Consider the following 43,603-nt stretch of genomic DNA (forward strand, 5'->3'; position numbering starts at 1 on the left):
GCGGCGGCGGGTGTGGCTGCGTGCGATGTGCTGGTACAGCTCGCTCTCGGTAATGATGGACAGCGGCGGCTGTTGCTGGGCAAAGCCGGAATACAGCGGGGCCACCACCAGCGCCAGCGGCATGTTGCCGCTGGCAAAGTCCTGCCAGTGGTCGATCAGTTGCGGCTTGATGCCATGCTCGTGCAGGAACTGCACCATGGTTTCGCGCCGGCCCAGGCTTTCTGCCGTCAGCAGCACGCGCTGGCCGCTGTGTTGCAGATAATGCGCCAGCTTGTGCAGCGGGTTGTCGGCACGGCGCTCGACGGCCAGGTCGGGCAGCATCAGGCTGGCAGAGTCTGCGTCGCCGCTGGCGGGGATTTCAATGCGCGAATAGGGCTTGATGCGGCCGAGGAATTCGTCCTGGCGCAAAAACACATCGGCCGGCGGCAGTACCGGACGTTCCGGGTCGCCCTGTGCCATGTGGTAGCGGTTCTGCACGTCTTTCCAGAAGGTGTCGGCAGCCCCGGCCACGTCGCGGTGCAACACCACCAATGCCGATTCGCCCACGTAGTCGAACAGGGTGGCGGTTTGGTCGAAGAACAGCGGCAGGTAGTACTCGATGCCGGCCGGGAACAGATTGGCCGATACCTCTTTATAAATGCGGCTCTTGGACGGGTCGCCCTCCATGCGCTCGCGGTAGTGCTGGCGGAAGGCGGTGACGCCGCTTTCATCGGCCGGGTATTCCCGTGCCGGCAGCATGCGGATTTCCGGCACCGGGTACAGCGTGCGCTGGCTGTCCGGGTCGAAGGTGCGCAGGCTGTCGATTTCCTTGTCGAACAGGTCGATGCGGTAGGGCAGGGGGCTGCCCATGGGGAACAGGTCCACCAGGCCGCCACGAATGGAAAACTCGCCCGGCGCCATCACCTGGGTGACGTGGTTGTAGCCTGCCGTCACCATGTCGGCGCGCAGTTGCTCCACATCCAGTGCCTGCTTGCTCTGCAGCAGAAAGGTGCGACCCAGCAGGTAGCTGACCGGCGCCAGCCGCGTCATGGCGGTGCTGACCGGAGCAATCACCACCTGGCATTCGCCGCGGTGGATCTGCCACAGCGTGGCCAGCCGCTCGCTCACCAGCTCGCCGTGTGGCGAAAAATGGTCGTAGGGCAGGGTTTCCCAGTCGGGCAGCAGCGCGGCCTTGATGTCGGGCGCAAACCACGGCAGTTCGGCCTTCAGTCGCTGGGCGGCCTGGGCATCGGCAGTGAGAATGAGCAGGGTGTGGCCAGCCTGGGCCAGACCAGCCAGTACGGCCGCGTCCAGACCATCCGGCAGGGCGGGACAGCGGGTCTTTTGACCGGCCGGGGCAATGCGGGGCAGAGTGTCCAACATTCTTCTTCACATTCGTGGATCTGCGGGTATTATACCAGCGGGCATTTCATACCAAAGGTGTGTTTGCCATCCATTTACAAGAGGCCACAAGGCCCGCGACCCGCCAGGCATCTGAACCACACTTCGAATAATGACTGCCCCCGAACCAAGAGCGGGCAGGGTCAATGCATGGCTGCAAAGGACTGGGAGAGTGAATACAAAGGGGATGTTTGCAAGCTGGGCGGCCTTTGCGCTGTTCGCTGCCAGCTTGTTGTTATGGCCCAGGCACGAGCTGGGTGAAATACCTCTATATGGTTTCCTGCCGCATGGCCTGTTTGCCGGCTGGCTGCTATGGCGTGGCGCTGGCGTGGCCTGGCGCTGGCCGGTGGCGGCATGGCTGATCAGCATGCAGTGGCTGGCCTGGCCATGGGCGCTGGCCCTGTCGGCGTCGCTGCTGCTGATGCTGCCGGGCGCACGCCTGCTGCAAGGCACTGCCGGTGAAGAGGATGGCTCGGCCATTGCCCAGTTGCTGTGGCGGCTGCTGGAAGTGTCCGCCTATCTGCTGGCACCGCCGATTGCCTTGCTCGGCGTCTTTTCACTGTGGCATGGCGCCTTGCCGCAGGTATTGCAATGGACGGCGCTGGCTGCCGGCTGTGCCATGCTGGCCATGACCTGCTGGCTGCCGTTGTTGCGCATGTCCGGCTGGCCCGAGCAGCGCCGCCTGCTGGAATTGCTGGTGATTCTGCTGGTGATGCTGGTGGTGTGGGCCTCCATGGTCAGCAATGCGCAAAGCCTGCCTTTTCCCCGTCCGGTCCTGTTCTTCCCGCTGCTGATCTGGGCTGCCTTCCGTGGCCGTCTGCTGGGGGCCTGCCTGTCCGGTTCGCTGCTCTGCCTGCTGCTGTCGCTGCCGTGTTATCTGCCCGGCCTGTATCTGCATGCCGGCGTGACCGAGCTGATGAACGACACCGTGCTCTGCCTCACCTTCATTGTGGCGGCCTTGCTGGTGGCCACGCTCAGTGATGTGCAGCGGCGCAAGGAGGACGAGCTCAACGAATTCCGTTCGCGGGTGGAGTCGCTGGTTAACAACAGCCCCAACATGATGTCGCTCAAGGGGCTGGATGGCCGCTTCCTGCTGGCCAATCGTGCTTACAGCCGCATGCTGGGCGTCAGCGAGCACGCCATGGTGGGGCACTCGCTGGACGACTATTTCACTGCAGACGACGCCAGCCGCATCAGGCAGCAGGATGCGGTGGTGCTCAGCTGTCTGGAGCCGCGTCAGTTCGAGGAAAGCTTTAGCGTGGGCGGCAACAGCTTCACCATGCTGGTCAGCAAGTTTCCGTTGTTTGACAGCCAGGGTCGGCCGGCCGGGGTGGGCAGCGTGGACACCGACATCACCCGCAGCCGCGAAGAGCTGCAGGCCAAGAAAGAGGCGGAAGACAAGTACTGGGCACTGGTGGAACAGACCCTGGTGGGCATTTACATCCTGCAGGACGAGAAGCTGGTGTATGTGAACCCCAAGCTGGCCGACATTGTCGGCTACCCGCCGCAGGAAATGCAGAACATGGCGCTGGAGAAGCTGTTGCCACCCAGCGAGGCCAGCCGCATCCGGCTGCAGATCAAGCGCCGCCTGCGCGAGAATATCCAGATCATGCATTACACCACCCGCGCCATCAGCCGCGACGGCCATCTGGTTGATCTGGAAGTGCACAGCCGGCTGGTGGAGTACGAGGGCAAACCGGCGCTGATCGGCGTGGTGGTGGACATTTCCGACCGCATCGCGGCGGATACCAATCTCAAGCTGGCGGCCAAGGTATTCGAGAATTCGGCCGAAGGCATCCTGATTCTGGATGCCGATGCCCGCATCATCGCCGTCAACCATGCCTTTACCCGCATTACCGGCTACCAGGAAGGCGAGGCGCTGGGCAAGCTGTCGCGCATTTTTGCCGATAGCGACGATGCGGCCAGCCAGCACATGCAGCAGGCGCTGGCCCTGCACGGCCAGTGGCAGGGTGAAATGCGCGACCGGCGCAAGAATGGCGACTGGTATCCGGCCGAGCTGTCGATTTCGCTGGTGCGCGATGATGCTGGCTTTCACAGCAATTATGTGGCGGTGTTTTCCGACATCACCGTGCGCAAGCAGGCCGAGGAGCGGCTGCAGTTTCTGGCCAATCACGACCCGCTCACCCGGCTGCCCAACCGCAGCAGCCTGATCAGCCGGCTGGAGCAGGCCATTGTCGAGATGAGCGGCGAACCCGGCCCGCTGGCGGTGATGTTTATCGACCTGGACCGTTTCAAGCTGATCAATGACTCCTTCGGTCACCAGTCCGGTGATGAATTGCTGCGCGAAATCGCCATCCGCCTGTCCAATTCGGTGGGCGAGCGCGGCCTGCTGGCCCGGCAAGGTGGCGACGAATTCACCCTGCTGCTGACCGAGTTTGCCGATCAGGCCGAGTTGGCGGCGCTGGCCGAGGACATCCTGGCGGTGCTGGGCCGTGGCCTGCGGCTGGAAGAACACGAAGTGTTTGTCACCGGCAGCATCGGCATCAGCGTCTTCCCCAATGACGGCACCGATGCGCGCAGCCTGCTGAAAAATGCCGATGTCGCCATGTACCGGGCCAAGGATGCCGGCAAGAACACCTATCAGTTTTTCGATGCCGAGATGAACACCCAGACCTTCGAGCGCCTGCTGCTGGAAAACGGCATGCGCCAGGCGCTGGAGCGCGGCGAATTCGAGCTGCATTACCAGCCACAGCTCAATGCCGCCAGCCGCGACATGTCCGGGGTGGAGGTGCTGATTCGCTGGCGTCACCCGCAGCTGGGCCTGATTCCGCCGCTGCGTTTCATTCCGCTGGCCGAGGAAACCGGACTGATCAAGCCGATTGGCGACTGGGTATTGCAGGAAGCCTGCCGCCAGCTGAAAGCCTGGGATCAGGCCGGCCTGTATGTACCACGGGTGGCGGTCAATCTGTCGGCGCGCCAGTTCGAGCAGAGCACGCTGGTGGACAATGTGGCGCGTGCCCTGCACAGCACCGGCCTGGAAGCTGGCCGGCTGGAACTGGAAATCACCGAAAGCATGATCATGCAAAACCCGGTGGAAACCGTGCAGCAGCTGGGCGAACTCAAGGCACTGGGCGTCTGGCTGTCCATCGATGACTTCGGCACTGGCTATTCCTCGCTGTCGCACCTCAAGCGCTTCCCGCTGGATACGCTGAAAATCGACCGCTCCTTTGTCGATGGCCTGCCCGGCGATGAAGACAGTGTGGCCATTGCCGAGGCCATTCTGGCCATGGCCAAGAAGCTCAAGTTCAGCGTGGTGGCCGAAGGGGTGGAAAATGCCGCCCAGGCCGACTTCCTGGAAATGAAAGGCTGCACGCTGTTGCAGGGCTATCACTTTGGCAAGCCGGTGCCGGCGGCGGAATTTCCGCAATTGGCCGAGCAGCTGGCCAAGTCGGCGCGTCTGGCCATACTGGCCGACTGGCAGGGTGGTCTGTAGCGGGGCCGCGCGCAGTTTGGCAGCAGCCGGCGCGGCTTTGCGGCTACAATAGCGCCCATTCCCCGTTTACAAGGCTTCAAGCGCATGAGCAACAAGCGACTCATTCACGGCTTTCATGCCATCAACGCCCGCTTGTGGCAGAACCCGAAGAGCCTGCTCGAAATCTGGCTGGCCGGCGGCCGCCACGATGAACGGGCCAAGGCCGTGCTGGACAAGGCCGCTGAAGAAAGCATCAAGCTGCACATTGTCGACAAGGCGCGGCTGGACAGCATGAGCGGCAACGCCCGCCATCAAGGCGTGGTGGCGATGATCGATGCCAGCCGTAATCACGTAGACCTGGACGACGTGCTGGAAAACCTGGCCGAACCGCCGCTGCTGCTGATTCTGGACGGTGTCACCGACCCGCATAATCTGGGCGCCTGCCTGCGCGTGGCCGACGCCATGGGCGCGCATGCGGTGATTGCCCCCAAGGACCGCTCGGCCGGGCTGAATGCCACCGTATCCAAAGTGGCCTGCGGTGCCGCCGAAGTCATTCCCTACATCACCGTCACCAATCTGGCGCGCACCCTGCGTGATCTGAAAGACGCCGGAGTGTGGATTGCCGGCACCACCATGGAAGCCGATACCGATCTGTTCCATGTCGATGCTGCCGGCCCGCTGGCCTGGGTGATGGGCTCGGAAGGCGAGGGCATGCGCCGCCTGACGCGCGAACACTGCGACGTGCTGGTGTCCATTCCCATGTTCGGCACGGTGGAAAGCCTCAATGTGTCGGTGTCCTCCGGCATGGTGCTGGCGGAAAGCCGCCGCCAGCGCGTGCTGGCCGCCGAAAAGGCCGGCTGAACCCACTACACGCTCTCTGAAAACCCCATGCCACGGCATGGGGCAGGCTGCTGACAAAATGATTCGCTACGGTTGCAGCGGACCCGGCAAAGCCGGGCCTTTCAATTAACTGATTGATTCGACAGCCTTCCCGTCCATTCCCGATCCGCCCGCCCTTACCCGCTAAGAGAGCCTCGCCTTCCTTGCAGGAAGCGAGAGGGCGTTTGTCAATAAAACCCCATGCCACGGCATGGGGTTTTTTGATGCAGGACAGTTTTTTGCCATTGCGCAGCTCAGTGGCGGAACCTTGCTGGCTATACTCTGTTCTAGTGGTTTTATACCCTTGGGGGGTATGAGTGATTTGCGATGATCCTGCCGGGGCAGGCATCACAGCACAAGCACCCCCACCGACGGAGTCGACGCATGGACCGAAGACACTTTCTGCAATGGAGTGGCGCGCTGGCGCTGCTGCCGGTGCTGGCAGGCAATAGCCGGGCTGATGGCATGGCCGGCATGCCGGGCATGGATCACGCGGCCATGGACCACGGCGCAAGCGCCAGCATGCCTGCCGCCGATAGCCTGGGCCTGCCACGCGGCTTGCCATTGCCCGCGCTGTCCCGGCTGCAAAATCACGGCAGGGCCGGCCAGTTTGTCGGCCGCTTGCAAGCCGCTCCGGTCAGCCTGCCGCTGCTGCCGGGCAAGCCGGCCACCACGTTCTGGGCCTATAACGGCCAGATTCCCGGCCCGGCCATCGTGGCCTGGGAGGGGGACGAAGTGAACATTGCTTTTGCCAATACGCTGCAGCAGCCCAGCACCATCCACTGGCATGGCATGCCGGTGCCGGCCGAGCAGGACGGCAATCCGCATGCTCCGGTCCTGCCCGGCCAGCAGCGTACTTATCGTTTCGAGCTAGCTGCGGGCAGCGCCGCCAGCTACTGGTATCACCCGCATCCGCATGGCCATACCGCACAGCAGGCCTATATGGGGCTGGCCGGGGTGTTCGTGGTGAAAAGTCATGATGACCCGCTGGCCCATCTGCCAGAGCAGTGGCTGGTGTTGTCCGACCTCAAGCTGGATGCCCATGGCCAGATTGCCGATAACAGTGCAGCCGACCGGCATGATGGCCGCGAAGGCCAGTTCGTGCTGGTCAATGGCGGCTGGCAGCCGGTGATCGCCCTGGCGGAAGGCGAGCGGCAACGCTGGCGCATCTGGAATGCCAGCAGCGCGCGCATCCTCAAGCTGGCCTTGCCAGCGCACGAGGTTGATCTGGTGGGGACGGATGGCGGGCTGATCGCGACGCCACGGCGCATCGACAGCCTGCTGCTGTCACCGGGTGAGCGGGCAGAAATCGTCATCACCGGCCGCTTCACCCCCGGTCAGCCATCCGCCTTGCTGGCCTTGCCATACCACCGTGGCAAGGCCATGAGTCCGGAGCAGGACGACAGCCTCACGCTGGCCACCATCCGACAGGCGGGCAACAAGGCCACCGCCACGCTGCCGGACAAACTGCGCGATATCACCGCGCTGGGCGCACCTGCGCTCAAGCGGGTGGTCAACTTCAGCGAAAACATGGCCGATCCAGCCGCCATGTTCCTGATCAATGGCAAGAAATTCGACATGAACCGGGTGGATTTCAGCGGCAAGGTCGGCCAGATCGAGGAATGGGACATCGTCAGCCAGGCGCATATGGACCATCCCTTCCACCTCCACGGCACCCAGTTCCAGGTGCAGGCCCGCACCGAGGACGGGGTGTGGCAAACCGAGCCCTTCCTCGCCTGGCGCGATGTGGTGAACATCCCGGCCGGCGAAACCGTGCGCCTGCGCTTTGTGCAGGGCATGCCCGGCCTGCGCATGTTTCACTGCCACATTCTGGAACATGAAGATGCCGGCATGATGGCCATGCTGGACGTGGGCAGTTGAACCGGGCGGGCGGCGGCGGGGGGCGGGCGATGCTACACTGACACTCCTGTTGTCCAACCGCTGCCGGAGTTCGCATGAGCCTTGCCCCCAAAAACGATGCCTGCTGTCACACGCCGCCCGACATGGCCGGCAAGAGCGTGGTGCAGCCGAACAAGGCGGCCCTGCTCAAGCGGCTGGCACGCATCGAAGGCCAGGTACGCGGCATCAGCGGCATGGTGGAAGCCGACCGCTACTGCGTGGATGTGCTGACCCAGGTGGCGGCGGTCAAGTCGGCGCTGGATGCGGTCTCCATGCAGTTGCTGGAAAACCACATGAAAGGCTGTGTCAGCAAGGCCTTGCAGGAGGGCGACGCCACCGGCATGGTGACCGAGCTGATCGAGGTGGTGAAGAAAGTCCGTTAGCCATTGACCGTGCTTGGGTGCGGTCAAGCAGGCCGCACCCGTGCCGGCAGCACAAACCGCAGGGCGTTGGCTGCGGCTGAGCATGTCCGGCGCGCGCAGGCGCAAGACTTGCTTTAATCTTTGCAGCATTCTGTTGCCCCCTTTTCAGGAAACCACCGAGATGAAAACCGCATTGCCCGTGCTGGCCGGCCTGCTGCTGTCGTCATGGTCGCTGGCCGACCCCCTGCCTTTTGAACAGTTCATGCATCTGCACCGCGACATGAGCGAAGCCGAGCTGCTGCAAGTGGCCGGCAAGCCGGATTATGTGCGCGCCGACCCCGCCGGCAATGGCGACCGCCAGCTGTTCTGGCTGGGCGATACCGATCTGCCCTATACCACGCTGGTGATTCTGCACAACGGTCTGGTCAGCGATATCCGGCGCGACAAACGGCTGTAAGCCGCCAGCCGCTTTGCGGCTTTTACCACGCCGGCTTCATCCTGCGCGGCGGCGGCGGCCGATTTTGTTTGCCGCAGCCGGATTAAGTGCGTAGAATGCTGCGGTTTCACTACCTTGCTTTTTGCAACCGCATGGCAAAAAGCTAAATAGCCATAAGGAGTTAACATGCGTCATTACGAAATCGTGTTCATCGTCCATCCGGACCAGAGCGAACAGGTTCCGGCCATGATCGAGCGCTACAAGGGCATGGTTCTGGCCGCTGAAGGCAAGATTCACCGTCTGGAAGACTGGGGCCGTCGTCAACTGGCTTACCCGATCCAGAAGCTGCACAAAGCCCACTACGTTCTGATGAACGTTGAGTGCCAGTCCGAAACCCTGGCCGAGATCGAGCACGCCTTCAAGTTCAACGACGCTGTTCTGCGTCACCTCACCATCAAGCTGGATCGCGCCGTTACCGAAGCGTCCCCGATGATGAAGGACGAAAAGGCCAAGAACCTGCTGGATTCCCAGCAGCCGGCAGCCGAGGCCGAAGCTGCTGCCTAATTGGCAGGAGACAAGGACTTGCAGAACCGTCTGGTATTGACCGCGACGGTCGAACGCGAAGAAGCCCTGCGTTACACCCCTGCCGGTATTCCGGTAGTGGAAATGTGGATCAGGCACCAGTCTAGACAGACTGCCGGCGGGTTCGAACGCGATGTGGCCTGTGAAATCCAGGCCGTGCTGATTGGAGAAGACGCCCGGAAACATGCCGGGAAACTGGCCGGAAACGCGGTGACATTCACCGGATTCCTGTCCCAGCGCAGTCTGAAAAATCCGCGGTTGGTACTCAATATCGAATATGTTGAATTTGTAAAAGGTTAGTCAAAATGGCTCGTCAACTCTTCAAGCGCAAGAAGTTCTGCCGCTTCACGGCAGAAGGCATCAAGGATATCGACTACAAATCCGTTGATCTGCTGAAAGACTTCATCGCCGAAAACGGCAAAATCATCCCGGCTCGCATTACCGGTACCAAGGCTCGCTACCAGCGTCAGCTGACCACTGCTATCAAGCGTGCTCGCTTCCTGGCATTCCTGCCTTACACCGACCAACACTAAGCCGGGAAAGGACTTAAGATGCAAATCATTCTGCTCGAAAAAGTTGCCAACCTGGGTCAACTGGGTGACGTGGTAAAGGTCAAGAACGGTTACGCCCGTAACTTCCTGATCCCGCAAGGCAAAGCCAAGCGCGCCACCGAAAACAACCTGAAAGAGTTCGAAGCACGTCGCGCCGAACTGGAAGCCAAGCAAGCCGAGATCCTGGCTGATGCCAAGGCCCGTGCTGAAAAGCTGGTTGACGCCGTGATCACCATCGCGCAAAAAGCCGGTGTGGATGGCCGTCTGTTCGGTTCCGTGACCAATGTGGACGTGGCTGAAGCCGTGACCGCATTCGGCGTGGAAATCAAGCGTTTCGAAGTTCGCCTGCCGAACGGCCCGTTCAAGGCCATCGGTGAGTACGACATCGAAATCGCCCTGCACCACGACGTGGTTGCTCCGATCAAGATCGTTGTGGTCGGTCAAGCCTGATTCCCTTACCCGGAATTGTGCTGCAAGAAAAAGCCCGCCTTGGCGGGCTTTTTTCATGTCTGGCGTCCGTCTGGCGGCGCCATGGCTTGCGCTGTCCACCTGTCCGACAGCTGCCCGCGGATTTTACCGGCCAGGCTCAACTCCTTTCATGCTGCTGTTTCAGTCCTTTCCCATCAATCTGTCCGCTCAATTCAAATAAGCTCCCTGCTGATCTTTCCAACAGCGCTGCCCTGCACGGAAGGCTGGCCCCGCGCTTGATGGCCGCCGGCAAGGCAGTCCCCTGTCCTGATACCAGGAGTATGAGCGCATGTCCTCTGCCGCATCCCGCTGTAGTGCTTTCAGTAGCTGGCTTGCCGAAGCGCTGGCAGCGGAAGGGCCGGCCAGCCCCGAACCATTGCGGCAGGATATCCGCGCCGATGTCTGTATTGTGGGCGGTGGTTTTACCGGCTTGTGGACGGCCATCGAAATCAAGCAGGCCCGCCCGGACACCGAGGTGGTCATCGTCGAGGCCAGGCTGTGCGGCAGCGGGGCCAGTGGCCGCAATGGCGGTTTCGTACTCAGCCTGTGGGCCAAGTTCCTGTCGCTGGCCAAGATGTGCGGCGAGGCCGAAGCGCTGCGCCTGTGCCAGCAGTCGGCGCAGGCCATTATCGATCTGCAGGCCTTCTGCCAGCAGCATGGCATTGATGCCCAGCTGCGGCTGGATGGCTGGTTGTGGGCTGCCACCACCACCGCCCAGCTAGGCAGTTGGGACAGTACGGCCAGCCAGCTGGAACGGCTGGGCCCGTCCCCCTTCCAGCGCTTGGCCGCAGGGCAGGCGGCACAGCTGAGCGGATCCCGCCTGCATCTGGACGGGGTGTACGAGCCGCTGGCAGCGTCCATCCAGCCCGCCATGCTGGCGCGCGGCCTGTTGCGTGTTGCCCGTCAGCTTGGGGTCAGGGTATACGAGTCTTCCCCGATGCAGCGGCTGGATGCCGGCATGCCGGCGCGGGTGCAATGCCGCGAGGGCAGTGTGCGAGCCGACAAGGTGGTTCTGGCGATGAATGCCTGGGCGGTGCAGTTTGCCGACATCCGCAAGGCCTTTGTCGTGGTCTCCAGCGATGTCGTCATCACCCGCCCGCTGCCAGCGTTATTGCAGTCCATCGGCTGGACAAACGGCATGACCATTTCCGACAGCCGCATGCTGGTGCATTACTACCGCACCACGCCGGATGGCCGCATCGTGTTCGGCAAGGGCGGCGGCAGCGAGCAATTGCTATACGGCGCCAAGCTGGCCGACAAGCTGGATGGTGCATCCGGCATTGCCGCCACGGTGGCCGCCCATTTGCGCCGCACCTATCCGGGCGTGCAGGCAGACGACATCGTCGGCAACTGGACCGGCCCCATCGACCGCACCCGTAACGGGCTGCCACATTTTGGCGCCTTGCCGCAGCAGCCGAATGTGTTTTATGCCATCGGTTATTCCGGCAACGGTGTCGGTCCCTCCATGCTGGGAGGCAAGATTCTGGCGGCACTGGCCCTGTCACTGGACAACGAATGGGCGCGTTGCGGCCTGGTACACGGCCTGCAGCGCGATTTCCCACCCGAACCCTTCCGTTATCTGGGAGGCCGGCTGATACGCCATGCGGTAGGTCAGGTTGACCTGGCCGCCGATGAAAACCGCCAGCCGTCCTGGCTGATGCAACAGCTGTGCAAGCTGGCTCCTTCCGGGCTGTCGCCCACCAAGGCGGCCACCCCTTCCCGCTAGATCCCACCTGGAGAAACACATGTCCTGCTCATCTGATCTGGAACAGATCCGCCAGGCGCTCACCGCCTATTACGAGGCCCTGTATTACGGCCGCCCGGAGAAACTGGCAGAGGCATTCCGGCCGGATGCCGTGCTGCTGGGGGATGTCGAGGGGGCCGAGTCGCGGCTGGATCAGGCGCAATACCGCAGCCTGCTGCAAAGCCGCCCTGCGCCGCATGCGCAAGGGGCTGCCTATGCGCTGCAGATTGGCGACATCCGCCTCTGCGGCAATGCCGCCATGGCCGAATTGCAAACGCCACTGGCTGGGCGGGCATTTACCGATTATGTCTCGCTGTTCAAGCATCAGGGGCAGTGGCGCATCGCTTTCAAGCTGTATTCGCATCCGCAGTAAACCCTGCCGCCATGTCTGCTCCTGGCTGGCGGCGTGCTGCCGTCAGTTGATCCATTACCGGGGTACTCCCATGCATTCCAGCGAACTTGCGCCAGCGGCGCCGTCTCATGAAGACTCCGGCCTGCTGGTCCAGCCGATCAGCAGGCTGGAAACCATAGGCATCATTTTCGGGACCAATATCGGCGCCGGTGTGCTGGGCATGGCCTTTGCCGCGCGCAAGACCGGCTATCTCCCGCTGCTGCTGTGTCTGGCACTCACCTGTGTGCTGTGCACCATCACCATGCTCTATCTGACCGAGGTGGCGCTGCGCACCCGCGGCAACCACCAGCTCAGCGGCCTGGCGCGCCGTTATCTGGGTGGGGTAGGCGGCTGGCTGCTGTTCCTGGCGGTGGCCGCCAACAGCTTTGGCGCGCTGACCGCCTATATGGCGGGGAGTGGCAGCATCCTGCTGGATTTGCTGGGTGGCTATGGCATGAGCCGGGAGCTGGGCAGCATCCTGTTCATCGTGCCGTCGGTGGCGGTGCTGTATCTGGGCCTGAAGGTGCTGGGGGCGGGCAACAAGCTGATCAGCATCAGCATGATCGTCATCATTCTGGCGCTGATCCTGGCCTCCATCGTCAGTCAGGATGCGCGGCTGAGCAATCTGTGGGTGAGCCGTTGGCAGTATGTGGTGCCGGTGTTCAATCTGGCGGTATTCGTGTTCGGTGCCCAGTTTCTGGTGCCGGAACTGGTGCGCGGCAATCTGTCTGCGCCACGCAAGCTGCCCGGGCTGATCATCAGCGGCATGGCGCTGACCTTTGTCTTTGTGGCGCTGATTCCCGCCTCGGTGATTGCGCTGGTGGGCAATGACAACCTGACTCAGGTTGCCACGCTGAGCTGGGGCAGGGCGCTGGGGCAGTGGGCCTATTACAGTGCCAATATCTTTGCCCTGCTGGCCATGCTGACTTCCTACTGGGGGCTGGGGGGCTGCCTGTTCACCAATATCTTCGACCACTTCCACCTGGGCAGCGAAACCCGGAAAGCAAAGCGGCTGCTGGTACTGCTGGTTGTGGCATTGCCCCCCTTTCTGCTGGCTTACTCGGGTATTGCCAGCTTCGTCAATGCGCTGTACTTCGCTGGCACGTTCGGCGGGGTGCTGATGGGCATCATCCCGGTCTTGCTGCTGAATGCAGCTCGCCGCCACGGCGATGAGCGCAGCGAGTTTGTCTGCGGCTGGTATGCCCACCGTGGCGTGCAGTGGCTGATCATGGCCACCTTTTTCCTCAGCGGCGTGTATGCGGTGGTCTCGCTGTTTGGGGTGCTGCCGGAGAGCTGGTAACAAGGTAAAACGCCTGCTCCAGCCTGCGCAGGGAAGCGTGGAGCGAGCTGGCGCAGTCCGGGTCGCTCAGGCAAGCCGGCTGGTGGCTCAGCCGTTTTCCAGCACAATGCGGGCGCGCAGACCGGGAGCGCCCTCTTCGGCAATCGCCAGCAGGCGGTCGATATTGGGGTGTTTGCCCGGATGCAGGCGGGCATCGGCGGTGTGCTCGGCATACAGGGCCAGGCCCTGCTGGGCCGCGTTGCGGTCGAGATGGCCGTGCTGCTTGAGCAGGGCATGATAAACCCGCACCGAGCCGGCGGTGCCAGGCTGGTTTTCCAGGCGGGCGACGGTTTCTCCCGCGGCATCCAGCAGCACGATGGCGCTAATGCCGGTGGTGGCGGGGAGGGTGTCCAGAATGTCCTTGAAGCTGGGCGTGGTCATGGTTGTCTGTTCCTGCGAGGTGCTGGCAAAAGTGGATGATAGCCGCAGATGCTAGCACAGGCAGGCCGCCACGGCCTGCTGTCGGCATGGGCCGTTGCCGGGCTGCTGCTGGTGCAGCAAGGCACCAGTTTGGTGCGTATTTGCTGCGACAGGCCATGGCTGGCGGATGGGGCATACGCTGGATATGGGTTAATTCCTGCCATATCAGTGGTTTGGCTATCCTGGCACGCCGTTTGCTAAGAATAGGGCAGTAGCTGGCGACGGGAGATGGCGGTTGCAAGCGGCCATCACCGTCCTGCGCCAGTCTGCAAAGGAGAAAACAGAGCGGCATAGCCGCCACCGGAAGCAGGTTGGCCGAAGCACACGTTTCGGCCAACCTTTCCATTTATGCGCTGCTCATTCTGCCGCCGTGGGTGGTGCGATGCTGTCTGCCGGCAGCGATGCACCGGCAGGCAGCTGTCCGTCTGCGACATAACGCAAATCATTGACTTCCAGCAATTGATATTGGCCATGCTGCAAGCGCAGGTGGGTGATACTGGCATTGCCCAGTTTGACCGTTGCCACAGCCTGACCGGGCAGCAGCAGGTCAAGCAGGGCATTGATGCTGAGTCCGTGCGATACCAGCAGTACCTTGCCGCCACCCGATTGCCGGGTCTGGCTGATCAGCTCATCCATGCCGCTGCGCAGACGGCGCTGGATGGCTGCATAGTCTTCCGCGGGCCACGTGTCGCTGCCCGTCTTCTGCCGTGTCTTGTCCAGTGCCGCCACCGTATCGGCAAATGCCTTGGGCGTGACCTGTTGCAGCCATTGCGCCAGGCTCATCTGCTGCTGTGCCGCGACGGCCTGCCACAGTGTCTGATTGGCCGCGGTTTCATAGCTGCCGAAATTGAACTCCCTGAAGCGCCAGTCGGTGCGCACCGGCAAGCGGGCCTGCCCGTTGTGGGCCAAGACCAGGCGCGCTGTTTGCAAGGCACGGCCACTGTCGCAGCTGTAGGCCGCAGTGAAATGAATGCCGTGCTTGGCCAGGCCGCGCCCCAGGCTGATGGCCTGGCGCTGGCCTTGCGGCGTCAGGACGGCATCACTCCAGCCTTGTACCTGGTCGCTGGCGTTCAGCATGGTTTTGCCATGGCGTGCGATATAGATTTCGATGTCTGGCGTGCTGTCAGCAGCCATGGCAGCAGGGGCCAGGAAGAGGGTGAACAGGCAGAGGCGGGCAGGAGAGAGGCGCATGGTGGCTCCTTTGCTGAAGCGGGTTTCGGGCTGGGGCTCACAGTAGCGGCAGCAAGTAGTCAAGCTGGAAGCCGCTGCCGATTTTCGGTTTGTTGATCTGCTGGCCGCTGGCCACATCCACCTGTCCGTTGCGTGTGCGTTTCCAGCTATGGCCGTAGTCGGCCAGCAGACGCAGGGTCATCTTCTTTAGCTGTGGCGGCTGGTACTCGATGAAGCCAAGTACGTCCCAGTGACGCAGCGGAACATGCTGGGCACGCATGCCCGCGCCGTGATAGCCGGCCATGCCGATGCGCGTGCTGGCTTGCAGGCGATAGCTGAGGCTGGCGAACAGCATGGTTTCCCGATCATGCATGTAGTCGAAGATGCCGTTGTAGGCCGGGCTGGCGAAGCGGCCTACCGCGTTGCGCGCCAGGTTGAAGTAGAAGAAGCCCAGGTCGGAAGCGTTTTGCGGTTTTGCCCAGGTATGGCTGCCGCCCCCGGCCAGGGTGAATGGCCCCAGTTCGCGGCTCGCTTTCAAGCCAAAGTGATAGGCATCGCGGCTGAAGTCCCGTCTTTCCCACCAGCTCAGGCCGCGATTGTGATACAGAAAGCCTTCCATACGCAGTCCGGATGGCTGGGCCTGCCAGGAGGCTTCCAGCCCCTGGCGGAACAGATAGCGGTCGGCTTCACCGGCAAAATACAATAGCGAGTTGTTTTTTGAGCTTTCCCATTTCACTTGGCCGCTGACAATATGGTTTAGCTGGTGACGGCCATCGCGGCTGTAGAAGCGCCGCAGCCCAGGCTCGTGCCGGTCGATCGTGCGATCCACCACGGCCAGCAGCCCGCTCCACTGCCCGGACTGGCCGTCCAGGCGCAGGCCATGGTAGCTCTTCTGCGCAGCACGGCTGTCGCGGGCATGAATGACGCCGACGTTATACATGCGCTGCCAGCCAAGTTGGGCGCTGAGGCCGGGTTGTTGATAGCGCAGATAGGCTTGGCCGAGCTTGCTGAAGCTGCCGAGGTCCGGCGGCAGCATATTGTCGGTGTAGCCGTTTGCCGTGCGGGTGCGCAGGTTGATGACTGACTCATAGGAAAGGCCAACGCCCAGCCGGTCCTGCCAGTAGCCGCTGCGGTAATCCAGCCCGATGCCTTGTACCCAGGTGCTGTAATGATGTGGCAGGATATCCGGGTCCCATTCACTGGCATTGCCGCTGCGGTAGAGATTGCGCAGCGACAAATCCAGTCGACTTCCGCCCAGCAGTCCAGCGTTTTCTGTGGTCAAGGCTGGGGTGGGCTCTGCCAATGCCGGTGGTCCGCTGCACAGCATGAACAGCAAGGTCAGGGCAAGGTGGCGGCAGTGGCGGCGTGACCGTGCTGGTTTCATGGCCGGCCCCCTCCTGCCTGCAGACTGGCACCCTGGCTGGCAATCACATCGCGATACCAGAAGAAGCTTTTCTTGCGCAGGCGCTCAAGGCTGCCCTGGCCATCATCATCACGATCAACATAAATGAAGCCATAGCGCTTGGACATTTGCGCTTTTGATGCGCTGACCAGATCAATTGGCCCCCAGCTGGTATAGCCCATCACTTCCACACCATCCTGCAAGGCTTCCGCCACCTGCAGCAGGTGATCATTCAGATAACGGATCCGGTAATCATCCTGAACGGACCCGTCCTCGGCCACCGCATCACGTGCACCCAGGCCGTTTTCCACGATGAACAGCGGCTTGCGGTAGCGGTCGTATAACAGGTTCAGCAGATAGCGCAGGCCTTGCGGATCAATCTGCCAGCCCCACTCGGAGCTGGGCAAATGCGGATTGGGCAGGAGATCCAGAATATTGCCGCGCAAGCGCTGCTGCAGGGCCGGATCGGCGGTGGCGCAGCCGGACATGTAATAACTGAAGCTGATGAAGTCCACCGCATGTTGCAGATCTTCCCGGTCTTGCGGGCTGATCTCCAGCTGAATCTGCTGCTCACGGAAAAACCGTTCCATATAGCCCGGATAGCGGCCATGTACTTGCACATCACCAAAGAACAGCCATTGGCGGTTTTGTCGCAGGGCTTCCAGCATGTCGTCCGGATGGCAGCTGAGCGGGTAAACGATGCCGCCCAGCAGCATATTGCCGATTTGCGCGTGGGGCAGCATGGCATGGCAATCGCGTACAGCGCGGGCGCTGGCGACCAGCTGGTGATGAATGGCCTGGTAGATGGCTTGTGGTGAGCTGTTAGCCGCCATGCCCACGCCGGTAAATGGCGCATGCAAGGACATATTGATTTCGTTGAAGGTCAGCCAGTATTTCACCCGCCGGCCAAAGCGCTGGAATACGGTTCTGGCATAACGGCCAAAAAAGCTGATCAGCCGGCGATCCTGCCAGCCGCCATAGCGCTGGACCAGCGCCAGTGGCATTTCGTAGTGGGACAGGGTGATGACCGGCTCGATGCCATGGCTGGCCATTGCGTCGAACAGGCGCTCATAAAAAGCCAGGCCTTCTTCATTGGCTTCTGTTTCATCACCCTCAGGAAAGATGCGGCTCCAGGCAATGGAGGTGCGCAGGCAGCGGAAGCCCATTTCTGCCATCAGCGCGAGGTCTTCCGGGTAGCGGTGATAAAAATCGATGGCAACATCCTTGATGTTGAAGTCGCCATCCTGGCGCTGGATGACAGGCCCAAAAATACCCTGGGGCTGCACATCCGAGGTGGACAATCCCTTGCCACCAAGCTGGTAGGCACCTTCGGCCTGATTGGCAGCTATGGCGCCACCCCACAGGAAATGCTCGGGAAAACGTTGCATGTCGGACTCCTTACGCTTGGCTTGGGTGATGATCGGTGTGCAGCAGAAACAATGGCTCGCCAGTTTGAACCTGGCCGGTTTGGAGTAACTGGATGCTGGCCTCGTCTGCGCCTTGGCACAGGGTAAGCAGCACGGTGGGGTCATAGCCGGCCGCCTCGATGGCCTCCCTGTCCATGTGCATGAGCAGCTGGCCTGCAGTGACGCGCTGCCCCTGTACGATCTGCGGATGAAAATGCTGTCCCTGCAGCTGGACGGTATTGATGCCGACATGAATCAGTATTTCCACGCCATGCGCTGTGCGCAGGGTGAGTGCATGCCCTGAAGGCTGCACGCCGCTGATGATGCCGTCACAAGGCGCGTGCAGGCTGTCTGTGGTGGGATAGATGGCAACCCCGGCCCCCAGGGCGCCGGATGCGAAGGCCGTATCGGGAATGCTGGCCAGCTCACGGATATTGCCGCTGATGGGGGAGCGGATGCTGTCTTGTTCCGTAGGGGGTGCGTCGGTCGTACTGGTATTGGCCGGGGCAGGCAGACCAAAGAAAAAGGTGGTGAGCAAGGCAAACAGGCAAGCCATGGCGCTACCGATTAATGCGCCCCACACACTGTTATCCACGCCGCTGGGGGGAATGATCTGGGCGAAGGTGAAAATGCTGACCAGGCCCAGCGAGTAAACCTTGCTTTGTACATAGCCCACCACCATGCCGCCCAGCGCCCCGCCGATGCAGCCAAACAGGAAGGGGCGTCTGGCCGGCAGGTTGACGCCATAAATGGCCGGTTCGGTAATGCCGAATATCCCGGCAGTGGCGGCAGAGGCAGCCAGCGAGCGTTGCTTGCTGTCTCGACTGCGCAGCATGACCCCCACTACCGCCCCCACCTGTCCCATCACCGCCGGCAATAGCAGCGGCAACATGCTGTCGTAACCCAGTACGCTGAGATTGTTAAACATGAGCGGAATGAAGCCCCAATGCAGGCCGAAGATGACAAACACCTGCCACAAACTGCCCATGACGGCCCCTGCCAGCACCGGGAACAAGGCATAGAGCCATTGGTAGCCAGCCGCCAGCCCCTGACTGGCTTTTGTTGCCAGCGGACCGATCAGCAGAAAGGTTAAGGGGACCGTGATGACAAGGCAGAGCAGTGGCGTTGCCAGATTGCGAATGGCCGCAGGAAAGCGTGGCTGAATGCGTTTTTCCAGCAGGCAACTGAACCAGGCCGCGAAAATGACCGGCATTACCGACGAACCATAATCGAGCAAGGTCAGTGGCAAACCAAAGAAATCCAGTGGCGCGGCGCTGCCACCGCTGGCAAACAGGCTGCGAATGGTCGGGTGTACCAGGGCGGCGCCGATTGCCATGGTGGTGAAGGGCGAGCCGCCAAATTTCTGTCCGGCGGTATAGCCCAGGACAATAGGCAGGAAAAAGAACAGGGCGTCACTGGCGGCATACAAAACGTGATAACCACCGCTGTCGGCTGCCAGCCAATGACAGGCCAGCGCCAGTGCCAGCAAACCTTTCAGTATGCCGGAGGCGGCCAGAACGCCGAGAAATGGGGTGAAAATGCCGGAAATAATATCGATAAAGCGGCTGAATAAGGTTTCGCCAGCGCTGGGGGCAGCGCCGACTGCCTGGTCTGGCAGCTGACGCTGTTTTTCGATTGCAGCAAAAACCTGGCTGACATCATTACCAATCACAACCTGATATTGCCCGCCGCTTTCTACCACCATCAGCACACCTGGTGTTTGTTTCAAGGCAGCCGTGTGGGCCAGGGCGCTGTTTTTCAGTTTGAAGCGCAAGCGCGTGGCGCAATGGACCAGGCTTTCGATATTGTCCTTGCCCCCAATATTTGCCAGGATGGTGTTGGCCAGTTCCTCCATTTTTTATTCCTTGTGTGATCAAATTAAAAAAACCTGAAAACAGCTCTCCCGGTGGAGAGTGATTTCAGGTTTTGCTCGCCATTGCGATAACAATCCCATTGAGAGTAAGGGCTTGAGCTATTCAGTCATGTCGGTTTCATGGTGTTGTTGCGCTCAACATGGGGATGGATGCTAGATGGCTTGCCTGTCGTGCAGCCGGTTTATATGCAAGCTAAGGTACATTATTTCTGCATCGCTCAGTTTTTCATGCCCGTTGGTTTCGATATGCTTGCTAATGGTCTTGGCGCAGTTCCACGCTTGTGGGCAAGACTGTTGCACCATTTCTTGTAATGCAATATCTCCTGGCAGTAAGCCATTTTTACTGAGCAGACGTTGCGCGAGAAATTTAAGATGAGTCACAAAGCGATGGAAGGCAAGGGTGTTTTCATCCAGTCTGATATGCATTTTCAAGCGCACAATCTGTAGTACTTCCTGCATCAGAAGGCTGATCTGGTTGGTGATTTTCATGTCGCCGGTCAATTGTGCATTGGCCAGGTGCAAGGCAATGAAACCAGCCTCATCTATTGGTAGTTGACAATCCATTTCCTGTGCGATCAGTTCTAATGAGGCCAAGCCTATATCGTATTCGCATGGATAGAGTTGTTGAATATCCCATAACATGAGATTGCTGATGGCCATGCCCTGACGATGGCGCTCGATGGCAAAGTGCAGATGATCCACTAGCGTCAGGTAAATACGCTCATGCAAAGACGGAATTTTTTGTCGTGCCAGGCAAATGATATGATCACTGGTGGTGATGATCTCCGCCGGAATCCGTTGCAATAGTTCGCTGAGCAGGGCTTGCAAGCCAGGCTCTTGCAGTGAGAATATTTTTTCCACACAGGCTTTGTCCAGAAAGTCTCCTGGACGTTTTTGAAAGCCTAGCCCGCGTCCCATGACAACTTGTTCCTGCTGTTGTGCATTACGGATAATAACGGCATTGTTATTCAGTATCTTGTAGATACGCATTTGTTAGCCTCCAAAAACAAAAACCTGACCCACAACGGCATGTGTGGATCAGGTTTTGCCTGCTATTGCAGTGACAAGCCTGGGAGGTACTACCGGATTGATGATTCGCTGAATTAGGTATAATCCAGAAAACCAGCGTTCTGGCGATTATCTGTGCAATAGATAAGGACTGACAAGCTGCCCTTTTGGCATGGCGATCTGTCTTATCTTGCAGGCTTTCCTTTTAATGGATTGTTTATGGCTGCACGCCCATCAGATATTTCTTGCTCATGGCCTTGAATAACTCACTACCGGCCACCTCCAGCATTTCAAACAACACCATTTCCCGGCTGACCAAGACCGCCCCTGCGGCCTGCATGCGCTGCAAGCCCAGTTGCTTGTCGCTGTCGCGGCGACTGGCCACGGCATCGGCCACCACGAATACCTGTTTGCCCTGTGCCAGCAGTTGCAGCACCGTCTGCAACACACAGACATGGGTTTCCATGCCGCAGACAATCACCTGTTTGCGGGCCAGCAGGCTGTCTGGCAGGCAATCGGCGGCCACGCAGGAAAAATGCAGCTTTTCCACCACGCTGGCCTGTGGCGCGAGTGCCAGCAGGCTGGCTTCGGTGTGGCCCAGGCCGCGCGGGTATTGTTCGGAAAACACGATGGGCAGCCCGGTATCGTGTGCCACCCCCACCAGCCACAAGCTGGCAGCCAGCATGCTGTCGGCCTGATCCACCGCCGGCAGCAGCTTGTCCTGGATATCCACCACCAGCAGGGTGGCCTGATCGATTTGCATCAGCATGTCTGTGTCTCCCTCTCTGTTATTTCCACGCATAAACCGTCTGGCTGACAGGGTAATCCCTTGATGGGCAGATAAGCCAGATGTGGCACTATGCCGCTTCAACATTCTTGGGACCGTTCACCTGCCATTGCAGTTCTGCAAGCAGGTGACGTGCGCAACCTGGCGTGGCAAGCCGACACAGAGCCGCTGCCCGCGCCGCGGAGAGAGTTCATGCTGCAAGGTGCTTACCGGCTGTTTCAACAAGCCATTGTCGAAGTGATCGACCCCAGGCGGGTATTTAGCGACCCGCTGTCCACCCTGGCCTACGGGACGGATGCGTCCTGTTACCGGCTGGTGCCGAAAATTGTCATCCAGACACACTCCGAGGCCGAAGTGCAGGCGGTGCTGGCACAGGCTGCGGCGTTGAAGCTGCCGGTGACCTTCCGCGCAGCGGGGACTTCGCTGTCCGGCCAGGCAGTGAGCGATTCCATTCTGGTGGTGGCCAATCATGGCTGGAAAGACTTGCAGGTACTGGATGAAGGGCGGGCCATCCGCTTGCAGCCGGGGGTGATCGGTGCGGCGGCCAATGCCGCGCTGCTGCCGTTTGGCCGCAAGATCGGTCCCGATCCGGCCACCATCAACTCGGCGATGATAGGCGGCATTGTCAGCAACAACTCCAGCGGCATGTGCTGCGGCACGGCGCAAAACACTTACCAGACCATCAAGAGCCTGCGACTGGTGCTGGCCGACGGCACCGTGCTGGATACCGCCGATACTGCCAGTGTGACTGCTTTCCGCCAGTCGCATGCCGGGCTGCTGGCCGGGCTGGCTGGGCTGGCTGCGCGAATCCGCGCTGATGGCGAGCTGGAAGCGCGCATCCGTCGCAAGTACAAGATGAAAAACACCACCGGCTACAGCCTGAATGCACTGGTGGATTTTGCCGATCCGCTGGACATGCTGCTGCACCTGATTGTGGGCAGCGAAGGCACGCTGGCCTTTGTCTCCGAGGCGACATACCACACGGTGGAAGAACTGCCGCACAAGGCCTCGGCGCTGGTGTTGTACCCCACCATCAAGGATGCCTGCGATGCCATCCAGCTGCTGGCCCAGCACAAGGACGTGGTGTCCTCGGCCGAGCTGCTGGACCGCGCCAGCCTGCGCTCGGTGGAAAACAAGGCGGGGGTGCCGGCCGAACTGAAAACCCTGGGCGACGAGGCTGCCGCCATCCTGATGGAAACCCGTGCCCGCGATGCTAGCGCGCTGACTGTGCAGATCGACGCCATTTGCGGCTATATCGCCACCATTCCCAATTTGTCCGGCATTCGCTTTACCGATGTGGCCGAGGAATACACCCGCTTGTGGAATATCCGCAAGGGCATGTTCCCCAGTGTGGGCGCGATGCGTGCGGCGGAAACCACCGTCATCATCGAAGACGTGGTGTTTCCCATCGAACATCTGGCCGAAGGCACGCTCAAGCTGCAAGCCTTGTTCCGCCAGTACCATTACGACGAAGCCATCATCTTCGGCCATGCGCTGGAAGGTAACCTGCACTTCGTGTTCACGCCCAATTTTTCCGGTGAGGCCGAAATCAAACGTTACGAAGCCTTTATCGAGGCGGTGTGCAAGCTGGTGGCGGTTGAGTACGAAGGCGCGGTCAAGGCCGAGCACGGCACCGGCCGCAATATGGCCCCCTTTGTCGAGATGGAATGGGGCCCGGCCGCCTACCGGATCATGCAGGAACTCAAGGCCCTGTTCGACCCGGATGGCATCCTCAACCCGGATGTGATCATCACCCACGACAAGCTGCTGCATATCCGCAACCTGAAGCCGATTCCCACGGCCAATACGCTGATCGACAAGTGCATCGAATGCGGTTTCTGCGAAGTGATGTGCCCCAGCCGCGCCATTACCCTGACCCCGCGCCAGCGCATTGTGGCCAACCGCGAAATGGCCGCGCTGCAACAAAGCGGCCAGGACCCGTCGCGGCTGGATGCGCTGCGCGAACGCTACCAGTTTGCCGGTGATGAAACCTGCACCACCTGCGGCTTGTGTGAATCCGCCTGTCCGGTGGGCATCAATACCGGCGCGCTCACCAGCCAGCTACGCCAGCAGAATCTCAGCGATACCGGCTGGGCGCTGGCCAATACCCTGGCCAGCCACTACGACACCGCCACGGCGGGCGCGCGTCTTGGCCTGCGCGCACTGCAAACCGTGCAAAGCGTGGCCGGTAATGCTGCCTCCGGTGTGCTGATGCGCAGCCTGCGCCGGGTGGTGGGGCGGCGTATTCCCTACTGGACGCCATACTTCCCGCGTGCTGCCAGCAAGCTGCGGCTGGACGGTGGCAAACAGGGCGAGCGCAAGGTGGTGTACCTGCCATCCTGCCTGACGCGTACCTTTGCCCCGGCCAAGGCGCAGCCGGACCAGCGCCCGCTGAACGAGGTGGTGGCCTCGGTGCTGGGCAAGGCCGGTTACCAGATTCTCTACCCGCAGCAGATGGATGGCCTGTGCTGTGGCACGCCGTTCAAGTCCAAGGGCGCTGCCGATGCTGCTGCCAGCAAGCTGTCCGAGCTGGAAGCTGCCTTGCTGCAGGCCAGTGACAATGGCCGCTGGCCGGTGATTGTCGACAATGGCGTGTGTACCGCCAGCATGCTGGAAGGGCTGCAGGACAAGCGGCTGCAAGTGTATGACGTTACCCGCTTCGTACACGAAGTGGCCGCCGAGCATCTGGCCTTCACCCCGCAGCCTGAAAGCGTGGCGCTGCATGTGGTGTGCTCCATGCGCAAGACCGGTCAGGCCGCCATGCTCAATGGCCTGGCCAAACGCTGCGCCAGCACGGTGATCGAGCCGCAGGGCATTACCTGTTGCGGCTTTGCCGGTGACAAGGGTTTCAGCCATCCGGAACTCAACAGCAGTGCGCTGACCGGCCTGAAAGCCCAGGTGAAGGACTGCGGCAGCGGCTTCTCCAATAGCGTCACCTGCGAGATCGGCCTGTCGGCCAATGCCGGCATTCCTTACCAGAACCTGATGTATCTGGTGGACCGCGCCTGCCGCAGCCGCTAAGCCCCTGGCTGCTTGCTGAGCAACCCAGCCCCGTTTTCAGCGATGAAACGGGGCTGTTGCTTGTCAAATCCGCTTGTTTAATCGCCATTCTGTTGCTAATGATGTCATGCTATCTGGCTGGAACCTGCCTTACAGGAGCATTGCCGCATGAGTTTTCATATCCGCCGCATCGAGCCGGAAGACGCCGCCGCCATGGCGCGCTTGCAATCCGCCCCCGGCGTGGTCCGCCATACCTCGCAGCAGCCCTATCAGTCGGCTGCCGACTGGCAGCAAAAATTGCAGCAGCTGTCCTCCTCCTGTCACTGGCTGGTGGCCTGTGATGCTGCCGACGAAGTGATTGCCAGCGGCGGGCTTACCATTCTGCCGCAGGCGCGTTGCCGCCATGTGGCCGACCTGTTCCTGCTGGTGCGCGACGAATGGCAGGGCAAGGGCGTGGGGCCTGCACTGATGCAGGCCTTGCTGGAGCTGTCCGACAACTGGCTGGGGCTGATCCGGCTGCAACTGATGGCGCAGCGGGACAACCAGCGCGCCATCGCCCTGTACGAGCGCTTTGGCTTCCAGCATGAAGGCGTGGTGCGCCAGGACATCCTGCAGGACGGGCGCTATGTGGACAGTGTGGTGATGGCACGGCTGCACTGGCCGGCAGGAGGGCAGGCATGAGCCGGTATCACATTCGCAAACCGGGTCCGGCGGATGCCGCGGCACTGCGCGCACTGATGAGCGATCCGCTTTGTTACGGCAATACCCTGCAGCTGCCTTATCCCTCCCTGCAGCTGTGGCAACAGCGGCTGGCGGGTAGCGATCCGCTGCACCATGCGCTGTTGCTGGAAACGGCGGCGGGCCAGGTGATTGCCCACGGTTCGCTATGGCGGGAAAGCGCTCCCCGACTGGCGCACGGCGCCCACCTGGGCATGGCGGTACAGCGTGAATGGCAGGGGCAGGGGGTGGGCAGGGTCTTGCTGCAGGCCATGCTGGACTTGGCGGATAACTGGCTGGGCCTGCACCGGGTGGAGCTGACGGTATTTGAGGATAATGCGGCTGCACTGGCGCTGTACCGCAAGTGCGGCTTTGTCGAAGAGGCCCGCTTGCGCGCGTATGCCTTGCGCAATGGTCGCTATGAAGATGTCCTGAAAATGGCCAGGCTGCGTGCCAGCTCACCTGCAGCGCAGGCTTGAGCGCAAGACAAAAAAATAACGCCATCGCAAGATGGCGTTTTCAATCACAACACAACAAAGGAGTTTGCTGTCTGCCCTGACGGCAGTGGCCTGATGATGCACAACAAGCCCTGAAAAAACTTCAACAAAGTGTCGACATTATCCAGTACGGCCAGCCAGCGGTCGTTCATGATCCGGACATGAAGCGGTAATATTGCGACGTCTCTGATTTATATAAAGAAAAAGCGCGGTAAGCCCGCGCTTTTGTCTGTATTGCAGCCAGGTCAGGTGTTTAGATGTCCTGCCCTTCGACAATGCCATCATGATGCGCTGCCGATTTCGGCAGGATCAGATTGAGCGCCATGGCCAGAATGGAGCACAGGCCGACGCCGGCCAGCTCCAGCCCGCCCAGTTTCAGCGTCAGGCCACCAATGCCGGCCGTCAGTACTACCGAGATGATCACCAGATTGCGCGGCTGCATCAGGTCCACCTTGGCCTCGATCAGGGTCTTCAAACCAATGGAGGCGATAGTACCGAACAGCAGCACCATGATGCCGCCCATTACCGGCATGGGGATGGATTGCAGCAGGGCATTGAACTTGCCGAAGAAAGCCATGCAGATGGCAAATACGGCGGCCCAGGTCATGGTGACCGGGTTGAAGTTGCGGGTAATCATCACTGCGCCGGTCACTTCGGCATAGGTGGTCACCGGCGGGCCGCCAATCAGGCCGGCCACGCACACGCCCAGGCCATCACCCATCAGCGTGCGATGCAGGCCCGGCGTCTTGGTGAAGTCCTTGCCAGTGACACCGCCAATAGCCATCACGCCACCGATATGCTCGATGGACGGGGCAATCGCCACCGGCAGCATGAACAGCGCGGCCGACCAGTTGACCTCGGGGCTGTGGAATACCGGTGCGGCAAACCACGGCGCATTGGCCAGCTTGGCAAAATCCACCACGCCCATGAAGGCCGCAGCGATATAGCCCACGGTGACACCGGCCAGAATCGGCACCAGCTTGAACATGCCACGGGCGTAAATGGACACGATGACCGTGGTGGCCAGCGAAATGGCCGCCAGCAGCATGGAGGTTTCATAGGGCATGATCTGCTTGCCACCCGCCTGGCCCATGGCCATGCCGGAGGCTGCGGTGGCGACCGACAGACCGATGATCATGATCACCGGGCCGATCACCACCGGCGGCAGCAGCTTGTTGACCAGCTCCATGCCGCGCCAGCGCACGATGGCAGCAAACACGAAATACATGAAACCGGCGGCAAACAGGCCGAACATGGTGGCACCCTGACCCCAGGTATGCATGGAATAGATGATGGGGCCGATAAAGGCAAACGAGCTACCCAGGAAAATGGGTACCTGACGCCCGGTACACAGCTGGAACAGCAAGGTGCCGATGCCGGCGCCGAGCAGCGCCATGGCGGGGTTGAGGCCGGTCAGCAGCGGTACCAGAACCAGTGCGCCAAAAGCGACGAACAGGATCTGGGCGCCGGAGATGGCCACCTTCACGTGTTGGAACATAATGGGGTTTCCCTGTTTTTGTTAAAAGCAAATACGGCCTGACGCTGACTCAGACCGTGCAATACATGATGGCCTGGGCAATGATGTTGTTTTGCTGCTGTGCCAGCCGGCTGTGCTGGCGGAAGTCCTGCACCATGGCCTGCACCCGCTGATAGGTGTCAAAGTTGGGCAGCGGCCGGTAGGCAATGTCCACTTCCAGCCGCGCCGCCACTTTCTTGATGGTGGTGGGCTTGATGCACACATGCTCGTCGGGCCGGCTATAGGCCAGAAAGCAGGTCACCACCGGCCACTTGGCCGGATTGGCATTGCCATCATTGCGGCACAGCTGCAGCACTTCGACAAAATCGGCAAAACTGTCCGGGCCAAACTGGTGCAGCAAGCGATAGAGCGCAGCGACAAAGGCGGCATGCACATCGCGAAAGCCCAGATAATTGCGGAAGGCCATCTTCTCGAAAGTGCTGACCGTGGTGCTGCGGCCAATGATCTGGCGGCAGGTTTCGGTGATGTCGGCATAGCGCTGGCTGGCGATGGCCTGTTGCAGCCGCTCGGCCGTCAGCCCCTGCTGGCACAGCTGGATGACGCTATCCACGCTGCGGTGCTTTTTGGCCAGTGCCTGCCACTGCGCATCTTGCAGACCGTCAGGAAAGCGCAGCAGAAAGTCGTTGTCGATCTGTTGATGGGCGTTCATCCCTTTCCCTTCTTTCCTTTGGCGGCGGGCTGCAAAAACGCCGCCCTTCCGGTACGGACGAGCGGCGTGCTAACTATCACCGGCAAAATCAGGCGTGCTTGGTGCCGAAGATCTTGTCACCGGCATCACCCAGACCCGGAATGATGTAGCCATTTTCATTCAGATGGCTGTCCAGCGAGGCGGCATACAGCTGCACGTCCGGGTGGGCATCGTTCACCACCTTCACGCCTTCCGGTGCCGCCACCATCACCACCGCCTTGATCTGCTTGCAGCCCTTGCGCTTGAGCAGTTCGATGGTGGCCACCATGGAGCCGCCGGTGGCCAGCATCGGATCGATGATGATGGCGATGCGCTCATCCAGGCTGTCGACGAATTTTTCGAAATAGGACACCGGTTCCAGCGTTTCTTCGTTGCGGGCCAGGCCCACCACGCTGATCTTGGCCGACGGCACCAGGTCGAGCACGCCGTCCAGCATGCCGATGCCGGCGCGCAGGATGGGGACCACGGTGACTTTCTTGCCCTTGATCTGCTGGATGTCGATCTTGCCGCACCAGCCGTCGATGGTGGTGGCTTCCAGTTCAAAATCGCGGGTGGCTTCATAAGCCAGCAGACGCGCCAGTTCCTGGGTGAGCTGGCGGAATTTCATGGTGCTGATATCGCCCTCGCGCAACAGGCCGAGTTTGTGCTGTACCAGCGGATGGTTGACTACGTGGATGTTCATGCTTGGTCCCAAACCTTGCGAAAAAGCTGCCGGTTGCGATCTTGTGGAGCGCAGGGGCAGCTTGTTTCAGATATGCGAAACCGGCCTGGTTGCCATGGCCGGTCTTTGAATGAGGTATGGGGCGATATTCTACCGCTTTTCCCACTGGGAAATCCACGGGATTAACCCTGAGGCCGGCAGTGGCGCCGCACAGATATAGCCCTGCACCGCATGGCAGCCCAGTTCGCTCAGTACGGACAGATCGGTCGCATCCTCCACCCCCATGCCCACCGTGCTTAGGCCGCCGGCCTGGGCCAGTGCCAGTGCCTCGCCCAGAATGGCCCGCAGGTGCTGGTTGTCGCCGGCGCCATGTACAAAGGCACGGTCGATTTTCAGACCGCTGAAATGGCTGCTCAGCAGCTTGTCGGTCAGGCCGGTGCCAATGCCGAATTCATCCACCATCACGCCAAAGCCTGCCTGGCGTAGCGCCTGCAGCTGGGTGTCGGCCATGGCCCAGTGCTGGCGCAGGGTGCTTTCGGAAAATTCCAGGGTCAGGTTTGCCGGCTGCAGGCCGGCCAGCCTGGTTTTCTGGGCCAAATGCCCGGCCAGCTGCGGGTCAGCCAGCAACTGGGCGGACAGATTGATCGATACCTGCAATGCCTGCCCCTGGTCCAGCCAGTCGCGGCAGGCATACAGCGATTTTTCCAGGATCAGCTCGGTCAGCTCACGTATCATGCCGCGCTCTTCCATCACCGGCACGAAGGTGATGGGCGAGAGCACACCCAGTGCCGGATGGCGCCAGCGCGCCAGCGCCTCGGCGCCGATGACACGGCGGTCGCGGATATCGACAATGGGCTGGAAATACGGCACCAGCTGGTCGTTGACCAGTGCTTTCCAGATTTCATCGATGGGCATGGCACCACCACTGTCGCTGGTGGCGTGGCCGGTGAGGTGCTCGGTTTGGGCAAGAAAGCCCGCAGCTTGTGAAGGTGTCATGGCGGTATCCGGTCGGGATAGGGCAGCGGGCTGCCGGCAGTAGGCTGTTTGCTGAATTGTAAGACAGTCAGGCGGTAGTGGATATGAACTTGTCGTGCGGTCCGGAGAAAATCGGCGGGTCTGGGCATGTGCGCGCCCTGCTTGTGTGCATCGATGCGGCGTGCCGGCAAAGAAAAACCCGGCCGGGGCCGGGTTTGCTCTGCTTGCCATGGTGGGCGTGGCTTACAGCCCTTGCAGCACTTCCTGCAATTCGCCGGACTGGTACATTTCGTACATGATGTCCGAGCCACCGATGAACTCGCCCTTGACGTAGAGCTGCGGAATGGTCGGCCAGTTGGAGAATTCCTTGATGCCCTGGCGGATTTCGGCGTCCTGCAGCACGTCGACGGTCTTGATGTTTTCCACGCCACAGGCTTTCAGAATCTGGACCGCGCGCGAGGAGAAGCCGCACTGCGGGAACTGGGCCGAGCCTTTCATGAACAGCACAACCGGGTTCTCGGTAACGGTCTGCTTGATGATGTCCTGGGTATCCATGAGGAATTCCTTGCGGTGAACGGGCAAACAGCGGGTTTGCCCTCAATACTTGACTGAAACGATGGGTTATTGTACGTAAGCCGGCTGCGCTGGTCAATTTGCCTGATGACGTGCGCGCAACTGGCGCAGGAATATTTCGGCCTGGCCGTCGTACAGGGCGTGGCGGTTCATGAAGCGCGATACGTTGGCCGCCACCAGCGCCGTGGCCATCAACGGAATGATCATGGTGGACGACGAAGAGGTCATTTCCATCACGATGACAAAGCCGGTCATCGGCGCGCGGGTCATGCCGGAGAAAAACGCCACCATGCCCAGCAGTACCATGGCCGCCTGCGGCAGCGAGGGCAGCAGCAAGGACATGTTCAGGCCAAAGCCCGCTCCCACCGCCAGCGAGGGGGCGAACATGCCGCCGGGTGCACCGCTGATATAGGTGATGATCAGCGAAACCAGCTTGAGAATGCCGTACTCCTGCATGCTGCTGCCACCTCCCTCGATGATCTCCTTGGCGCGGAAATAGCCGGTGCCGAAGGTGATGCCGTCGCTGGCAATGCCGATGACCGCCAGCAACAGGCCGCAGGCAATGGCAAACAGGATGGGGTAGTTGATGCGCCAGCCGTGCAGCGGGCCGGGCAGGTGATGGGCCAGTGTCAGGATGGCGCGCGAGGTCAGGCCGCCGATGATGCCGCCGACAATGCCGCACACCGGAATGGCCATCCAGCCCGAGCGCAGCTCCAGCACCACCGACACCACGCCGAAGTAGTTGTAATCACCCAGTACCGCAATGGCGGTAATACCGGCCAGGATGACCGACAACAGGATGGTGGAGCTGGCGCGCTGGTCGAAGGTGCGGCCCATTTCCTCGATGGCGAACACGATGCCGGCCAGCGGGGTATTGAAGGCCGCCGCCACACCGGCCGCTGCGCCCGCCAGGATAAAGCTGCGTGCCACGCCCTCATGGCGCAGGGCAGCCTCGCGGTTGAGCGAGTACTTGATGGCGGCCCCCACCTGCACGATGGGGCCTTCATAGCCCATGGTGGAGCCACAGCCCACGCCGATCAGCGTCAATACCATCTTGCCCACGGCGGCGCGCATGGTGAGTATGCGCGCGCGCAGGGCGTGCATGCCCGGCTGCATGGCAATGATGGTTTGCGGAATGCCACCGCCGCCGGCACCATCAAAGAAGGTGCGCAGCAGCCATACCGACAAACCCAGCCCGGCCGGGGTGATCAGCAGGGCCCAGTAGGGCGACTGGTCGTAGATCTGGTAGAACAGTTCGTGCGACAGATGGCTGCCATTGGCAAACACCGCCGCCACCAGGCCAATCAGAATGGCAGCAATCCAGATCGGAGCCCGACGTCGCCACAGTGCCATGGACAAATACAGATATCTCAGGCGGCGGCTGGCGCGCAGGCCGTGCTGGCCCAGGCGCCGGGCGACTCTGGTGTCGGACATGGGGGAGGGAACTCCGTGGCGGTTTATCGAGAGCTGAGCAAAGCCGCGTGACACATCGTTTGATATGAAACGGTATTTTCGACTTTGCTAATACTCGATGATAAGGTCAATTACCTTTCCTGACCAGAACCGCTGCGAAGAAACCGTCGGAATTATGCAGGTGCGGCTTCAATTCCAGATAGTCGCCAATCTGTAGCGGGATCTTCTGTTCGGCCAGCGCTTCATCCATCGGCAGCAGGACAAAGTCCGGGTGGGCGGCCAGGAAGGCTTCGACGATGTCGCGGTTTTCCTGCGGCAGCAGGCTGCAGGTGGCGTACACCAGACGGCCGCCCACTTTCACCAGGCGCGCGGCCGAGGCCAGGATGGCGGTTTGCTTGACGTTCAGCTCGGCCACGCTTTCCGGGCTCTGGCGGAATTTCAGGTCCGGATTGCGGCGCAAGGTGCCCAGGCCGGAACACGGCGCATCCACCAGCACGCGGTCGGCCTTGCCCGCCAGGCGTTTTACCTTGCTGTCGTTTTCATGCGCCAGCAGCTGCGGGTGCACATTGGACAGGCCGGAGCGGGCCAGGCGCGGCTTGAGATTGGCCAGGCGCTTTTCCGATACATCGAAGGCGTACAGACGGCCGCTGGAGGCCATCTGGTTGCCCAGCAGCAGGGTCTTGCCACCGGCTCCAGCACAGAAATCCACCACCATTTCACCACGACGGGCACCGGTGATCAGGCCCAGCAGCTGGCTGCCTTCGTCCTGCACTTCGATGACACCGGACTTGAACAGCTCGTACTTGGACAGCGCCGGCTTGTCTTGCAGACGGATGCCGATGGGCGAGTAGGGGGTGGGCTCGCACGGCATGCCGTCGGCGCGCAGGCGGTCCATCACTTCGTCGCGCTTCATCTTCATGGTGTTGACGCGCAGATCCAGCGGCGCCGGCTCCATCAGGCCCAGGCCCAGCGCCAGCACGTCCTTCGGGTCTTTTTCCGCCAGGCGCTCGATCACCCATTCCGGCAGTTCGGCGGCGATGGACAGGTTGTCGTCCAGCTGCTTGCCCTTGACGCTGCTCAGCCATTCGCGCTCACCGGCGCTGGTGGCGTCGGCCAGTTCCTTGATATTGAGCTTTTGCAGACGCATCAGCGCCACCATGGCCAGCCGGCGCGGGCTGGCCTTTTCCGGGGCGATCAGCGCGCGGAACTGGATCAGGCGGCGCAGGCAGCCAAAGGCGGTTTCGGCAATCAGGTGACGGTCGTTGGAACCCAGCTTCACGTTTTCGCGGAAGTAGGCGGACAGCACGGCATCGGCCGGGCGGTCAAAGCGGATCATCTGGCCGATGACGTTTTCGATGTGTTTCAGTTGGCTATGGCTGATATTCATTAACGGTTATTCCGGGTCATGGGGCGAGCGGGCAGGCGCCATTGCTCGGTGCCGTCAATATTGATCAGCACGGCGCGCAGTTCTACCCGTTTGCTCTTGTCGGTGCGCGAAATGCGCACCGGCAGGTTGGCGAAATCCGGAGCCAGCCAGAATTCGGTGATGTCATCCTCGCCCTTGGCGCGGAACACTATCACCCGGATCTTGCCGGAGCCGGTGTCGTAATCGGTTTCGCCACTGGGGGTCATCGGATATTCATAGACCTTTTTCCCGGTGGTGATCTGCAAGGGGGCGGAGCCAAGCTGGCCGCCCTTCAGCCCCAGCTGGAAGGCCAGGCTGAATACATCTTGTGCACCGGCGCGCAGGGCGACTTCCTTGTCGCCCTGATCGCCAAAGTGCAGGGTGCCGGCTGCCCAGTCAAAGCGGGCGGATTCCTTGGCCTCATGGCCTACCCAGGCTTGCAGGCTGTCCGGCTGCAGGCCGTGCTGGTTTAACCGGCCTTGTGAAAGATAGCGCCGCTTCCCGCCGATAACCGGGTTGAAGCGAATCTCCAGCGTATAACTGTTCGGGCCATGTTGCCAGTCAAGGCCACCACTGCCGACCATGGCGTTGTTGTAGAAGGTCTGATAGCCCAGCTGGGCCTGCGCCGGGAAACGGTGCTGGGCGGTCAGCGGTGTCAGATAACCGGCCGGCCTGTCCGCCACAGTGGCGGCCGGGGCGCTGGCGTCGACGGTGTGCTCATGCGGCTCAGTCTTGTCCGCTTTTGCGGCATGGGCCGTTGCCGGCGCACTGGCCGCGCCTGGCTGGTGGCTATTGGCCTGTTCCGCCAGCGGCTGGCTGGCGTCCTCCGTCTCGGCTGCTTGTTCTGCTGCCGGGGCTTGCTCCGCTTTGGCGTGCGCTGCCGAGGCATCGTGATGGCGCTTTGCCTTGTGCCCGCTCACGGCTCTTGCCGGCCCGCCGGGCAGCAGTCTGGCGGTGGGCGTGGCAGGTGGCGTGGCTTGTTCCAGCTGCAGCGCCTGCATTTTTACATCGATCTTGCGCAGGGCCTGATCGGGCGGCAATGCTATCGTGCTTTCCGGCAGCAGGCCGGAGCCCAGCATGGCCACATGCAGCAGCAGGGAAGCCAGCAGGGCCAGGATGAATATCCGCAGCGACGATTTCATGCCGGAGCCGATCACTCAGGGCGCAGGTGCCAGCAGGCTGGCGGCCGGCTGGGCGGGGGAGGCCACCTTGCCATCGACAATCTGCAGTTCGCCAGCCACAAAGCGGCGCACGGCAGCCGGGTAGAGCTGGTGTTCCAGCTGCAATACCCGCGCGGCCACGCTGTCCGGGGTGTCGTCGTCCTGCAGGGTGACCACGCCCTGGGCCACGATGGGGCCGTGGTCCAGTTCGGCGGTGACAAAGTGCACGGTGCAGCCGGCTACCTTGCAGCCCATTTCCAGTGCCCGCGCATGGGTATGCAGGCCGGGAAAGGCGGGCAGCAGCGAGGGGTGGATGTTGAGCATGCGGCCTTCGTAGCGGCGGGTGAAGTCTGCCGTGAGAATGCGCATGAAGCCGGCCAGCACCACCAGGTCGGGCTGGTAGCCGTCTATCACTTGCGCCAGCTGTGCATCAAATGCTTCGCGGCTGGCAAACTGCTTGTGGTCCACCACTGCCGTGGCAATGCCCCGCTCTGCCGCCCAGGCGAGGCCGGCGGCGTCGGGACGGTTAGACAGCACCGCGGCGATGCGCGCTGCCGGGATATTGGCCTCGACAATGGCCTGCATGTTCGAGCCGCGACCGGAAATCAGGATGACGATGTTTTTCATGGTTGCACTATGGGCTGCTGGATGTCGCCGGTAAAAAAACAAGCGCCGCCAGCAATGCTAGCGGCGCCGTTCGGTGTCACTGCCAGACTCAGGAAATCTGGGTCTGGTGTTCGTCACCGTTGCGGGCGCGCACGCTGCCCAGACGGTGTACGGTTTCGCCTTCCTGCTGCAGCAGGGCGGTGGCGGCAGCCACATGCTCTTCGGCCACGATCACCACCATGCCGATGCCGCAGTTGAAGGTACGGTACATTTCCTGGCTGTCGACATTGCCTTCCTTCTGCAGCCACTGGAACAGCTTGGGCAGTTCCCAGCTATTGGCATCGAGCTGGGCAACCACATTGTCCGGCAGCACGCGCGGGGTGTTTTCGGTGATGCCGCCGCCGGTGATGTGGGCCATGCCTTTGACCGGCAGGGTCTGCATCAGCTTGAGCAGGGGCTTCACATAGATGCGGGTGGGGGCAATCACCGCATCGCGCAGGCTCTTGTCGCCATCAAAGGCGGCGTCCAGATCCGGCTGGGCACGGTCGATGATCTTGCGCACCAGGCTGTAGCCATTGGAATGCACACCGTTGGAACCCAGGCCCAGGACAACATCACCCGGCACGATGGTACGGCCGGTGATCACCTGGCTCTTTTCCACCACGCCGACGGCAAAGCCGGCCAGATCGTATTCGCCCACCGGGTACATGCCCGGCATTTCGGCGGTTTCGCCGCCAATCAATGCACAACCGGCCTGTTCGCAACCAGCGGCAATGCCCTTGATCACGTCGGTGGCTTGCGGGACATCCAGCTTGCCGCAGGCGAAGTAATCCAGGAAGAACAGCGGCTCGGCACCCTGAACCAGGATGTCGTTCACGCTCATGGCCACCAGATCGATGCCGACGGTGTCGTGGCGATTCCAGTCAAAGGCGAGTTTCAGCTTGGTGCCCACGCCATCGGTGCCGGATACCAGGACGGGCTCTTTGTACTTTTTGGAAATTTCCACCAGTGCGCCGAAACCGCCGATACCACCGAGAACTTCCGGACGCATGGTGCGCTTGGCATAGGGCTTGATGTTTTCGACGAGCGCGTCGCCGGCGTCGATATCCACGCCTGCATCACGGTAACTGAGGGACTGGGTGCTCAAGGTAAACTCGCTTTCTGCTAACTTGAAGTATTTTCACGTCAAGCTTTCGCTGATGCGAAAGCACTGTATTTTAACTGAATTTCTGCCAGAAAGCCGCGCTTAATTTGCAATGGCGCAGCAGAAAGCGCCGTGGCGGCTAGCCGGGCCTGCCCCGGTGCCGGGCCGGCCATGCCAGGCCGGGCTGCGCTGACGCGCTTTTATCCGCCTGGAATCGCCAAACTAATGGCATGCAGCGGTTTCGCCAACAGGCCATCTCGGCGTAAAATCACCGTCTGACTTCAATCGGCCCACACGACCTTACTCTTGGACCAGCTAGTACTAGACCTGACCCCCACGCCGCTGCCGGCCTTCGACAATTTCCTGGCCCAGCGCAACCGCGAGGTGATCACCGCCCTCACGGCGGAGGATGGCGAGCGCTTCATCTATCTGTGGGGCGAGCCGGGCAGTGGCAAGACCCACCTGCTGCAAGCCTGGATTGCCCATGCCGAGCGGCTGGGCCGCGCCTCCATCTATCTGGATGGCCAGAAGGAACATCTGCCGGATTTTGCCCGCGAAGCCAGCTTCATTGCGGTGGACCATGTCGACGACCTGGCCCCGGACGACCAGATCACCCTGTTCTCCTTTTATAACTCGCTGAAGGAAAGTGGCGAGGGCCGGCTATTGATGGCCGGACGCAAGCCACCGATGGCCGCTGCCGTGCGCGACGACCTGCGCACCCGGCTGGGCTGGGGACTGGTGCTGGAAGTGAAGGCCCTGTCCGACGACGACAAGCTGGCTGCGCTGCGCACCCATGCCGCCAACCGCCAGCTGGCCATTGCCGACGATGTGTTCCGTTACCTGCTTACCCACTGGCGGCGCGACCTGTCCAGCCTGATCGGCATGCTGGACATGCTGGACCGCTATTCGCTGGCGCTGCGCCGCCCCATCACCGTGCCGCTGGTGAAAAACGTTTTGCAAACCGCGAGTTCTTCCGACACATGACCCAAGCACGCAATCTGGCCCTGTTTGACCTGGACAACACCCTGCTGATCGGCGACTCCGATTTCGAATGGCCGCGCTTCCTGATCAAGCGCGGCATTGTCGACCAGGCTTACTACGACCATCGCAATAATCACTTCTACGAACAGTACAAGGCCGGCACGCTGAATATCGGCGAGTATCTGGAATTTGCACTGGAGCCGCTCACCCGTTACGACAACACCGAGCTGGCAGCACTGCATGCCGCTTATATGGATGAGCATATCCGTCCCATCATTCCGCAAGCCGCGCGCGACCTGCTCAATCTGCACCGCCAGCAGGGCGATGAAATCCTCATCATCACCGCCACCAACCGTTTCATCACCGGTCCCATCGCCGCCGAACTGGGCGTGGATGACGAACACCTGATCGCCATCGACCTGGAACGCAGCGCCGATGGCCGCTACACCGGCAAGCACACCGGCGTGCCCAGCTTCCAGGGCGGCAAGATCACCCGGCTGGAAATGTGGCTGGCCGAACGCGGCCAGACGCTGGCCAGCTATGGCCGCAGCTTCTTCTACAGCGATTCGCACAACGACTTGCCACTGCTGTCCATCGTCAGCAACCCGGTGGCGGTCGACCCGGACGACACCCTGCGCCAGCACGCCAAGGAGCAGGGCTGGCCCATCATCAGCCTGCGCGGCTAAGCCCGCCATCATCCCGTCCGTGCAGGTTGGTCGCAGTGCCAGCCTGTTTTTTTGCCCGGAGAACGACATGCAGCAACTTGAAGCCTTTCTGGCCCGCGCCGAAGCCCTGCTGGCCCGTCTCGAACCCTTGCTGCCTCCGGCCCGGCCCGAGCCGGACTGGAGCGCACCAGCCTATCGCTGGCGGCGTCAGGGCATGGCCGGCTGGCTGGAGAGCGTCAACCAGCCGCACACCCTGCCGCTGGCGCGGCTGACCCATATCGACAACCAGCTCAAGCTGCTGGTGCGCAACACCCGCCAGTTCGTCAAGGGCAAACCGGCCAATAATGTGCTGCTGACCGGCGCACGCGGCACTGGCAAATCGTCATTGGTGAAAGCCCTGCTGCCAGAATTCGCCGACAAGGGCCTGCGCATCATCGAGGTGGACAAGGAGCATCTGTCCGATCTGGCCGAGATCATGGCGCTGGTGGCCGGGCGCAAGGAGCGCTACATCCTGTTCTGTGACGACCTGTCGTTTGAAGATGGCGACGATGCCTACAAGGCGCTGAAAACCGCGCTGGATGGCGGCCTGGCACGGCGGGCGGAAAACATGCTGGTGTATGCCACCTCCAACCGCCGCCATCTGATGCCGGAAAAACACAGCGAAAACCGCGAGGGCTGGGTCAGCGATGGCGAAATCCATCCGGGCGAAGCCATCGAGGAAAAAGTGTCGCTGTCCGACCGCTTTGGCCTGTGGCTGTCGTTTTATCCCTTCGATCAGGACGCCTATCTGGCCGCAGTCAAGACCTGGCTGGAACATTTCCAGCTGCCCATGGACAGCGAGGCCGAACGCGCGGCGCTGCAATGGAGCCAGCTGCGCGCCAGCCGTTCCGGCCGCGTGGCCTGGCAATTTGCCAATGACTGGGCTGGCCGCAGCGCCAGGGAACGCAAGGCGGAGCTGGGCAAGTGAGCGTGGCCAGCGTGGCGGCCACGCCGCCACACCGCACCCGCGGCATCCTGCTGTACAGCCTGGCCATTTTTCTGCTGGCGGTGATGGATGCCAGCGCCAAATGGCTGACCCATGGCTATCCGGTGGGCGAAATCATCTTCTTCCGCTCGCTGTTTGCCCTGCCCATCCTGCTGGTGCTGGGGCTGCGCCACAGCAGCGCACCGGCCCGGCTGCTGGCCACGGCACAGCCATGGCGGCATCTGTTGCGCGGGATGGTGGTGATGCTGACCATCGTCACCTTCTTCATGGCCTTGCGCCATTTGCCGCTGGCCACGGTAACGGTGATCACCCTGGCCAACCCCATCTTCATGCTGCTGCTGGGCCTGTTCTGGCTGGGCGAGCCGGTGGGGCGGCAGCAATGGCTGGCAGTCGGCCTGGGCCTGATCGGGGTGCTGGTGGTGTGTGGCCTGTCCGGCCTGCAGTTCAATGCCTACAGCCTGCTGGCGGTGGCCTCGGCCCTGTCCTATGCCCTGGCCACGCTGCTGACCCGTCAGCTGTCGGCCCATGACAGCCCGGCCACCATTGCCTTGCTGGGGACGCTGCTCATGCTGCTGTTCAGTGCCTTGAGCGCAGGCCGCGACTGGCAGTGGCCGGGGCTGGCCGACTGGCTGGTGCTGCTGTTGCTGGGCCTGAGCGGCGGGCTGGCCAATTTCGTCAATGCCCTGTCGCTGCGCGATGTGCCGCTATCGGCGGTGGCTCCGCTGGAATACAGCATCCTGCTGTGGGCGGCAGCGCTGGGGTATTTTTTCTTTGCCGAAATGCCGGGTATGAGTACCTGGCTGGGCGGGGCCCTGATTATCGCCAGCGGTGTGGTGGTGGCCAGGGCGAAGCATTAACCGCGGACCAGAACACTGGCTGACAAGACAAATCATGCATTCTGACAACAAGATCATCGAAGTGGTGGCCGGCGTGCTGATGCGCCCGGATGGCAGTTTCATGCTGGGCAGCCGGCCGCAGGGCAAACCTTATGCCGGCTACTGGGAGTTTCCCGGCGGCAAGGTAGAGCCTGGTGAAAGCGCCCTGCAGGCGCTGGTGCGCGAGCTGCAGGAGGAAATGGCCATCACCGTGACCCATGCCACACCCTGGCTGAGCCGGCTGCATCACTACGAACATGCCTCGGTCCATTTGCGCTTTTTCCGCGTGTGGGACTGGCAGGGCGAGCCACAGCCGCAAGAGGGCCAGCAGTTTGCCTGGCAGCCGCCGGGGCCGAGCAGTGTCGAGCCCATGCTGCCGGCCAATGGCCCGATACTGAAGTCACTGCAATTACCCGCGGTGTACGCCATCACCTGCGCCCATGAAATCGGCGTGGCCGCGCAGTTGCAGGCACTGGCTACCGGCCCGGCCCATGGCCTGGTACAGGTACGCGAACCGGACATGGACCGGCAGCAGTTACAGGCTTTTGTCCGCGAAGTGGCGGCCATCGTGCATGCACGCGGCGGTAAGGTGGTGGTGAATGCCGACCCGGCCTGGCTGGCCGGCTGGCCGGTGGATGGCATGCATCTGAATGGCAGCCGTTTGCGGCAGCTGACGCAGCGGCCGGATATTGCCTGGGTGGGGGCGTCGGTGCACTCGGCAGCAGAATTGCAGCAGGCGGGGCTGCTTGGTCTGGATTACGCCTTGCTCGGCCATGTCCAGCCCACGGCCAGCCACCCCGGTGTCACGCCGCTGGGCTGGGACGGTTTTGCCAGCGTGCTGGCTGCGGGCATGCCGCTGCCGGTGTATGCACTGGGCGGGCTGCAGGCTCAGGATCTGGAAACCGCGCGTCAGCATGGCGCGCATGGTGTGGCACTGATGCGTGGAGCCTGGCAATGACGATGAATGCCCAACAGAAAAAACTGCTGCTGATCGGTACGGCCCTGCTGCTGCTGGCCGCCATCAAGGGCGGGCTGGTGTGGTGGTATCTGCAACACAAGAATCAGCCTGCCGCACCGCAATTGCTGGCCTGCAATATCGCTCAGGGGCGCTGCGCCTTGCCGGATGGTGGCAGCTTGCACTTTGTCAGTCCGCCGCAAAACGGCAAGCCCTTTACGCTGCGGCTGGAAGGGGTGCAGGTGGCACAGCCTGCGGTGGAGTTTGCCATGGCAGACATGGACATGGGTTTCAACCGCTATCGTTTTGTGGCCGATGGTTCGGACTGGCAGGCGCGCATCACCCTGCCAGTCTGCGCCACCGGCAGCCGTCACTGGATTGCCACCCTGCATCTGGGTGAGCAGTCTTACAGCCTGCCCTTCCTGGCGCAGTAGCACAGGTATCGTTCAGCGCGTAAAGGCTCCGGGAGGGGCCTTTTTTGTTGAAAGTGTGGGATTGGGCCGAGGCTGTTCCGGTAGTGCTAACGGGCTAGATGCCGACTCATTTCCACCGCACCAACGCGCCCATCCGCCGCGCGGAAGCGGCAATACCGCGGCCGGGTACACCATCACTTCAACAAATAGCTCAGCACAATGCCCGCCATCAGCACCGCACCGACGCGGTTATTGTCGAGAAAAGCCTTGAAACACAGCCCGCGGTCGCGGGTGCGGATTTCCCGGTACTGCTTGGCGATCAGTAACAGGCAGATGGCCAGTGCGGTAAAGAAAGGCCAGCCCAGTGCCAGCTGCCAGCCTATGCCCGCCATCATGAGGATGAACACGGCATGGCATAGCATGATGCCGGTGACGTCGTGGTCGCCAAAGGTGATGGCTGAGGTCTTGATGCCGATTTTCAGGTCATCCGGCTTGTCGGCCATGGCATAAGCCGTATCGTAGGCCACGGTCCAGAAGGCATTGGCCACCAGCAGCAGCCAGGCCAGTGCGGGGACGTGATTGTTGAGCGCGGCAAAGGCCATGGGGATGCCAAAGGAAAAGGCAATGCCCAGATAAGCCTGCGGCATGGGGAAGAAACGCTTGGTGAAGGGGTAGCTGGCGGCCACGAAAACCGCTGGCACGCTCATCAGCCAGGTCAGCCGGTTCAGCGGCAGGATCAGCAGGAAAGAGATGATGGCCAGCGCCAGCGCCAGCCACAGCGCTTCACGCTCGGTCACCGCACCACGGGCAAACGGGCGCTGGCTGGTGCGCTCCACATGCATGTCGTAGTGGCGGTCGGCATAGTCGTTGATGACGCAGCCAGCCGAGCGCATCAGGAAGGTGCCGAGCACGAAGATCAGCACCACCAGCGGGTCCGGCTTGCCGTTGCCGGCTATCCACAGTCCCCACAGCGTGGGCCACAGCAGCAGCAGGGTGCCGATGGGCTTGTCCATGCGCATCAGCTGCTTGTAAACGGTGTAGCGGTCTTTCAGGGCATCAAGCGTCATCGGGCAAAATCTTTCAGGGCGGGCAGGAACACCTCGCACACCACCATCGGGGCTTCATCCAGCACAAAGCGGCAGCGCCGTGCCGTCAGGCTGGTGCTATCGCTTGCACAGGCCTGGTGCAGGGGATGGGCCGGCCCCAGTTGCTGATAGTGCAGCGGGCCGCGCTGCAGCTGCGGCAGGCCACCAAACAGGGTGAGTCCGAGCGAGCGGCTGCCACGGTCCAGGATGGGCTGCCACACCGGGCAGTCCAGCCGGGCAATGCTGCGCGCGTACACCACCGGGGTGTCATCCAGGGTCAGCAGCACATGGCGGGCATACAGCAGGCTGTCGGCTGGCAGGGCAAGCAGGGCGGGCTCGTCCGGGTTGGCCGGGCTTGCGCCTTGTGACAATACCTGCACGCCGAAGCGGTGGCCGGTGGCCAGCAGCCGCTCGGTCAGCGAGCCGGCTTCGCTGACGAAGGCCAGCAGGCCGGGGGCAAGGTCGGGGGGCTGCGGCAGCCAGTGTGTATCCTGAATCATGGCGCGCATTATGCCAAAGCCGGACAAGGCTTGTCCTGTTTGTTGACAGTAATACGACAATGGCCTTGTCTGTTTATACCGCGCTGCAGCAGCCACAGGTATGATGAAAGCCCGATGTTGGCCGATGGCCTGGCTTGTGGTGGCGCGCTGCTGCAGGCGGAATGATGCCCATGATAGAAACCCTGTTGTGGCTGGTGGGTTACCAGCTGGCTGGTGAGCTGATCAGCCGTAGTTTTTCCCTGCCCTTGCCCGGCCCGGTGCTGGGCATGTTGCTGCTGTTTTGCACGCTGGCTGCGCGCAAGTCGGTGCCGGAAAGCATGAAGCAGAATGTGCCGCGCTTTCTGTCCCATCTGTCGCTGCTGTTCATTCCTGCCGGCGCCGCGGTGCTGGCCTATCGCGATCTGCTGGCCGGTTTCGGCTGGCAATTGCTGGTGGTGCTGGCCGCTTCCACCATCCTGACCCTGCTGCTGCCCGGCCTGTTGCTGAAGTTGCTGCTGGCGCGCCACCGGCACAAGGAGGAGGCATGAATCCCATGGCTGCCGTGGAGGTGCTGCGGACATCGCCCTTGAGCGGGGTGTTTGTCACCTTGCTGGCCTACAAGCTGGCGGTGTTGTTCAACCGGCGCTGCCACGGCCATCCGCTGTCCAACGCGGTGCTGATCGGTGTGCTGTTGCTGCTGGGCTGGCTGTTGGCCACCGGCACCAGCTACCGTGACTACATGAAGGGCGGGGTGATGGTGCAGATGCTGCTGGGCCCGGCCACGGTGGCGCTGGCGGTGCCGCTGTACGGTAATCTGTCGCGGCTGAAGCGTGCCGCCGGCCCCCTGGCCATCACCATCGTGTTTGGCGGGCTGGTCGGCATTGTCAGTGCGGTCGGGGTGGGCTGGCTGCTGCAATTACCGCAGCAGGTATTGCTGTCGCTGACCACCCGTGCGGTGACCACGCCGATTGCCATGAGCGTGTCGCAGGGCATTGGCGGCATTCCCGAGCTGTCGGCCATGTTTGTGATTTTGTCTGGCATTTTCGGTGCGGTCATCGTCAAGCCGCTGTTTTCCTTGCTGGGCATGGGCGACGACATGGTGCTGGGCACGGCCACCGGTATTTCGGCACACGGTATCGGAACGGCACGGGTGTTCCAGTTGTCAGAGACTGCCGGCGCTTTCGCCGGGCTGGCGATGGGGCTTAATGGGGTAGTCACCGCCATTCTGGTGCCCTTGCTGGCACCGCTGCTGCACTAGC

The 43,603-nt window shown here is 61.7% G+C and carries 43 protein-coding genes and 1 pseudogene (1 of these 44 running past the window's edge); 23 read left to right on the forward strand and 21 right to left on the reverse strand.

Annotated elements, in window-relative coordinates:
• A protein-coding gene (mfd, locus tag JHD64_RS07850) for a transcription-repair coupling factor (RefSeq protein ID WP_199052868.1) crosses the window boundary here: on the reverse strand, positions 1 to 1,362 show its 5' portion. The gene continues 2,040 nt to the left of window position 1, outside the view; 1,362 of the gene's 3,402 nt are visible here — the first part of the coding sequence; its start codon is at positions 1,360 to 1,362; the stop codon falls past the left edge of the window.
• A 190-nt stretch (positions 1,363 to 1,552) separates the two neighbouring features.
• Between mfd and JHD64_RS07855 the strand changes: the two genes are divergently transcribed.
• From JHD64_RS07855 to JHD64_RS07910, 12 genes are all read left to right on the forward strand, one after another.
• The gene (locus tag JHD64_RS07855) at positions 1,553 to 4,834 is read left to right on the forward strand and encodes an EAL domain-containing protein (RefSeq protein ID WP_370540940.1); all 3,282 of its coding nucleotides are present in this window, start codon (positions 1,553 to 1,555) and stop codon (positions 4,832 to 4,834) included.
• A gap of 84 nt (positions 4,835 to 4,918) precedes the next feature.
• The gene (gene rlmB, locus JHD64_RS07860) at positions 4,919 to 5,674 is read left to right on the forward strand and encodes a 23S rRNA (guanosine(2251)-2'-O)-methyltransferase RlmB (RefSeq protein WP_059286070.1); all 756 of its coding nucleotides are present in this window, start codon (positions 4,919 to 4,921) and stop codon (positions 5,672 to 5,674) included.
• 402 nt (positions 5,675 to 6,076) lie between these two features.
• Positions 6,077 to 7,573: a multicopper oxidase family protein gene (locus JHD64_RS07865; protein WP_199052869.1), complete on the forward strand. Its 1,497-nt coding sequence runs from the start codon at positions 6,077 to 6,079 to the stop codon at positions 7,571 to 7,573.
• Positions 7,574 to 7,647: 74 nt separating this feature from the next.
• Positions 7,648 to 7,974 carry a metal-sensitive transcriptional regulator gene (locus tag JHD64_RS07870; protein ID WP_370540941.1) on the forward strand — a complete coding sequence of 109 codons (327 nt, stop codon included), beginning with the start codon at positions 7,648 to 7,650 and terminating at the stop codon, positions 7,972 to 7,974.
• 160 nt (positions 7,975 to 8,134) lie between these two features.
• A complete protein-coding gene (locus tag JHD64_RS07875) occupies positions 8,135 to 8,410 on the forward strand; it encodes a hypothetical protein (RefSeq protein WP_110313648.1) in 276 nt (91 codons plus the stop codon).
• Positions 8,411 to 8,575: 165 nt separating this feature from the next.
• Positions 8,576 to 8,953, forward strand: coding sequence for a 30S ribosomal protein S6 (gene rpsF / locus JHD64_RS07880; RefSeq protein ID WP_103524040.1), 378 nt, complete (start codon positions 8,576 to 8,578; stop codon positions 8,951 to 8,953).
• 18 nt (positions 8,954 to 8,971) lie between these two features.
• On the forward strand, positions 8,972 to 9,271 hold the full coding sequence (gene priB / locus JHD64_RS07885) for a primosomal replication protein N (RefSeq protein WP_059287688.1): 300 nt from the start codon (positions 8,972 to 8,974) through the stop codon (positions 9,269 to 9,271).
• Between the two features lie 5 nt (positions 9,272 to 9,276).
• Entirely contained in the window at positions 9,277 to 9,504 is a 228-nt protein-coding gene (gene rpsR / locus JHD64_RS07890; protein WP_028535202.1) for a 30S ribosomal protein S18, read from the forward strand.
• Positions 9,505 to 9,522: 18 nt separating this feature from the next.
• Positions 9,523 to 9,972: a 50S ribosomal protein L9 gene (rplI, locus tag JHD64_RS07895; protein ID WP_110313649.1), complete on the forward strand. Its 450-nt coding sequence runs from the start codon at positions 9,523 to 9,525 to the stop codon at positions 9,970 to 9,972.
• 307 nt (positions 9,973 to 10,279) lie between these two features.
• Positions 10,280 to 11,716: an FAD-dependent oxidoreductase gene (locus JHD64_RS07900; protein ID WP_199052870.1), complete on the forward strand. Its 1,437-nt coding sequence runs from the start codon at positions 10,280 to 10,282 to the stop codon at positions 11,714 to 11,716.
• Positions 11,717 to 11,735: 19 nt separating this feature from the next.
• Complete coding sequence (locus JHD64_RS07905) at positions 11,736 to 12,107, forward strand: nuclear transport factor 2 family protein (protein ID WP_199052871.1); 372 nt, start codon at positions 11,736 to 11,738, stop codon at positions 12,105 to 12,107.
• A 70-nt stretch (positions 12,108 to 12,177) separates the two neighbouring features.
• Complete coding sequence (locus JHD64_RS07910) at positions 12,178 to 13,425, forward strand: aromatic amino acid transport family protein (RefSeq protein WP_199052872.1); 1,248 nt, start codon at positions 12,178 to 12,180, stop codon at positions 13,423 to 13,425.
• Positions 13,426 to 13,512: 87 nt separating this feature from the next.
• Here the strand turns inward: JHD64_RS07910 and JHD64_RS07915 are convergent, their stop codons facing one another.
• The 7 genes from JHD64_RS07915 to JHD64_RS07945 form a co-directional block, all read right to left on the reverse strand.
• Positions 13,513 to 13,845 carry a DUF2322 family protein gene (locus JHD64_RS07915; protein ID WP_199052873.1) on the reverse strand — a complete coding sequence of 111 codons (333 nt, stop codon included), beginning with the start codon at positions 13,843 to 13,845 and terminating at the stop codon, positions 13,513 to 13,515.
• A gap of 396 nt (positions 13,846 to 14,241) precedes the next feature.
• A complete protein-coding gene (locus JHD64_RS07920) occupies positions 14,242 to 15,075 on the reverse strand; it encodes a histidine phosphatase family protein (RefSeq protein WP_199052874.1) in 834 nt (277 codons plus the stop codon).
• A 37-nt stretch (positions 15,076 to 15,112) separates the two neighbouring features.
• A complete protein-coding gene (locus tag JHD64_RS07925) occupies positions 15,113 to 16,438 on the reverse strand; it encodes an OprD family outer membrane porin (protein WP_199052875.1) in 1,326 nt (441 codons plus the stop codon).
• Complete coding sequence (locus JHD64_RS07930) at positions 16,435 to 17,844, reverse strand: glycoside hydrolase family 1 protein (RefSeq protein ID WP_199052876.1); 1,410 nt, start codon at positions 17,842 to 17,844, stop codon at positions 16,435 to 16,437. Before JHD64_RS07930 ends, JHD64_RS07925 begins: the two co-directional genes overlap by 4 nt.
• 10 nt (positions 17,845 to 17,854) lie before the next feature.
• A complete protein-coding gene (locus JHD64_RS07935; protein ID WP_199052877.1) occupies positions 17,855 to 19,717 on the reverse strand; it encodes a beta-glucoside-specific PTS transporter subunit IIABC in 1,863 nt (620 codons plus the stop codon).
• Between the two features lie 171 nt (positions 19,718 to 19,888).
• Positions 19,889 to 20,725, reverse strand: a complete 837-nt coding sequence (gene licT, locus JHD64_RS07940) for a BglG family transcription antiterminator LicT (protein ID WP_059285533.1) — start codon at positions 20,723 to 20,725, stop codon at positions 19,889 to 19,891.
• Between the two features lie 235 nt (positions 20,726 to 20,960).
• Positions 20,961 to 21,512, reverse strand: coding sequence for a hydrolase (locus JHD64_RS07945; RefSeq protein WP_059285534.1), 552 nt, complete (start codon positions 21,510 to 21,512; stop codon positions 20,961 to 20,963).
• A gap of 210 nt (positions 21,513 to 21,722) precedes the next feature.
• On the opposite strand from JHD64_RS07945, the gene JHD64_RS07950 reads away from it, so the two are divergent.
• Positions 21,723 to 24,551, forward strand: a complete 2,829-nt coding sequence (locus JHD64_RS07950; RefSeq protein WP_199052878.1) for an FAD-binding and (Fe-S)-binding domain-containing protein — start codon at positions 21,723 to 21,725, stop codon at positions 24,549 to 24,551.
• Here JHD64_RS07950 and JHD64_RS22465 read toward each other — a convergent pair.
• A pseudogene (locus tag JHD64_RS22465) lies at positions 24,544 to 24,639 on the reverse strand (hypothetical protein); the annotation flags it as partial. The gene JHD64_RS07950 and the pseudogene JHD64_RS22465 sit on opposite strands and share 8 nt — an antisense overlap.
• Positions 24,640 to 24,698: 59 nt before the next feature.
• Between JHD64_RS22465 and JHD64_RS07955 the strand changes: the two are divergent.
• Both JHD64_RS07955 and JHD64_RS07960 read left to right on the forward strand, forming a co-directional pair.
• Positions 24,699 to 25,211 carry a GNAT family N-acetyltransferase gene (locus tag JHD64_RS07955; protein WP_199052879.1) on the forward strand — a complete coding sequence of 171 codons (513 nt, stop codon included), beginning with the start codon at positions 24,699 to 24,701 and terminating at the stop codon, positions 25,209 to 25,211.
• Positions 25,208 to 25,726, forward strand: a complete 519-nt coding sequence (locus JHD64_RS07960) for a GNAT family N-acetyltransferase (RefSeq protein WP_199052880.1) — start codon at positions 25,208 to 25,210, stop codon at positions 25,724 to 25,726. The genes JHD64_RS07955 and JHD64_RS07960 overlap by 4 nt, the downstream gene beginning before the upstream one ends.
• Positions 25,727 to 25,997: 271 nt before the next feature.
• Here JHD64_RS07960 and JHD64_RS07965 read toward each other — a convergent pair whose 3' ends face one another.
• The 10 genes from JHD64_RS07965 to purM all read right to left on the reverse strand — a co-directional run bounded on the left by JHD64_RS07965 (position 25,998) and on the right by purM (position 35,909).
• Positions 25,998 to 27,242 carry a uracil-xanthine permease family protein gene (locus tag JHD64_RS07965; RefSeq protein ID WP_199052881.1) on the reverse strand — a complete coding sequence of 415 codons (1,245 nt, stop codon included), beginning with the start codon at positions 27,240 to 27,242 and terminating at the stop codon, positions 25,998 to 26,000.
• Between the two features lie 49 nt (positions 27,243 to 27,291).
• Positions 27,292 to 27,930: a hypothetical protein gene (locus tag JHD64_RS07970; protein ID WP_059285538.1), complete on the reverse strand. Its 639-nt coding sequence runs from the start codon at positions 27,928 to 27,930 to the stop codon at positions 27,292 to 27,294.
• Positions 27,931 to 28,018: 88 nt separating this feature from the next.
• Positions 28,019 to 28,651, reverse strand: a complete 633-nt coding sequence (gene upp / locus JHD64_RS07975) for a uracil phosphoribosyltransferase (protein WP_059285539.1) — start codon at positions 28,649 to 28,651, stop codon at positions 28,019 to 28,021.
• Between the two features lie 129 nt (positions 28,652 to 28,780).
• Positions 28,781 to 29,626, reverse strand: a complete 846-nt coding sequence (locus tag JHD64_RS07980) for an EAL domain-containing protein (protein ID WP_199052882.1) — start codon at positions 29,624 to 29,626, stop codon at positions 28,781 to 28,783.
• 222 nt (positions 29,627 to 29,848) lie between these two features.
• The gene (gene grxD, locus JHD64_RS07985) at positions 29,849 to 30,160 is read right to left on the reverse strand and encodes a Grx4 family monothiol glutaredoxin (protein ID WP_059285540.1); all 312 of its coding nucleotides are present in this window, start codon (positions 30,158 to 30,160) and stop codon (positions 29,849 to 29,851) included.
• 93 nt (positions 30,161 to 30,253) lie between these two features.
• Positions 30,254 to 31,612 (reverse strand): chloride channel protein, encoded by a 1,359-nt coding sequence (locus tag JHD64_RS07990; RefSeq protein WP_110313651.1) that lies wholly within the window; start codon positions 31,610 to 31,612, stop codon positions 30,254 to 30,256.
• A 106-nt stretch (positions 31,613 to 31,718) separates the two neighbouring features.
• Positions 31,719 to 32,972 (reverse strand): RsmB/NOP family class I SAM-dependent RNA methyltransferase, encoded by a 1,254-nt coding sequence (locus JHD64_RS07995; protein WP_199052889.1) that lies wholly within the window; start codon positions 32,970 to 32,972, stop codon positions 31,719 to 31,721.
• A gap of 5 nt (positions 32,973 to 32,977) precedes the next feature.
• A complete protein-coding gene (locus JHD64_RS08000; RefSeq protein ID WP_146215998.1) occupies positions 32,978 to 34,138 on the reverse strand; it encodes a DUF3108 domain-containing protein in 1,161 nt (386 codons plus the stop codon).
• A 15-nt stretch (positions 34,139 to 34,153) separates the two neighbouring features.
• Positions 34,154 to 34,783, reverse strand: coding sequence for a phosphoribosylglycinamide formyltransferase (gene purN / locus JHD64_RS08005; RefSeq protein WP_059285544.1), 630 nt, complete (start codon positions 34,781 to 34,783; stop codon positions 34,154 to 34,156).
• Between the two features lie 88 nt (positions 34,784 to 34,871).
• Positions 34,872 to 35,909, reverse strand: coding sequence for a phosphoribosylformylglycinamidine cyclo-ligase (gene purM / locus JHD64_RS08010; protein WP_059285545.1), 1,038 nt, complete (start codon positions 35,907 to 35,909; stop codon positions 34,872 to 34,874).
• Between the two features lie 303 nt (positions 35,910 to 36,212).
• Here purM and hda point away from each other — a divergent pair, with 303 nt between their 5' ends.
• The 6 genes from hda to JHD64_RS08040 all read left to right on the forward strand — a co-directional run bounded on the left by hda (position 36,213) and on the right by JHD64_RS08040 (position 40,801).
• Entirely contained in the window at positions 36,213 to 36,890 is a 678-nt protein-coding gene (gene hda, locus JHD64_RS08015; RefSeq protein ID WP_045847287.1) for a DnaA regulatory inactivator Hda, read from the forward strand.
• Positions 36,887 to 37,573, forward strand: coding sequence for an HAD family phosphatase (locus JHD64_RS08020; protein ID WP_059285546.1), 687 nt, complete (start codon positions 36,887 to 36,889; stop codon positions 37,571 to 37,573). Before hda ends, JHD64_RS08020 begins: the two co-directional genes overlap by 4 nt.
• Positions 37,574 to 37,640: 67 nt before the next feature.
• The gene (locus tag JHD64_RS08025) at positions 37,641 to 38,519 is read left to right on the forward strand and encodes an ATP-binding protein (RefSeq protein ID WP_059285550.1); all 879 of its coding nucleotides are present in this window, start codon (positions 37,641 to 37,643) and stop codon (positions 38,517 to 38,519) included.
• Complete coding sequence (locus JHD64_RS08030; RefSeq protein WP_199052883.1) at positions 38,516 to 39,394, forward strand: DMT family transporter; 879 nt, start codon at positions 38,516 to 38,518, stop codon at positions 39,392 to 39,394. The genes JHD64_RS08025 and JHD64_RS08030 overlap by 4 nt, the downstream gene beginning before the upstream one ends.
• Before the next feature lie 34 nt (positions 39,395 to 39,428).
• Positions 39,429 to 40,370, forward strand: a complete 942-nt coding sequence (locus JHD64_RS08035) for a Nudix family hydrolase (RefSeq protein WP_199052884.1) — start codon at positions 39,429 to 39,431, stop codon at positions 40,368 to 40,370.
• Positions 40,367 to 40,801: a hypothetical protein gene (locus JHD64_RS08040; protein WP_233170397.1), complete on the forward strand. Its 435-nt coding sequence runs from the start codon at positions 40,367 to 40,369 to the stop codon at positions 40,799 to 40,801. Before JHD64_RS08035 ends, JHD64_RS08040 begins: the two co-directional genes overlap by 4 nt.
• 173 nt (positions 40,802 to 40,974) lie before the next feature.
• Here JHD64_RS08040 and ubiA read toward each other — a convergent pair whose 3' ends face one another.
• Positions 40,975 to 41,847, reverse strand: coding sequence for a 4-hydroxybenzoate octaprenyltransferase (gene ubiA / locus JHD64_RS08045; RefSeq protein ID WP_199052885.1), 873 nt, complete (start codon positions 41,845 to 41,847; stop codon positions 40,975 to 40,977).
• On the reverse strand, positions 41,844 to 42,365 hold the full coding sequence (locus JHD64_RS08050) for a chorismate lyase (RefSeq protein ID WP_233170398.1): 522 nt from the start codon (positions 42,363 to 42,365) through the stop codon (positions 41,844 to 41,846). Before JHD64_RS08050 ends, ubiA begins: the two co-directional genes overlap by 4 nt.
• A 170-nt stretch (positions 42,366 to 42,535) precedes the next feature.
• Between JHD64_RS08050 and JHD64_RS08055 the strand changes: the two genes are divergently transcribed.
• Positions 42,536 to 42,892, forward strand: a complete 357-nt coding sequence (locus JHD64_RS08055; RefSeq protein WP_110313624.1) for a CidA/LrgA family protein — start codon at positions 42,536 to 42,538, stop codon at positions 42,890 to 42,892.
• Positions 42,889 to 43,602 carry an LrgB family protein gene (locus JHD64_RS08060; protein ID WP_199052886.1) on the forward strand — a complete coding sequence of 238 codons (714 nt, stop codon included), beginning with the start codon at positions 42,889 to 42,891 and terminating at the stop codon, positions 43,600 to 43,602. Before JHD64_RS08055 ends, JHD64_RS08060 begins: the two co-directional genes overlap by 4 nt.
• The last annotated feature ends 1 nt before the right edge of the window (position 43,603 follow it).

Source organism: Aquitalea sp. ASV15 (assembly GCF_016429115.1).
In the GTDB taxonomy this organism is placed as follows: domain Bacteria; phylum Pseudomonadota; class Gammaproteobacteria; order Burkholderiales; family Chromobacteriaceae; genus Aquitalea; species Aquitalea magnusonii.

Bases quoted from the DNA above. Each gene is read 5' to 3' on its own strand.
- rlmB (WP_059286070.1), top strand. From the start codon at position 4,919: ATGAGCAACAAGCGACTCATTCACGGCTTTCATGCCATCAACGCCCGC.
- JHD64_RS07865 (WP_199052869.1), top strand. From the start codon at position 6,077: ATGGACCGAAGACACTTTCTGCAATGGAGTGGCGCGCTGGCGCTGCTG.
- JHD64_RS07870 (WP_370540941.1), top strand. From the start codon at position 7,648: ATGAGCCTTGCCCCCAAAAACGATGCCTGCTGTCACACGCCGCCCGAC.
- JHD64_RS07875 (WP_110313648.1), top strand. From the start codon at position 8,135: ATGAAAACCGCATTGCCCGTGCTGGCCGGCCTGCTGCTGTCGTCATGG.
- rpsF (WP_103524040.1), top strand. From the start codon at position 8,576: ATGCGTCATTACGAAATCGTGTTCATCGTCCATCCGGACCAGAGCGAA.
- rpsR (WP_028535202.1), top strand. From the start codon at position 9,277: ATGGCTCGTCAACTCTTCAAGCGCAAGAAGTTCTGCCGCTTCACGGCA.
- rplI (WP_110313649.1), top strand. From the start codon at position 9,523: ATGCAAATCATTCTGCTCGAAAAAGTTGCCAACCTGGGTCAACTGGGT.
- JHD64_RS07900 (WP_199052870.1), top strand. From the start codon at position 10,280: ATGTCCTCTGCCGCATCCCGCTGTAGTGCTTTCAGTAGCTGGCTTGCC.
- JHD64_RS07905 (WP_199052871.1), top strand. From the start codon at position 11,736: ATGTCCTGCTCATCTGATCTGGAACAGATCCGCCAGGCGCTCACCGCC.
- JHD64_RS07910 (WP_199052872.1), top strand. From the start codon at position 12,178: ATGCATTCCAGCGAACTTGCGCCAGCGGCGCCGTCTCATGAAGACTCC.
- JHD64_RS07915 (WP_199052873.1), bottom strand. From the start codon at position 13,845: ATGACCACGCCCAGCTTCAAGGACATTCTGGACACCCTCCCCGCCACC.
- JHD64_RS07920 (WP_199052874.1), bottom strand. From the start codon at position 15,075: ATGCGCCTCTCTCCTGCCCGCCTCTGCCTGTTCACCCTCTTCCTGGCC.
- JHD64_RS07925 (WP_199052875.1), bottom strand. From the start codon at position 16,438: ATGAAACCAGCACGGTCACGCCGCCACTGCCGCCACCTTGCCCTGACC.
- JHD64_RS07930 (WP_199052876.1), bottom strand. From the start codon at position 17,844: ATGCAACGTTTTCCCGAGCATTTCCTGTGGGGTGGCGCCATAGCTGCC.
- JHD64_RS07935 (WP_199052877.1), bottom strand. From the start codon at position 19,717: ATGGAGGAACTGGCCAACACCATCCTGGCAAATATTGGGGGCAAGGAC.
- licT (WP_059285533.1), bottom strand. From the start codon at position 20,725: ATGCGTATCTACAAGATACTGAATAACAATGCCGTTATTATCCGTAAT.
- JHD64_RS07945 (WP_059285534.1), bottom strand. From the start codon at position 21,512: ATGCTGATGCAAATCGATCAGGCCACCCTGCTGGTGGTGGATATCCAG.
- JHD64_RS07950 (WP_199052878.1), top strand. From the start codon at position 21,723: ATGCTGCAAGGTGCTTACCGGCTGTTTCAACAAGCCATTGTCGAAGTG.
- JHD64_RS07955 (WP_199052879.1), top strand. From the start codon at position 24,699: ATGAGTTTTCATATCCGCCGCATCGAGCCGGAAGACGCCGCCGCCATG.
- JHD64_RS07960 (WP_199052880.1), top strand. From the start codon at position 25,208: ATGAGCCGGTATCACATTCGCAAACCGGGTCCGGCGGATGCCGCGGCA.
- JHD64_RS07965 (WP_199052881.1), bottom strand. From the start codon at position 27,242: ATGTTCCAACACGTGAAGGTGGCCATCTCCGGCGCCCAGATCCTGTTC.
- JHD64_RS07970 (WP_059285538.1), bottom strand. From the start codon at position 27,930: ATGAACGCCCATCAACAGATCGACAACGACTTTCTGCTGCGCTTTCCT.
- upp (WP_059285539.1), bottom strand. From the start codon at position 28,651: ATGAACATCCACGTAGTCAACCATCCGCTGGTACAGCACAAACTCGGC.
- JHD64_RS07980 (WP_199052882.1), bottom strand. From the start codon at position 29,626: ATGACACCTTCACAAGCTGCGGGCTTTCTTGCCCAAACCGAGCACCTC.
- grxD (WP_059285540.1), bottom strand. From the start codon at position 30,160: ATGGATACCCAGGACATCATCAAGCAGACCGTTACCGAGAACCCGGTT.
- JHD64_RS07990 (WP_110313651.1), bottom strand. From the start codon at position 31,612: ATGTCCGACACCAGAGTCGCCCGGCGCCTGGGCCAGCACGGCCTGCGC.
- JHD64_RS08000 (WP_146215998.1), bottom strand. From the start codon at position 34,138: ATGAAATCGTCGCTGCGGATATTCATCCTGGCCCTGCTGGCTTCCCTG.
- purN (WP_059285544.1), bottom strand. From the start codon at position 34,783: ATGAAAAACATCGTCATCCTGATTTCCGGTCGCGGCTCGAACATGCAG.
- JHD64_RS08020 (WP_059285546.1), top strand. From the start codon at position 36,887: ATGACCCAAGCACGCAATCTGGCCCTGTTTGACCTGGACAACACCCTG.
- JHD64_RS08025 (WP_059285550.1), top strand. From the start codon at position 37,641: ATGCAGCAACTTGAAGCCTTTCTGGCCCGCGCCGAAGCCCTGCTGGCC.
- JHD64_RS08035 (WP_199052884.1), top strand. From the start codon at position 39,429: ATGCATTCTGACAACAAGATCATCGAAGTGGTGGCCGGCGTGCTGATG.
- JHD64_RS08040 (WP_233170397.1), top strand. From the start codon at position 40,367: ATGACGATGAATGCCCAACAGAAAAAACTGCTGCTGATCGGTACGGCC.
- ubiA (WP_199052885.1), bottom strand. From the start codon at position 41,847: ATGACGCTTGATGCCCTGAAAGACCGCTACACCGTTTACAAGCAGCTG.
- JHD64_RS08050 (WP_233170398.1), bottom strand. From the start codon at position 42,365: ATGATTCAGGATACACACTGGCTGCCGCAGCCCCCCGACCTTGCCCCC.
- JHD64_RS08055 (WP_110313624.1), top strand. From the start codon at position 42,536: ATGATAGAAACCCTGTTGTGGCTGGTGGGTTACCAGCTGGCTGGTGAG.
- JHD64_RS08060 (WP_199052886.1), top strand. From the start codon at position 42,889: ATGAATCCCATGGCTGCCGTGGAGGTGCTGCGGACATCGCCCTTGAGC.